41 protein-coding genes are annotated in these 40,673 nt (G+C 72.0%); 18 read left to right on the top strand and 23 right to left on the bottom strand.

Features of this window, described 5'->3' with window-relative positions:
* Positions 1-46: 46 nt before the first annotated feature.
* The 9 genes from ACFWZ2_RS39245 to ACFWZ2_RS39205 all read right to left on the bottom strand — a co-directional run bounded on the left by ACFWZ2_RS39245 (position 47) and on the right by ACFWZ2_RS39205 (position 9,148).
* The gene (locus ACFWZ2_RS39245) at positions 47-1,273 is read right to left on the bottom strand and encodes a TerD family protein (protein WP_384554210.1); all 1,227 of its coding nucleotides are present in this window, start codon (positions 1,271-1,273) and stop codon (positions 47-49) included.
* Positions 1,274-1,360: 87 nt separating this feature from the next.
* Positions 1,361-1,582, bottom strand: coding sequence for a hypothetical protein (locus tag ACFWZ2_RS39240; RefSeq protein WP_384554206.1), 222 nt, complete (start codon positions 1,580-1,582; stop codon positions 1,361-1,363).
* A 62-nt stretch (positions 1,583-1,644) separates the two neighbouring features.
* Positions 1,645-2,634 (bottom strand): zinc-dependent alcohol dehydrogenase family protein, encoded by a 990-nt coding sequence (locus ACFWZ2_RS39235; protein WP_384554204.1) that lies wholly within the window; start codon positions 2,632-2,634, stop codon positions 1,645-1,647.
* Positions 2,631-3,485 carry a carbohydrate ABC transporter permease gene (locus tag ACFWZ2_RS39230; protein ID WP_384554203.1) on the bottom strand — a complete coding sequence of 285 codons (855 nt, stop codon included), beginning with the start codon at positions 3,483-3,485 and terminating at the stop codon, positions 2,631-2,633. The genes ACFWZ2_RS39235 and ACFWZ2_RS39230 overlap by 4 nt, the downstream gene beginning before the upstream one ends.
* Positions 3,485-4,438: a carbohydrate ABC transporter permease gene (locus ACFWZ2_RS39225; RefSeq protein WP_384554201.1), complete on the bottom strand. Its 954-nt coding sequence runs from the start codon at positions 4,436-4,438 to the stop codon at positions 3,485-3,487. Before ACFWZ2_RS39225 ends, ACFWZ2_RS39230 begins: the two co-directional genes overlap by 1 nt.
* Entirely contained in the window at positions 4,435-5,802 is a 1,368-nt protein-coding gene (locus tag ACFWZ2_RS39220) for an ABC transporter substrate-binding protein (RefSeq protein ID WP_384554200.1), read from the bottom strand. Before ACFWZ2_RS39220 ends, ACFWZ2_RS39225 begins: the two co-directional genes overlap by 4 nt.
* Before the next feature lie 157 nt (positions 5,803-5,959).
* Positions 5,960-6,730, bottom strand: coding sequence for a DeoR/GlpR family DNA-binding transcription regulator (locus ACFWZ2_RS39215; protein ID WP_384554198.1), 771 nt, complete (start codon positions 6,728-6,730; stop codon positions 5,960-5,962).
* Positions 6,731-6,948: 218 nt separating this feature from the next.
* Positions 6,949-8,145 carry an alpha/beta hydrolase family protein gene (locus ACFWZ2_RS39210; protein ID WP_384554196.1) on the bottom strand — a complete coding sequence of 399 codons (1,197 nt, stop codon included), beginning with the start codon at positions 8,143-8,145 and terminating at the stop codon, positions 6,949-6,951.
* Between the two features lie 193 nt (positions 8,146-8,338).
* Entirely contained in the window at positions 8,339-9,148 is an 810-nt protein-coding gene (locus ACFWZ2_RS39205) for an NAD-dependent epimerase/dehydratase family protein (protein WP_384554194.1), read from the bottom strand.
* A gap of 288 nt (positions 9,149-9,436) precedes the next feature.
* On the opposite strand from ACFWZ2_RS39205, the gene ACFWZ2_RS39200 reads away from it, so the two are divergent.
* The 3 genes from ACFWZ2_RS39200 (at position 9,437) to ACFWZ2_RS39190 (ending at position 12,965) form a co-directional block, all read left to right on the top strand.
* Positions 9,437-10,387: a 5-dehydro-4-deoxyglucarate dehydratase gene (locus ACFWZ2_RS39200; protein ID WP_384554192.1), complete on the top strand. Its 951-nt coding sequence runs from the start codon at positions 9,437-9,439 to the stop codon at positions 10,385-10,387.
* Positions 10,384-11,550 carry a hypothetical protein gene (locus ACFWZ2_RS39195; protein WP_384554190.1) on the top strand — a complete coding sequence of 389 codons (1,167 nt, stop codon included), beginning with the start codon at positions 10,384-10,386 and terminating at the stop codon, positions 11,548-11,550. Before ACFWZ2_RS39200 ends, ACFWZ2_RS39195 begins: the two co-directional genes overlap by 4 nt.
* A gap of 62 nt (positions 11,551-11,612) precedes the next feature.
* Positions 11,613-12,965, top strand: coding sequence for a S28 family serine protease (locus ACFWZ2_RS39190; RefSeq protein ID WP_384554188.1), 1,353 nt, complete (start codon positions 11,613-11,615; stop codon positions 12,963-12,965).
* 18 nt (positions 12,966-12,983) lie between these two features.
* Here ACFWZ2_RS39190 and ACFWZ2_RS39185 read toward each other — a convergent pair whose 3' ends face one another.
* Complete coding sequence (locus ACFWZ2_RS39185; RefSeq protein ID WP_384554186.1) at positions 12,984-14,168, bottom strand: MFS transporter; 1,185 nt, start codon at positions 14,166-14,168, stop codon at positions 12,984-12,986.
* Positions 14,169-14,401: 233 nt separating this feature from the next.
* On the opposite strand from ACFWZ2_RS39185, the gene ACFWZ2_RS39180 reads away from it, so the two are divergent.
* From ACFWZ2_RS39180 to ACFWZ2_RS39160, 5 genes are all read left to right on the top strand, one after another.
* A complete protein-coding gene (locus ACFWZ2_RS39180; RefSeq protein WP_384554184.1) occupies positions 14,402-14,998 on the top strand; it encodes a TIGR03086 family metal-binding protein in 597 nt (198 codons plus the stop codon).
* A 164-nt stretch (positions 14,999-15,162) separates the two neighbouring features.
* Positions 15,163-15,957: an HAD family acid phosphatase gene (locus ACFWZ2_RS39175; protein ID WP_384554182.1), complete on the top strand. Its 795-nt coding sequence runs from the start codon at positions 15,163-15,165 to the stop codon at positions 15,955-15,957.
* A 128-nt stretch (positions 15,958-16,085) separates the two neighbouring features.
* Entirely contained in the window at positions 16,086-16,817 is a 732-nt protein-coding gene (locus ACFWZ2_RS39170; RefSeq protein ID WP_384554180.1) for a type II CAAX prenyl endopeptidase Rce1 family protein, read from the top strand.
* Positions 16,818-16,852: 35 nt separating this feature from the next.
* Positions 16,853-17,200 carry a PadR family transcriptional regulator gene (locus tag ACFWZ2_RS39165; protein WP_384554178.1) on the top strand — a complete coding sequence of 116 codons (348 nt, stop codon included), beginning with the start codon at positions 16,853-16,855 and terminating at the stop codon, positions 17,198-17,200.
* Entirely contained in the window at positions 17,197-17,946 is a 750-nt protein-coding gene (locus tag ACFWZ2_RS39160; protein ID WP_384554176.1) for a hypothetical protein, read from the top strand. Before ACFWZ2_RS39165 ends, ACFWZ2_RS39160 begins: the two co-directional genes overlap by 4 nt.
* A 71-nt stretch (positions 17,947-18,017) precedes the next feature.
* Here ACFWZ2_RS39160 and ACFWZ2_RS39155 read toward each other — a convergent pair whose 3' ends face one another.
* The 6 genes from ACFWZ2_RS39155 to ACFWZ2_RS39130 all read right to left on the bottom strand — a co-directional run bounded on the left by ACFWZ2_RS39155 (position 18,018) and on the right by ACFWZ2_RS39130 (position 23,862).
* A complete protein-coding gene (locus tag ACFWZ2_RS39155) occupies positions 18,018-19,466 on the bottom strand; it encodes a peptidoglycan D,D-transpeptidase FtsI family protein (protein WP_384554175.1) in 1,449 nt (482 codons plus the stop codon).
* A 127-nt stretch (positions 19,467-19,593) separates the two neighbouring features.
* Positions 19,594-20,253, bottom strand: a complete 660-nt coding sequence (locus ACFWZ2_RS39150) for a response regulator (protein WP_384554173.1) — start codon at positions 20,251-20,253, stop codon at positions 19,594-19,596.
* Entirely contained in the window at positions 20,250-21,503 is a 1,254-nt protein-coding gene (locus ACFWZ2_RS39145) for a sensor histidine kinase (protein WP_384554171.1), read from the bottom strand. Before ACFWZ2_RS39145 ends, ACFWZ2_RS39150 begins: the two co-directional genes overlap by 4 nt.
* Positions 21,500-22,507 (bottom strand): hypothetical protein, encoded by a 1,008-nt coding sequence (locus ACFWZ2_RS39140; RefSeq protein ID WP_384554169.1) that lies wholly within the window; start codon positions 22,505-22,507, stop codon positions 21,500-21,502. The genes ACFWZ2_RS39145 and ACFWZ2_RS39140 overlap by 4 nt, the downstream gene beginning before the upstream one ends.
* Positions 22,508-22,608: 101 nt before the next feature.
* On the bottom strand, positions 22,609-23,085 hold the full coding sequence (locus ACFWZ2_RS39135) for a GNAT family N-acetyltransferase (protein WP_384554167.1): 477 nt from the start codon (positions 23,083-23,085) through the stop codon (positions 22,609-22,611).
* Between the two features lie 3 nt (positions 23,086-23,088).
* Complete coding sequence (locus ACFWZ2_RS39130; protein WP_384554165.1) at positions 23,089-23,862, bottom strand: IclR family transcriptional regulator; 774 nt, start codon at positions 23,860-23,862, stop codon at positions 23,089-23,091.
* A gap of 125 nt (positions 23,863-23,987) precedes the next feature.
* On the opposite strand from ACFWZ2_RS39130, the gene ACFWZ2_RS39125 reads away from it, so the two are divergent.
* Together ACFWZ2_RS39125 and ACFWZ2_RS39120 are read left to right on the top strand one after the other, a co-directional pair.
* Positions 23,988-25,520 (top strand): aldehyde dehydrogenase (NADP(+)), encoded by a 1,533-nt coding sequence (locus tag ACFWZ2_RS39125; protein ID WP_384554163.1) that lies wholly within the window; start codon positions 23,988-23,990, stop codon positions 25,518-25,520.
* Between the two features lie 4 nt (positions 25,521-25,524).
* The gene (locus tag ACFWZ2_RS39120) at positions 25,525-26,133 is read left to right on the top strand and encodes a DUF1349 domain-containing protein (protein WP_384554161.1); all 609 of its coding nucleotides are present in this window, start codon (positions 25,525-25,527) and stop codon (positions 26,131-26,133) included.
* Here the strand turns inward: ACFWZ2_RS39120 and ACFWZ2_RS39115 are convergent.
* Positions 26,130-27,254, bottom strand: coding sequence for a Gfo/Idh/MocA family protein (locus tag ACFWZ2_RS39115; protein ID WP_384554159.1), 1,125 nt, complete (start codon positions 27,252-27,254; stop codon positions 26,130-26,132). The genes ACFWZ2_RS39120 and ACFWZ2_RS39115 overlap by 4 nt on opposite strands.
* 63 nt (positions 27,255-27,317) lie before the next feature.
* Between ACFWZ2_RS39115 and ACFWZ2_RS39110 the strand changes: the two genes are divergently transcribed.
* The 5 genes from ACFWZ2_RS39110 (at position 27,318) to ACFWZ2_RS39090 (ending at position 31,324) form a co-directional block, all read left to right on the top strand.
* Positions 27,318-27,683, top strand: coding sequence for a winged helix-turn-helix transcriptional regulator (locus tag ACFWZ2_RS39110; protein WP_384554157.1), 366 nt, complete (start codon positions 27,318-27,320; stop codon positions 27,681-27,683).
* Positions 27,684-27,769: 86 nt separating this feature from the next.
* Positions 27,770-28,486, top strand: coding sequence for a DsbA family oxidoreductase (locus tag ACFWZ2_RS39105; RefSeq protein WP_384554156.1), 717 nt, complete (start codon positions 27,770-27,772; stop codon positions 28,484-28,486).
* A gap of 11 nt (positions 28,487-28,497) precedes the next feature.
* Positions 28,498-29,544 carry an aminotransferase class V-fold PLP-dependent enzyme gene (locus tag ACFWZ2_RS39100; protein WP_384554154.1) on the top strand — a complete coding sequence of 349 codons (1,047 nt, stop codon included), beginning with the start codon at positions 28,498-28,500 and terminating at the stop codon, positions 29,542-29,544.
* Between the two features lie 83 nt (positions 29,545-29,627).
* Positions 29,628-30,245 (top strand): RNA polymerase sigma factor, encoded by a 618-nt coding sequence (locus ACFWZ2_RS39095; protein ID WP_384554152.1) that lies wholly within the window; start codon positions 29,628-29,630, stop codon positions 30,243-30,245.
* Positions 30,242-31,324 (top strand): maleylpyruvate isomerase family mycothiol-dependent enzyme, encoded by a 1,083-nt coding sequence (locus tag ACFWZ2_RS39090; RefSeq protein ID WP_384554150.1) that lies wholly within the window; start codon positions 30,242-30,244, stop codon positions 31,322-31,324. Before ACFWZ2_RS39095 ends, ACFWZ2_RS39090 begins: the two co-directional genes overlap by 4 nt.
* 31 nt (positions 31,325-31,355) lie before the next feature.
* Here ACFWZ2_RS39090 and ACFWZ2_RS39085 read toward each other — a convergent pair whose 3' ends face one another.
* On the bottom strand, positions 31,356-31,889 hold the full coding sequence (locus ACFWZ2_RS39085) for a MarR family winged helix-turn-helix transcriptional regulator (protein ID WP_384554148.1): 534 nt from the start codon (positions 31,887-31,889) through the stop codon (positions 31,356-31,358).
* A 161-nt stretch (positions 31,890-32,050) separates the two neighbouring features.
* Between ACFWZ2_RS39085 and ACFWZ2_RS39080 the strand changes: the two genes are divergently transcribed.
* Positions 32,051-33,112, top strand: coding sequence for an alkene reductase (locus tag ACFWZ2_RS39080; RefSeq protein WP_384554147.1), 1,062 nt, complete (start codon positions 32,051-32,053; stop codon positions 33,110-33,112).
* A 66-nt stretch (positions 33,113-33,178) separates the two neighbouring features.
* Here the strand turns inward: ACFWZ2_RS39080 and thpD are convergent, their stop codons facing one another.
* The 5 genes from thpD to ACFWZ2_RS39055 form a co-directional block, all read right to left on the bottom strand.
* Entirely contained in the window at positions 33,179-34,078 is a 900-nt protein-coding gene (gene thpD / locus ACFWZ2_RS39075) for an ectoine hydroxylase (protein WP_384554145.1), read from the bottom strand.
* 55 nt (positions 34,079-34,133) lie between these two features.
* Positions 34,134-34,538, bottom strand: coding sequence for an ectoine synthase (locus tag ACFWZ2_RS39070; protein ID WP_384554143.1), 405 nt, complete (start codon positions 34,536-34,538; stop codon positions 34,134-34,136).
* A 50-nt stretch (positions 34,539-34,588) separates the two neighbouring features.
* Positions 34,589-35,860 carry a diaminobutyrate--2-oxoglutarate transaminase gene (ectB, locus tag ACFWZ2_RS39065; RefSeq protein ID WP_384554142.1) on the bottom strand — a complete coding sequence of 424 codons (1,272 nt, stop codon included), beginning with the start codon at positions 35,858-35,860 and terminating at the stop codon, positions 34,589-34,591.
* Between the two features lie 73 nt (positions 35,861-35,933).
* Positions 35,934-36,485 (bottom strand): diaminobutyrate acetyltransferase, encoded by a 552-nt coding sequence (gene ectA / locus ACFWZ2_RS39060; protein WP_384554140.1) that lies wholly within the window; start codon positions 36,483-36,485, stop codon positions 35,934-35,936.
* 518 nt (positions 36,486-37,003) lie between these two features.
* Positions 37,004-38,104, bottom strand: a complete 1,101-nt coding sequence (locus tag ACFWZ2_RS39055; RefSeq protein ID WP_384554208.1) for a pyridoxal-phosphate-dependent aminotransferase family protein — start codon at positions 38,102-38,104, stop codon at positions 37,004-37,006.
* Positions 38,105-38,192: 88 nt separating this feature from the next.
* Between ACFWZ2_RS39055 and ACFWZ2_RS39050 the strand changes: the two genes are divergently transcribed.
* Positions 38,193-39,290 carry an amidohydrolase family protein gene (locus ACFWZ2_RS39050; RefSeq protein ID WP_384554138.1) on the top strand — a complete coding sequence of 366 codons (1,098 nt, stop codon included), beginning with the start codon at positions 38,193-38,195 and terminating at the stop codon, positions 39,288-39,290.
* Between the two features lie 346 nt (positions 39,291-39,636).
* Positions 39,637-40,596 carry an SCO1860 family LAETG-anchored protein gene (locus ACFWZ2_RS39045; protein WP_384554136.1) on the top strand — a complete coding sequence of 320 codons (960 nt, stop codon included), beginning with the start codon at positions 39,637-39,639 and terminating at the stop codon, positions 40,594-40,596.
* The last annotated feature ends 77 nt before the right edge of the window (positions 40,597-40,673 follow it).

The following is a 40,673-nucleotide window of genomic DNA, read 5'->3' as shown; positions in this document are numbered from 1 at the left end:
GGACCGCACCTGCGGTCCGCCGCCCCTCACGCGTATGTTCGGCCGACTACAGCGCCTGCGCCGCGGGCTTCACCATGCCGCGTACCGTACGGGACTTCACGAACTGCCCCATCGCGGTCATTTCCCACTCGCCGGTGAACTGCTTGATCAGCTTCGCCATCATCACGCCGGTCTGCGCCTCGGCGTTGGTCAGGTCGAAGCGGACCAGCTCCTCGCCGGTCGCCGCGTCGAGCAGACGGCAGTACGCCTTGGCGACCTCCGTGAACTTCTGGCCGGAGAACGAGTTCACCGTGAAGACCAGGCCCGTGACGTCCTGGGGGAGCCGGCCGAGGTCGACGACGATCACCTCGTCGTCACCGCCGCCCTCGCCCGTGAGGTTGTCGCCGGAGTGCTTGATCGCGCCGTTCACGATCGACAGCTTGCCGAAGTAGCAGCTGTCCACGTGATTGCGCTGCGGGCCGTACGCGATGACGGACGCGTCCAGGTCGATGTCCTTGCCGCGGAACGCGGGCTCCCAGCCGAGGCCCATCTTGACCTGCGAGAGCAGCGGGCGGCCGCCCTTGACCAGGGACACCGTCTGGTTCTTCTGGAGGCTGACCCGGCCCTTGTCCAGGTTGATCTTCCCGGCGCCGGGCGCGGGCGCGGCGGGCGGCGCCGGGGGCGCCGCGGGGGCGGCCAGGCGCGGGTCGGCGACCGGCGGCGGACCCTGCACGGGCTGGCCCACCGGGGGCGCCAGCGGCGCGGGCGGCGCGACGGGGGCGGCGGCCGGGGCCGGGGCGGGCTCCTCCACCGAGACGCCGAAGTCCGTGGCGATGCCCGCGAGGCCGTTCGCATACCCCTGGCCGACCGCGCGGGCCTTCCACGCGCCGTTGCGCAGGTAGATCTCGATGATCACCAGGGCCGTCTCGGTGCCGAGCTGCGGCGGGGTGAAGGTGGCGAGCACCGAACCGTCGTCCGCGTTGCGGATGGTGGCCGTGGGCTCGACGCCCTGGAAGGTCTGGCCCGCCGCGTCCGGGCTCGCGGTCACGACGATCTTCTCGATGCCGGGCGGCACGGCGGTCGTGTCGACGGTGACCTTGTCGGGCGTCGTGCCACCGCCGGACTGGTAGGTCACACCGGGGCCCGAGGGCTGGTTGAAGAAGATGAAGTCGTCGTCGGAGCGCACCTTGCCGTCGGCGGTGAGCAGCAGGCCCGATACGTCGAGCCGCACCGGAGCGGCGACGTCCACCGCCACGCGGGCGGCGGTCAGCGGGATGTTCGAGCCGGGGGTCATAGCTGTCATGCCTGGGGTAACGAACGATCTCGCTTTACCGTTCCCTTACCCGCGCAAGGATTTTTCCGGGCTTCATCAGGGCCCTGATCAGCCCCGATTACGGGGATGTGCGCGGGCCGACCGTTCGTTGCCGCGCTTGTAGTTGCCCGTCCAGCGGGCCATCACCAGCTGCGGATCGCCGCCTTCGAGCTCGCCGATGAACCGTTCGGCGCGGGCGCCGCGCAGGGTGCCCGCCGCGCGGCCGGCGTGGGTGATGGTGACGCTGCCGTCGGCGCGCTGTTCGTACGTGAATCCCTGAGGTCTCGGCATGGCCGGGAGCGTATGTCCCCGCCATGCCGAGCGGTATCGAATTACGGCGCAGGCCCGTCCGGCTACGGCACCACGACGATCTTCCGCCCCACCCCGGAGGCGAACCGGTCCAGTGCCTGTGGATAGGAGTCGAGCGGCAGCCGGTCGCTGATGAACACGTCCGGGTCGATCACCCCCGCCGCGAACAGCTCGGCGGCCCGTTCGTAGCTGTGCAGGACGGCCATCGAGCCGGTGATGGTGATCTCCTGGTTGTAGATGCGGTACGGGTCGATGCTGACCCGGGTCGCGTAGTCCGCCACGCCGAACTGCAGGAAGGTGCCCGCCTTGGCGACCCGGCCGAGTCCGTCCTGGATGGCGGCCGCGTGGCCCGTCGCGTCGATCACCACGTCCCAGCCCTCGGCCCTGTCGAGCTCGTCCGCGCCGGCCGCCGACGCCGAGACGCCGAGCCGGGCCGCCGTCGCGAGGCGCTCCGGGTTGAGGTCGACCACGTCGACGCTGGCGGCGCCGGTCCGCTTGGCCAGCTCCAGCATCATCAGGCCCATCGTCCCCGAGCCGTAGATCAGGACGTGCGCCCCGAGCCGGGACTGCAGGACGTCGTAGCCGCGCACCGCGCACGAGAGCGGTTCGATGAGGGCCGCGTCCTGGGTGCGCACATGGTCGGGCAGGCGGACGCAGTTGGCGGCGGGCGCGAGGGCGTACTGGGCGGCGCCGCCCGCGGTGGTCACCCCGATCGCGGCCCACCGTTCGCAGAGGTTGCCCCGCCCCGACCGGCAGTACCGGCACTCGTGGCAGTGCAGCGAGGGGTCCACCGCGACCCGGTCGCCGACGGCCAGCTCGCGCACGTCACGGCCGAGTCCGACGACGGTGCCCGCGAACTCGTGGCCCGGCACCACCGGCAGTGTCGGGGCGAACTCGCCCTGGCGGATGTGCAGATCGGTGCCGCACAGGCCGCACGCGGCGACCTCCACGACGACTTCCCGGGGCCCCGGTGTCGGGTCGGGCACCTCGCCGACGACGACCTTGCCCACCGACTCGACGATCGCGGCCTTCATTTCACGGCTCCCAACGACAGGCCCTGGACCAGTTTGTCCTGGGCGGCGAACCCCGCGGCGAGCACCGGCAGGGAGATCACGAGCGACGCGGCGCACACCTTCGCCAGGAACAGGCCCTGGCTGGTGATGAAGCCGGTCAGGAAGACGGGCGCAGTTTGGGCGACGACGCCCGAGAGCACCCGCGCGAAGAGGAGTTCGTTCCAGCTGAAGATGAAGCAGATCAGGGAGGTCGCGGCGATCCCGGGCAGCGCGATGGGGGCCACCACGCGCGTGAGGACGGTCGGCAGGCGTGCCCCGTCGATCTGCGCGGCCTCGATGATCGCCTTGGGCACCTCGGAGAGGAACGACTGCATCATCCACACCGCGATCGGCAGGTTCATCGAGGTGTAGAGGATGACGAGCAGCCAGATGTTGTCGAGCAGGCCGGTGTTCTTGGCGAACAGATAGATCGGCAGGAGGCCCGCCACGACCGGCAGCATCTTCGTCGAGAGGAAGAAGAACAGGACGTCGGTCCACTTCTTCACCGGCCTGATGGACAGGGCGTACGCGGCGGGCAGCGCGAGGACGAGCACGCACAGGGTCGAGACGGCCGACGCCACCGTCGAGTTGATCAGCGAGGGCCAGGGGCTCGCCCCGCCGCCCGCGCCGAAGAAGTCGCGGTAGCCGTCCAGGGTGAGCGAGGCGGCCAGCGAGGGCGGGTTGGTGGCGGCGTCCTCCTCGGAGTGGAACGACGTCAGGGCCATCCACGCGATGGGCAGGAAGAACAGGATCCCGGCGAGCCAGGCGGTGAGCCCGAGGCCGATTCCCTGGGTGCGCCTGGTGCGTCCGATGCCTGCCGTGCTCGTGCTCATCAGCGGGACACCTCCTCACGGAACAGGGACGAGACGACCCGCAGGGCGAAGGTCGCGATGATGATCGAGCCGATGACGACGAGCACTCCGGCCGCGGAGGCCAGGCCGTTCTCGTGGGCCTGGTAGAAGCTCTGGTAGACGGTGTACGGGAGGTTCGCGGTGCCCAGGCCGCCGGAGGTGATCGTGAACACGGCGTCGAAGTTCTGCACGATGTAGATCGAGCCGAGCAGCGCGCCCAGTTCGAGGTAGCGGCGCAGGTGCGGCAGCGTCAGATGGCGGAAGATCTGCCAGTTGTTCGCGCCGTCCACGCGGGCGGCCTCGATGAGTTCGGTGTCGCGGCTCTGCAGCCCCGCGAGCAGGATCAGCATCATGAAGGGCGTCCACTGCCACACCAGGGATGCCTCGATGGCGAGGAGCGGGGTGTTGGAGATCCAGTCGGGCTGGGTCGCGCCGTCGCCGCCGACCCAGTGCAGGAGGCCGTTGAAGAGCCCGTACTCGGGGTTGTAGAGCACGTGCTTCCACAGCAGTGCGGCGGCCACGGGCACGAGCAGGAACGGCGCGATGAGCAGGGTCCGCACCAGGCCGCGGCCCCGGAACCTGCGGTCCAGGAGCAGCGCGAGGCCGAGTCCGATGACCAGGGTCGCGATGACGACCGAGGCGGTGAGCAGGATCGTCGTCAGGACCGACTTGCGCAGGTCGGGGTCGGTGAGGACCTCGGTGTAGTTGGCGAATCCGGTGAAGCGGCGGGCGTCCGGGTAGAGGGCGTTCCAGTCGAAGAAGGAGATCACCAGGGTGGCCACGAACGGCAGTTGGGTCACGGCGATCATGAAGATCAGGGCGGGCAGGAGCGGGGCCCTGGTGGCCCAGGCGCGCAGCCGCCCCGGCGACCCCGGCCTGCGGGCGGTGGGCACGCGCGTGTGCCCGACGGCGGAAGTGCTCGCGGCGGCGGTCATCGTCCCTCGTACTCCTCGGAGATCTTCTCGGCGAGTTCCTGGGACGCGTCCAGGGCCGATGCGACGGACTGGCGCCCTGCGATGGCCGCGCTGATCTCCTGGGAGACCTTGGTGCCGAGGTCGGTGAACTCGGGGATGCCGACGAACTGGATGCCGGGCGCGGGCCTGGGCTGCACGCCGGGGTCGCGGGGCCGCGCGCCCTCGATGGCGGCGCGGGTGACGTCCTGGAAGGCGGCGGCTTCCTTGCGGTAGGCGGGGTTCGCGTACGTCGACGCGCGCTTGCCCGCGGGCACGTTCGCCCAGCCGATCTTCTCGCCGACCAGTTCCTCGTACTCCTTGCCCGACGCCCAGGAGATGAACTTCCAGGCCCTGTCCGGGTTCCGGGACGCCTTCTGCATGCCCCACGCCCAGGTGTAGAGCCACCCGGAGTTCTCGGTCCGCTCCACCGGGGCGGGCACGTAGCCGATCTTTCCCCTGACCGGGGACTTGGCGGCCTCAAGGGATCCGGCGGCCGCCGTCGCGTCGTACCACATGGCGGTCTTGCCCTGGGTGAGGTTGTTGAGGCACTCGGCATAGCCGGACTGGGCGGCGCCGGACTCGCCGTGCTTGCGAACGAGGTCTACGTAGAAGCGAGTTGCCTTTTCGAACTCGGGGGAGTCGAGGCGGGCCTTCCAGTCCTTGTCGAACCAGGTGCCTCCGAAGGTGTTCACCACCGTCGTCAGCGGCGCCATCACCTCGCCCCAGCCGGGCAGCCCGCGCAGACAGATGCCCTTCATCCCCCGTTCCTTGCCGTCCACTTGGGCGGCGAGCCGCGCGACCTGCTGCCAGGTGGGGTGCTCGGGCATGGTCAGGCCCGCCTTCTTGAAGACGTCCTTGCGGTACATCAGGAAGGACGACTCCCCGTAGAAGGGCTGCCCGTAGAGCTTGCCGTCGTCGCCGGTGAGGGACTGGCGCATGGGCGGCAGGACGTCCTTCTCGTCGTAGCCCTTGTCCTTGCGCGCGTACGAACCGACCTCGTGCAGCCAGCCGTTCCTGGCGTAGATCGGTATCTCGTAGTTGCTGAGCGTCGCGATGTCGTACTGCCCGGCCTGGTTGGCGAAGTCCTGGCTGATCTTGTCGCGGACGTCGTTCTCGGGCAGGACGGTGAAGTTCACCTTGATGCCCGTCTCCTTGGTGAAGTGGGCGGCGGTGAGCTTCTGCAACTCCACCATCTGCGGGTTGTTCACCATGAGGACGTTGATGGAGTCGCCGCCTGAACCGGTCCCGCCCGCACCGGCCCAGCAGCCGGCGAGCAGCGGGGCGAGCAGCGTCCCTGCGGCGGCCGCGGCGCGTACGCGCGGCCTCCGTCGGCTCGGGGTTCGCATGAGTCGCTCCTGGACGTAGAGGGGTATTCGGGGAGGAATCGGATGCGCCGGGGCATGCGGGGGCCGCGGCGCACGGGGACGTACGAAAGCGTGGGGGTGGTGAGGGAGGAGAGGAGAGGGGAGGAGAGGGGAGGGGAGGGGACGGGGCGGGCCGGGGTCAGACGCGGATGACCTGCGGGCCGAGGAGGGAGTAGCGATGGGCCTCGGAGGCGGGCAGCCGGTCGCTCGTGACGATCGCGTCGAGGTCGCCGATGCCCGCGAACCGGCAGAAGCTGGTCGCCCCGAACTTGGTGTGCACGCCCAGGAACACGGTGCGCCGCGAGGCTCTGATGGCCTGCGCCTTCACCTCGCTGACCGCCGGATCGGGCGTGGTGAGGCCGTACTCGCGGGAGATGCCGTTGGCGCCGATGTACGCCAGGTCGATGACGAATCCGGCCAGCATGCGGGTCGTCCAGTGGTCGACGGTGGCGAGCGTGCCGGGGCGCACCCGCCCGCCGAGCAGCAGCACCGAGACGTTCTCGGCCTCGGCGAGCGCGCCCGCGGTGGTCAGCGACGCGGTGACCACCGTCAGCGGGCGGCCGTCCGCGGCGTCGGGCAGCGCCTCGGCGATCAGCTGCGGGGTGAACCCCTCGTCGACGAAGACCGTCTCGGCGTCGCCGAGCAGCTCGGCGGCGGCGACCGCGATGCGCCGCTTCTCCGGGACGTGCATGGTCGTGCGGAAGGCGAGGGTGGTCTCGAAGCCGGCGCTCTCCACCGGGTAGGCGCCGCCGTGGGTGCGGCGGACCAGGCCGTGGTCCTCCAGGGCCCGCAGATCGCGGCGGACGGTCTCCTTGGCGACCCCGAGCTGGGCGGCGAGCGCGGTCACGTCGACGGAGCCGGAGTGGCGTGCCGCGCTGACGATCCGCCGCTGACGCTCTTCCGCGGTCATCGGTGCCACCTCTTCCCCAGGGGGTCGTGCGGTGCCCGTTCGGGCCCTGTGGGGAAGTTCTACAGCCAGGGCACGGGCCGTGCCAGGCTCGCAGCGGGCGCGATGCTGCCCGGATGTGCCCGTTTCACGGGGCGGCGGCCTGTGGCGCGGGCGGTGGGCGTGCCCGTTTCGGGGGTCGGGGGTGCCCGTTTGCCGCCCGCACGGGGAGCGGGCCGGAGTCAGCGGGGCTGGAAAGCGACCTCGGGATGGCCCGCGGTGGGGCCGTCGAGCAGCGGCTGGGGGATGCCGCGCAGCTGCTGGTCGAAGAACGCGCCCGCGTAGGCGCGGGTGAGTTGCTGCGAGCGCTCGCCGGAGAGCGGTGCGTCGGGCAGGGCCGCGCCGAGCTGGTCGAGGACGACCGGGGCGTCGGTGAAGGTGAAGTGCCCCGACCCCTTGACGGTCAGCCAGCGCTTCCAGCCGTCCAGGCCCCGCCAGGTGCGGTCCCAGCTCTCGTCCCTGCCGCCCGCGCTGTGCTCGCTGCGGGTGCCGAGCATCATGAACGGGCGGCCGCGCAGACCGGCGGTCGTGGTGTGGAAGGTGCCGTCCATGTTCAGGCCCGCCCGCACCCGGGGGTCGGCGGTCATGGCGGCCAGCGCCGCGGCCCCGCCCACGGAGTGGCCGCCCGCGCCGATCCGGCCGGTGTCGACGAGGCGGGCGTACCGCCAGGTCGCGTCGGCGCCGGTCAGCCGGTCGATGACGTACGAGAGGTCCTTGGCCCGCCCCTCGGTGACCTTCTTGAGCACGCCGGGTTCGGTGAGCGTCTCGCAGGCCGCGCAGGTGAGCGTCCGGCCGCCGGGGAACGCCGCGCCCGCCGCCTCGTAGGCGTGGTCGACGGTGGCGACGACGTAGCCGCGGCTCGCGAGGTCCTCGGCGAGGTGCGTCAGCGTGGCGCGGGGCGTGGTGAATCCGGGCGAGAGCAGGACCAGCGGGAACCTGCCCTGCAGGGGGCGCGCGTCGGCGCGGGCGAAGGTGCGGGTGGCGCGGTAGGCGGCGGCGGACACCTTGCCGTCCATGTGCCCCGACTTCAGGAGCAGTTGGGCCTCCTTGCCGGTCATGTAGGAGGTGGGACGCCCCGATCCGGGCAGCGCGGGGTAGTACGCGGAGACCATCAGCTCCCGGGCGCCCGCCGAGGGCACCCAGGGGTCGCGGCGGCTCTTGTCGACGAGGTGCAGGGTGTCGCGGCCCACCGCGAACGGGCCGGTGGGGCGCGGCAGTTCGGCCCCGACGGTGGCGACGGCGGGGGTGGCCTCGCCGCCCGAGGTGCCGGGGAGCGGCGCGGCGAGGGAGGTCGGGCCGTCGGCGAGCGGCAGCGCGAGGGCAAGGGCGAGCAGGGGAACGAGGGTACGGCCGCGCAGGGTCTTCCGGATTTCGCTCATGCAAAGAAATGCTAGGGCGGCGGTCCGGGCGCCGCGTCGCCCGTGAGCACGAACCGGAACCGGCCGTTCGTCAAGAGATCAGCAGGTCGCCGGGACGAACGTCAGGCGTCACGGGCGCCGAACGTCCATCGAACGCGGAGCCCAAGGTGGATGTGCGGACGGCACGATCGTTGCCCTGTTCGCAGAGCGGCTTTCAGTACGGCCACACCGGTGGATGCGTGCAGAAGTGGCCGCCCAGGTGCGCGTGGTCCGGGTTGGCGGGGTCCAGCTCGCCCTGCTCGGCGAGGAGCTTCTCGGCGTACTGCTCGGAGTCGTCCTGCGGGTCGTAGCCGAGGGCGCGGGCCGACGAGAGGTCCCACCACAGGCGGGTGTTGGCGGACGAGCCGTAGACGACGGTGTGCCCCACGTCCTCGGCGGTGAGCGCCGCGTGGAAGAGCCGCGCCCCGTCGCCGGGGCTCATCCAGACGGACAGCATCCGTACGTTCGTCGGCTCCAGGAAGCACGAGCCGATGCGCACGGAGACCGTCTCGATGCCGTGCTTGTCCCAGTAGAACTGGGCGAGGTCCTCGCCGAAGGACTTGGAGAGGCCGTAGAAGGTGTCGGGGCGGCGCGGCGTGTCGACCGGGATCAGCGGGTCGTCGCCCCGGGGGCGCGGGGTGAAGCCCACCGCGTGGTTGGAGGAGGCGAAGACGATGCGCCGCACGCCCTCCTCGCGGGCCGCTTCGTAGAGGTGGTGGGTCCCTTCGATGTTGGCTTTAAGGATCTTGTCGAAGCCGGACTCCAGGGAGATGCCCGCGAGATGGAGCACGGCGTCGACCCCGCGCACGGCCTCGCGCAGCGCCGCACGGTCGGCGAGGTCGGCGGTGACGGCGTCCGGCTCGCCGGGCAGGGGGCGCATGTCGAGCAGCCGCAGGTCGTAGCCGTAGGCCGGCAGGAGCCCGCGCATCAGGGTGCCGAGGCCGCCTGCGGCGCCGGTGAGCAGGACGGTGCGGGGAGCGGGCATGCGGGTCTCCTCGTGCGGCGGCGGGCCGCGTATCGTGCGGCCGCGCCGGGCCGCGTACTCATGCGCGTGCACGATTCACATCCATGGACACGCTAGGGATCACGATCGTGCCACGTCAAGGGTCCCGGCACGGCGGCCGCCGAGGGGGTCCGGAGGGGGCCCGGAGGGGGAAAATCCGCTCCTGCGCGGGGAGTTCGCGCGCTTGACCGGCGCCGAGGGGGCGGCTTAGCGTGGTCGCGTTCAGGGATATGGACATGAATCAGAAACGTGCACGCCTAGGGAGAGCCCGTGACGCCAGCCGCCCTCGCCACCCGACTTCGCGTCCCCAGCGGGCCGTTGTTCTTCCCGGTCACCGCGTTCGGAGCCGACGGATCCCTCGACGTCGACGTCTTCCGCGCGCATGTGCGCGACGGCATCGAGGCGGGCGCCGCCGCCGTGTTCGCCTGCTGCGGCACGGGTGAGTTCCACGCCCTGACCCCCGAGGAGTTCCAGGACTGCGTCGCCGCCGCCGTCGAGGAGGCGGCGGGCCGCGTGCCGGTCGTCGCGGGCGCCGGCTACGGCACCGCGCTCGCCGTGCGGTACGCGCGCCTCGCCGAGGAGGCGGGCGCCGACGGACTGCTCGCCATGCCGCCCTACCTCGTCGTCGCCGGGCAGGAGGGCCTGATCCGGCACTACACCGAACTGGCCGCGGCCACCTCCCTGGACGTCATCGTCTACCAGCGCGACAACGCCGTGTTCACCCCCGAAACCGTCGTCGCACTCGCCCGCGCCGAGGGCGTCATCGGCTTCAAGGACGGCCTCGGCGACATGGACCTGATGCAGCGCACCGTCAGCGCCGTGCGCCGCGAAGTGCCCGGCGACTTCCTCTACTTCAACGGCCTGCCCACCGCCGAGCTGACCGGCCCCGCCTACCGCGGCATCGGTGTCACCCTCTACTCGTCGGCCGTCTTCTGCTTCGCGCCCGACATCGCGCTCGCCTTCCACCGGGCGTTCAACTCCGGCACCCCGGAGGGCGACGCCACCGTGAACCGCCTCATCGACGGTTTCTACCGGCCCTTCGTGGAGCTGCGTGCCGAAGGCCGCGGATACGCCGTCTCGCTCGTCAAGGCGGGCGTACGCATCGGCGGCCTCGACGTCGGCACCGTCCGTCCGCCGCTGCACGAGCCCGCCGACGAGCACATCAAGCGCCTGGCCGAACTCGTCGAACAGGGCCGGGCGTTGCTCCGGGAGGGCGTGTGAGGGCGGGCGCGTTCCTCTATCCCTGGGACGTCGTCGGTGACCCCGGGGCCCCCGCGCGCCTCGCCGCCCTCGGCATCCGGCAGGTCACCCTCGCCTCCGCCTACCACTCCACCCGCGCACTGACCCCGCGCCACCCGCGCCACCGCGTCGTCACGGCCGACCACGCCGCCGTCCTGTACCCGCCGGGGCAGCGGTGGCAGGCGCGCGCGCTGCGGCCGTACACGGCGGGGGACTGGGCCCGGGGCGATGCCTACGGAGAGGCGGCCGAGGCCCTTCGGGACGCCGGGCTCGACGTGCACAGCTGGGTCGTCCTCGCCCACAACTCCCGCCTGGGCGCCGACCATCCGGCCACCTCCGTCGTCAACGCCCATGGCGACCGCTACCCCTGGGCCCCCTGCATCGCGCAGCCCGCCACGCGCGCGTACCTGGTCGATCTCGCCGCCGAGGCCGCCGTGCGCCCCGGGACGCGCGGCACGGAACTGGAGTCCTGCGGCTGGTACGGCCTGGCACATCTGCACGCCCACGACAAGATCGCGGGCGTCACGCTCGGCGAGGCCGGGCAGTACCTGATGTCGCTGTGCTTCTGCGCCTCCTGCCGGGAGGGGTACGCCCAACAGGGCCTGGACCCCGACGCGTTGGCGTCCGACGTGCGCGGCGCACTGGAACCCGTGTGGCGCGGCGAGGCCGAGGACGCGGGGTGGGCGTCCGTCGAGAAGCTCATCGGGGACCGGCGGGCGGCGGCCACGCGCGCGTGGCGCGAGGAAACGGCCCGCACGCTCCAGGAGGCCGCGATCGGCGCCGTCCGCGCGGCCGCACCGCCCGGCTTCCGGATCCTGCTGCACGCGGACCCGGTGCCGTACCACTGCGGCGCGAACGCGGGCGTCGACCCGGCGCACGTCCTCTCCGTGGCGGACGGCGTGGTGGTGCCCTGCACGGGCGGTGCGGGGGCACTTGAGCCCTTCGCGGGGCACGCCACCGGTGCGTCCGTCCTGGCCGCCAACCTCACCGTGGTGAGCGGCATGGGCGGCAGCCCCGCGACCCTCGCCGCCGACGCGGCGAGGGCGGCGGACCTCGGTGCCACCGAACTGCGCCTGTACCACGCGGGACTGGCATCGGACGCCGACCTCGCGCACGTCACGGAAGCCCTGTCACGCGTGGAGTGATCGCCGATACGATCCGCGCACCACAACCATCGCTCCACCACCAGGGGACAGAGGGAGACAAGGTGCGCAACAAGGGGATATCCGCGCTGGTCTGTGCCGGACTGATGGCGGGTGGCGCCGTGCTCGGCGGCGCGCTGCCCGCCACCGCGCAGACCGGTGCGGCGGCCCGGGCCGGTGACGCGGCGACCGACATCCGCGAACAGCTCGAGAAGATACCGGGCATGACGGTCGTCTCCGTCGCCGACAAGGAGGGCTTCCCCTTCTACACGCTCACGTACGCCCAGCCCGTCGACCACCGCAGGCCCAACGGCGCCACCTTCACCCAGCGCGCCACGCTCTGGCACAAGGACACCGGCAAGCCGACCGTCCTCTACACCGGCGGCTACACCCTCGCGAGCAACACCACCGCGCTCACCAAGCTGATCGACGCCAACCAAGTCAGCGTCGAGCACCGCTACTTCGAGAAGTCACGGCCCGCGGGCGCGGCGGGCGACGACTGGTCCAAGATGACCGTCCAGCAGGAGGCCGCCGACGAGCACCGCCTCACCCAGGCGCTGCGCGGCATCGAGAAGGGCAAGTGGCTGGGCACCGGCGCCAGCAAGGGCGGCATGACCGCGACCTACCACGAGCGCTTCTACCCCGAGGACCTCGACGCCGTCGTCGCGTTCGTCGCGCCCAACGACGCGAACAACCGCGACGACAGCGGCTACGAGCGGTTCTTCAAGACCGTGGGGACCAAGGAGTGCAGGGCCGCGCTCAACGCCGTGCAGCGCGAGATGCTCGTACGCCGCGACGCCCTGCTCCCCAAGTTCGAGGCGGACGCCAAGACCAACGGCGACACCTTCGAGGAGACCCTCGGCACCACCGACCGGGCCTATGAGTTCGCGGTCCTCGACCAGGTGTGGAACTTCTGGCAGTCCGGCACCGCCGCCGACTGCCCGACCGTGCCCGACGCGAAGAAGGCCACCGACGACGAGCTCTACGACTGGTCGAAGAAGCACGGCTTCAGCGTCTACCAGGACGAGTCCCTCGGCACCAACGGCACAGGGCCCTACTACCGGCAGGCCGCCACCCAACTCGGCTGGGCCGACCTGAAGTTCAAGCACCTCAAGGACGTCCGCCACTACCCGGACATCTACCAGCCGAACTCGGTGCTGCCCGCCGCCATGCGCGGCACGTACAACAACAGGACCATCGCCGACGTCGACCGCTGGGTGAAGACCAGGGGCGAGCGGATGATGTTCGTCTACGGCGAGAACGACCCGTGGAGCGCCGAGCGGTTCACCCCGAGCCACCGCGACTCCCACCGCTATGTGGTGCCGGGCGCCAACCACGGCGCGTCGATCGCCAAGCTGCCCGCGGCCGAGCAGGCGGAGGCCGTCGCGACCATCAAGCGCTGGGCGGACGTGAAGTAGCTCCCGGGGCACGGGAGTTCAGGTCAGCACCCGGGACCTCAGCAGGGGCGCGGCGATCAGCAGCCGCGCCCCCGCGACGACCGGCAGCAGGACATGGACGTCGACGCTCTCCACGAGCGCCGCGCCCGCCGCGATGCCGATCGCGGTCGGCGTGAACATCAGGGTGTTGGCGGTCGCCGCGACCCGGCCGAGGAGCGCGTCCGGCGTCTCCCGCTGCACCGCCGTCAGGCCCGCGATCAGCACGCAGGGCAGCCCGACACCGTTCGTGAGGCTGCCCGCGAGGACCGCCGCGTCGCTCGGCAGCGCGGTCAGGACCGCCGAGAGGCCGGTCAGGGCGATGCCCGCGCCGCCGAACCGCCGCGCCCCGAACCGCCGCATCAGCGCCCCCGACGCGACGCCCACCGCGACGGACCCCACGCCCTGCACGACGTACAGGACGCCCGTGTACGCGGGGGAGCGGCCGAGCCCCTCGACGACCGCGTAGACCGTCGCGCCGGTGATCCCCGAGGTCAGCATCGTCAGACCGCCCGCCACCACGAGGGGCCGCAGCCGCTCGTGCCCCCACAGATACCCGGCCCCCTCCGCGGTGCGCGCCCGCAGCGAGGCGCGCTCGCGCACCGGCACGCTCTCCCGCACCCGCAGCAGCGCGAACATCCCCGCGGCGAGCACGAACGTGACGGCGTCCAGGAGCGCCACCCGGGCGCCCCCGTACGCGGCGAACAGGCCCGCCCCCGCGAGCGGCGCCACCAGCTTCATGCCCTCGTTCGCGGACATCCGCAGGCCGTTGAAGTCGCCGAGCAGTTCCTTGTCGACCGCCGTCGCGACCAGGGCGGCCTCCGCCGCGTCGGTGACGACGCCGCACGCCCCGTACACGAAGAGCACCGCGAACAGGATCCAGAGCCGTCCCGCGGAGTCGACGGCGAGCAGCGCGACGAGCAGCACACCGAGGGCGAGGTTGGCGGCGACCAGGAGTGGTCTGCGGCGGGTGCGGTCGGCGAGCGTGCCGAGCAGCGGGCCGATGAGGGTGGGCGCCCACAGCGCGAACTGGCAGAGCGCGGCGAGCCCGTCGGACCCCGTCAGCTCCTTCACCCAGATCCCCGATGCCAGCCACAGCGCGGAGGTCCCGAAGCCCGAGACCACCACCGCGCCGAGATAGAGCCCCGCGTTGCGGTCCCCGAGGACGCGCCCGATCGTCGATGTCATGCCAGGTGATGCTGGTTTCTAAGGCCCCTGCGACGGAATCGGGCGGATTCCCTACGCTCCCGCGATGAGTTCGGGGCCCGGCGCCGGTCTGCAAGAGGAGACGTACCGACATCCCCGACTCATACGTACCGGCGCCACCGACTCGCCCGCGTCGCCCCCACCGACCGGAAGACCCGGAAGACCCGCCAGACCCGCCAGACCCGCAAGTCCCAGCAGCCCCGGAAGGATCCCCCATGAACGACATGCTCGACCTGGGCCCGCAGGCCCGCCTCGTCGCACGGATCGCCGACCGCGTCACGGACGAGCAGCTCGCGGCGCCCACGCCCTGCCCCGACTACGCGGTGCGCCATCTGCTGGGCCATGTGCTCAGCCTCTCCCGGGCCTTCGCCGACGCCGCGCGCAAGGACCTCGGGCCCGGCCTCGACCGGGCGCCGGGGAGCTTCGTGCCGGACGTCGGGCCCGGCTGGCGCGGCGAGCTGCCGAAGGCGCTCGACGCCCTCGCCGAGGCCTGGCGCGACCCGGCGGCCTGGCAGGGCATGACCCGCGCGGGCGGCGTCGACCTGCCCGGCGAGGTCGCGGGACTCGTGGCCGTCGACGAACTCGTCGTGCACGGCTGGGACCTGGCGCGCGCCACCGGACAGGAGTACGCGCCCGACGCGGCGAGCCTGGGCGCCGCCGAGGCCCTGCTCACGCCCGCGGAGGGCGGGGACGGCGACGGGCCGGAGGGCGGCCTGTTCGGCACACCGGTCCCGGTGCCGGCCGACGCCCCGCTCCTGGACCGGGTGATCGGCCTGAGCGGCCGCGATCCGCGCTGGGCGCCCGGGAGTTGAGGGCGCGCGGGGACCACCGCGCCGTGCGGGGCGCGTGGCGCGGGCATCGCGGGCCGGTATCGATCGCATAAAAGGTCTCCCAAAGGGGCTCCCCACACCGGGGTCAATGCGCGTAGACAGTCGGTGACCTGCCCGATCCACGATCCGACCCGGAGATCGCATCCATGCGGAAGTCCCTGCGCGTGGCCGCCCTGGCCACCACCTGTACCGTCGCGGGCGCCGTCCTGTACGGCACCGTCGCCACCGCCGACCAGGACCGGCCACGCGCCACCAAGGAGCCCCACAACATCGGCCTCCTCGTCGGTGAGATCGACGAGTACTACGGCGCGACCAAGGGCGCCGACGGCGTCTGGAAGTCCTCGCCGGACAGCCCGTACGCCAAGGACCTGGCCCGCATCCAGGCCAAGGCGAAGAAGGACATCAAGAAGGCCGCGCACAAGGCCCGCCACGGCAAGGGCAAGAAGCCCGCGATCGTCCTGGACGTGGACGACACCGCGCTGCTCAGCCTCGACTACGAGAAGTCGACCAACTACACGTACAACAACGACACCTGGGACGCCTACGTCAAGGCGGCCAAGCGCCCCGCCGTGTTCGGCATGCCCGAACTGGTGGCGTACGCCAAGAGCAAGGGCGTCGAGGTCTTCTTCCTCACCGGTCTCGCCGAGTCGCAGCGCGAGGGTGCCGTCACCAACCTCGCGAAGGCGGGCTACAAGACGCAGCTCGACCGCACGCACGTGTTCACCAAGAACAAGCCCAACCCCCCGGCATACCTGAGCCACTGCGCCACGCCCGACGCCTGGAAGTGCGACACGGTCCAGTTCAAGGAGGGCACCCGCAAGTACATCGAGTCCACGGGCTACGACATCGTCGGCAGCTTCGGCGACCAGGTCTCCGACCTCGCGGGCGGCTACGCGGACAAGACGTACAAGCTCCCGAACCCGACGTACTTCGTGGGCTGATCCGGTCGATAGGTCAACGTCACGAGATAGGTTGCATTCCTGACTAGGTCGCCATACGGTCTAGGTAGCTCAGACGCTCAGGGGCCGCGCGGCATGCGCCGCGCGGCCCCTTCGGGAAGGGGGACCCCATGACCATCTCGCCGGACTTCTCCGTCGCATCGACGGCCGTCACGGCCGCGCTCGCCGCGCTTCTGCTGCTCGGCGAGCCTGTGATAGGCCGCCGCGCGTACGGCTCGCTGGCCCGCCGCAGGGACACCGAGCCCCGCGCCCTGGTCCGCTACTTCACCTTCGTGCTCGCGCTGTGGTGGGCGTACGCCGCCGTCGCTGTCGCCGCCCTGCTGCTCTCGCCGGGCATCGACGCCGCCGACCTCGGCATCACCGCGCCCGAACGGCCCGGGTACACGGTGGCCCTGATCCTCGTGTTCCTGGCCGTCGCCGTGGCGTCGGGGCGGAACTTCCGGGGCCTCGCCGAACAGGGCAAGAACGTGCCGGGGCTCGCCTCCATCGAGGCCATGCTGCCGCGCACCACCGAGGAGCGCAGGCTCGCCATCGCCGTCGCCGTGACCGACGGCATCTGTGCCGAACTGGTCTACCGCGGACTGCTCATCGCCTTCGGCGTCGGCGTGCTCGGCCTCAACCTCTATGCGGCGGCGGCCGTTTCGGCCGTCGTCTACGCCGTCGCGGGGCTCTACCAGGGGCGCACGGGCGTCGGAGCCTTCGCCCTGTACGGCGTGGTCCTCGCCGGTCTCTACCTCGCCACGGGCAGCCTGCTGCTCTCCGTCGTGGCGCACACCGCGCTGTCCGTGCGCGACCTGACGCTGCCCGCGCCGGACAGGCTCCGCGCCGCGCCCGCCGCCTGACCGCGGACCTCCCAGCCGAAGAAGGGCATCACCCCGTGACCGCTACCGACCGCCGCGCCAGCTGGTTCAAGGGCGTACTCGACCTGCTCGTCCTCGCCAGCCTCACCGACGGTGAGAGCTACGGCTACGAGATCGCCAAACTGCTCGGTGCCGCGGGCTTCGGCCAGATCAAGGGCGGCACGCTCTACCCCGTCCTCAACCGTCTTGAGGAGGCGGGCCTGGTGGCCGCGGAGTTCCGCGCCACCGAGAAGGGTCCGGGGCGGCGCTACTACCGGCTCACCGACGCGGGCCGCGCCACGCTCGGCGAACAGGGCGGCCTGTGGCTCGCCTTCGACGCTTCCGTACGGGACGTACTCGCCAAGGCGGGAGTGGAGGGACGATGAACACCCGCTACGAGAACGACGGTTACCTCATCGGCCTCGCCGAACGGCTGCGGGCGCACGGCGTCCCCGCCGACCGGGTCGAGGCGACCGTGACGGACCTCGCCGCGCACCTGGACGAGTCGGGGGCCGACGACGCGGAGGCCGAGTTCGGCCCGCTCGACGAGTTCGCCCGGCAGCTGGCGCCCGAGTCCGCCGACGGCGCACCGAAGACGCCGGACGCGACCGTCGAGACCTGGCGCTGGACCGCCGACACCTATGTCGACGAGGAGCTCCTGAACCGGTTCGGCGACGAGGGCTGGGAGGTGGAGCGGGTCGACGCGATCGGCCGGTTCGTGAGCCGGCGCGACACCGAGCGGCCGCAGCGCTGGGAGTACCGGCGCGAGCTGGTCACCCGCGGCCGCGAGGGCCTGGACGAACGGCTCGCGCCCGATGGCTGGGAGGCCTGCGGCAACTGGGTCATCTACGCCTGGTTCAAGCGGCCGAAGGCGGCGAGCCTCGGCCCCGGCGGGGAGCTCTCGTCGCCGCCGCCCGCGCCGGGGCGGAGCAACTTCCTGAGCCGGAAGTTCTATCTGCTGGTGGGCGTCCTCGCCGCCGTCGTGGTCGGCTCCGGGGCCGTCACCTTGCTCGGCGACGAGCCGGGCTCCGGGTTCGGATTCGCCTCGGGCCTGCTGTTCGGCGCCTGTGCGCCGTTCCTGCTGATCGTGCTGGGCCGGGCCTGGCGCCACCGCGGCGGCCGGGACAGGTGAGCGGGAACGGCTGAGCGCGGGCCCCGGGCGGACGGGGGTCACCCGGGGCCCGCGCTCACCGCGGTGCGGTGTCAGCCCTTCAGGGCCGCCGCCATCATCGCCTTCGCGATCGGCGCCGCCAGGCCGTTGCCGCTGACCTCGTCGCGTGCCGCGCTCGACGACTCGATCATCACCGCGACCGCGACCTCCTTGCCGTCGCTGCCCTTGGCGAACGAGGTGAACCAGGCGTACGGCGTCTTGCTGTTGTTCTCGCCGTGCTGCGCCGTACCCGTCTTGCCGCCCACCGTCGCGCCGCTGATCTTCGCGTTCGATCCGGTGCCCTTCTCGACGACCGTCTCCATCGCGGACTGCAGGCCCTCGGCGGTGGACTCGCTCATCACGCGCTGCGAGCCGCCGTCGTCGTACTTCTCCAGGGCGTCCCCGGAGGAGTCGTTGATCTGCGACACCATGTACGGCTTGGCGAGTTCGCCGCCGTTCGCGATGGCCGCGGAGACCATCGACATCTGCAGCGGCGTGGCCGTCACGTCGAACTGGCCGATGCCGGTGAGGGCGGTCTGCGCCTTGTCCATGTCGGACGGGTAGACGCTCTTGGACGCGCGCACCGGCACATCCAGCTTGTCCGTGTTGAAGCCCATCTTCTCGGCCATCGACTTGACCTTGTCCTGGCCCAGGTCGACGGCCATCTTCGCGAAGACGTTGTTGCACGAGTACTGGAGCGCCGTGCGGATGTCGGCGTTCTCGCAGGGCGCCGCCTGGTTCTCGTTCTTGAGGACCGTCCGCGTGCCGGGCAGCGTGTACGGGTTCGGGCTGCTGGTCTTCGTGTCCACCGAGCCGTACAGACCGTCCTCCAGGGCCGCCGCCGCGACGACCAGCTTGAACGTGGAGCCGGGCGGGAGCGGCTGGCGCATCGCGCGGTTGACCATCGGCTTGTCCTTGTCGGTGGTCAGCTCCTTCCACGCCTTGGAGTCCGTGGAACCGCTGATCTTCGACGGGTCGTACGACGGGGTCGAGACCATGCCGAGGATCTTGCCGGTCTTGGGGTCGATGGCGACCGCGGCGCCCTTGGTGTCACCCAGCGCCTTGTACCCGGCCTTCTGCACCGCGGGGTCGATGGTCGTCAGGACGTCGCCGGGTTCGGCGCGCTTGTTCGTGACCGTGTCGAGCGGGTTCTTCAGACGGTTGTCGGTGCCGTCGAGAAGGTCCTTGTAGATGCCTTCGAGCTGGGTGGCGCCGTAGACCTGGGAGCTGTAGCCCGTGACGGGTGAGTAGAGATCGCCGTCCTTGTAGGTGCGTTTGTACGCGAGGTCTCCGCCCTTCGTCCGCTCGGAGCCGGTGATGGCCTCACCGCCCACGATGATGTCGCCCAGCGGGTTCGCGTACTGCTCTATCGCGTTGCGCCGGTTCAGCTTGTCGTCCGCGAGAGCCTTCGAGTCGTAGAACTGCACCCATGTCGCCCGCACCAGCAGGGCGAGCACGAGCAGCAGCGCGAAGACCGAGGCGTGCCTGATCGTCTTGTTCATCCCACGGGAGGACGAGCGGAGGGGAGGGTTTCGTTCCCTTCTGGCGTGCTTGCGACCGTTTTCTCAGAGAGTTCTTAAGAAGCGGGGCGGCCGGGCGGGCCCCCGGAAGCCCGCATCGCCGGTCGGTTCAGCCGGTCTTCATGAACCCCGCCTCGTACGCCGCGATCACCGCCTGGGTGCGGTCCCGCGCCCCCGTCTTGGCGAGCACGGACGCCACATGCGTCTTCACCGTCGCCGCGCCCACGCCCATCCTTCCGGCGATCTCCGCATTGGTCAGACCCGCCGCCATCAGCCGCAGCACCTCGCTCTCGCGGCCGGTGAGCCGGGCCACCCAGGCGGGCGGCGCGGGCTCGGCGCGGCCGTGCTCGGCGGCAAGGGCCCGGACGGCCGAGGGGAAGAGCAGCGAGTCGCTGTGCGCGACGATCCGCACGGCCTGCACGAGGGAGTCCGCGTCCGCCCGCTTGAGCAGGAAGCCGGAGGCCCCCGCGCGCAGCGCCTCGTACACATAGGAGTCGTTCTCGAAGGTCGTCACGACGACGATGCGCGGCGGCTCGGGCAGCGCGGCGAGGATGCGTTCGGTGGCGCGGATGCCGTCGACCTCCGGCATCCGGACATCCATCAGGACCACGTCGGGCCGCAGCTCCCGCACCACGGAGACCGCCTCGGCGCCGGTCGCCGCCTCGCCCACCACCTCGATGCCGGGCTCGGCGGAGAGGATCGCCCGCAGGGCGGTGCGCACCATGCGCTCGTCGTCCGCGAGGACGACCCTGATGTCGTTCGCCGTCATTGCTTTCCCTTCAGCGGAAGTCGTACGTCCAGTCGCCACCTGCCCTGCTCGGGGCCCGCCCGCGCCGTGCCGCCGAGCAGCCGCGCCCGGTCCGCGATGCCGCGCAGGCCGTGGCCGCCGCCCGGGCGGGAACCGGGGGAGTGCGGCGGCAGCGGGTTCTCGGCCGTGACGGTCAGGCCGGTGTCGTCCAGGGCGATGCGCAGTGCGACGGAGGTGCCATCGCCGCCGTGCCGCAGTGCGTTGCTCAGGGCCTCCTGCACGATGCGGTACGCCTCGCGCGAGACCAGCGGGGGCACCGCGCCGGGATCGGCGTCCACGGCGGCGGTCACCCGCAGGCCGCCCGCCCTGGTGCGGCGCAGCAGGCCGTCCAGATCGCGGAGCGTGGGCGCGGGCTCCGTCGAGCGGGCGTCGTCGGCCTCCCGCAGCACACCGAGCACGGCGTCGAGCTCGCCCACCGTGCGCCGGGTGGTGTCCTCGATCGCGGCGAGCGCCTCGCGGACGAACTCCGGATCCTTGTCCAGGACGCGGCGGGCCGCGCTCGCCTGCAGCGTCACCGCGCTCAGCGCATGGCCCACCGAGTCGTGCAGTTCGCGCGCCAGACGGTTGCGCACGGCGAGCTCCGCGGCGCGCTGCTCGGCGACCGCGAGCCGGTCGGCGGGCGTCGGCCCGAGCAGCACGGGCGCCCACCGCGCGAGCAGCCCGCCCGCGGTCGCCGCGCACGCCCCGAGCGCCACCAGCAGGGCGATGCCGATGACCGGCGAGAGCGCGAGCATCCAGGGCTCGTCGAAGACTTCGGGCAGCCCGACGCGGGTGTCGCGCAGCCCGGAGAGGAGCGGAAGGACGATCAGCATCACCGCGAACGGCGGCAGCGCGAGCGACATGCCGCTGATCACCCCGCCGAAGCCGAGGTGCAGCGTGAACCACGCGACGGTGCGCCCCCGCGCGGCCCGGGTCCGCGCGGGCCCGTCGGCGAGGGAGTCCGCGGGCACCGCGCACAGCGCCCGCACCGCCGCCACCGACATCGGCCGGGTCAGCGGGAACAGCGCGGTGACCGCGGCGAGCGGCAACCCGACGGCGAACGCGGTGAGTTGGCTGGTGATCGAGCCGAAGACGTTCGTCTCGCCGAGCAGCGGTCCCACGATGACGGAGCCGACGAAGACGTACGGCATGGCGAGGGCGCCGCCGAGGATCAGATGGATCCACCGGCGGCGCGCCCGGCGCCCGAACAGGGCGGCGACACGTGCCCTCACGTCGTGGACCCCGCCCGTTCCTTGAGGAAGCGCGCCCCGAGAGCGGCCACGAGCAGACCGACGATCATGTGCACAGAGTAGGTCAGGAGCATCGGTCCGGTGAGCCGCTGCGTGAGGTCCTCGCCGCCGACGAGCAGGGCGAGGAGCAGCCAGCCGCCCCAGCAGCCCACCGCGCCGGAGCCGAGCCAGGCGAGCGCGAGCGGCACCTTCACGGGAAGCGCGGGCAGCCACCGGAAGGTCAGCAGCAGGGCGCCCGCCACGGCCGCGCCGAGATAGACCACGTTCAGGGACTCCAGGACGGCGAAGGAGGTCGTACGCTCCTGGGCCCGTGCGTCGTTGAGGCCGGCGTCGGAGCCCGCGGCCCACAGCACGTGCAGGGCGACGGGGACGAGCGCGAGCAGGGCGGCGCAGGCCGCGGCCACCCGAGGGCCCCGCGCGCCGGACCGGGCCAGGTCCCCCGTCCGTCCGCGCCACAGGTGGCCCCAGCGGTCCCTGGCGTACAGCACGAAGAGGGAGCCGAGGGCGATGCCCTGGACGATGAAGCCGGTGTAGACGACGACGAAGACCCAGTCGTGCAGAAACTCCTCCGAGCCTTTGCCGCCCCCGCCGTCGGACGATCCTTCGACGCTCCCGCCGAGCGCCTTCACGAGGAGCTGCAGCGGGAATCCGGCCATGATCGGCACGAGCAGTCCGCTCGCGATCCACATCGGGAGCGTGAGCAGCCAGGCGGGTGTGCGCAGGCCCCAGGGCCGGGTCAGGAGCAGCACCAGGACGAGGACCGTCGCGTCCATCAGGACGGTCAGACCGTTCGCGAAGATCATCGTCGTGCGGTGCGCGAGGAGGGAGCTCCCCGCGGGGATCCCGATGTGACTCCCGAAGATCCAGGCGATCTTGAGCGAGAGGTACGGGACGCAGGCGAGCCCGGCGGCGATCCGCAGGGCGCGGCGCGGCGTGCTGAGCACGCGGGGGGCCGGGGAAGGGGCGGGAAGCAGGATCTGTGCCATGCCTCAACGCTCCCGCAGGCCCCCGCCGCGCACCTCCTGCCCTGCGACGATCCGCCTCCGCCGTCCGGCGGAGGCGGACTGCGCCCGAGGGACGGGCGGGGTCAGCCGGCGTCCAGGACGAGGACCACCTCGTCGATCTCGGTCCCGCGGGCCTGGGCGAAGCCGCGCTCCTGGGCGGTCACACGGAAGCCGCACTTCTCCAGGACCCGGCGCGAGCCCGCGTTGTCCGCCGCGGCGCGGGCGTACAGCGGTCGCTCCGGGACGAGTTCGAGGAGGGCGCGCAGCGCGGCGGTGGCGAGGCCGCGTCCCCAGTAGGCACGGTCGATCCAGTAGGTGACCTCGCGCTCGCCGGGATCCCCGTACACCGCGGCGTTGCCCACCACGTCGCCGTCCGCGAGGACCGTGCGCAGTTCGACGTCGTCGGCGGCGCGCATCGTCGCCCAGTGCGCGTCGAAGCGGTCCCGGTCGGCCGGGTCCTCGGGGGTGAACGCGGCCATGTGGCGCGATGCGGGATCGTTCAACTGCCGGAAGAAGACGGGCAGATCGCTGTCGTGCACCTCGCGCAGGATGACATCCATGCGTCAGAGCCTACGAGTTGCCAGTGTCAGCCGGTCGCGGGCGTCGAACAGGGCGTCCTTGACCATCTGTTCATGGGCGGGCGTGAGGCGCGCCACCGGCACCGAGCAGCTGATCGCGTCGCGCGCCGGGGTGCGGTAGGGGATGGCGACGCCGAAGCAGCGCAGACCCAGCGTGTTCTCCTCGCGGTCCACCGCGAAGCCCTGTTCGCGCACCGTGCGCAGCTCCTCGATGAGCTTCTCGCGGTCGGTGATGGTGTGCTCGGTCAGCGCGGGCAGCGTCTGGGGGAGCATCTTGCGCACCTGCTCGTCGGTGTGGGTGGCGAGCAGCGCCTTGCCGAGCGAGGTGGAGTGCGCGGGGAGGCGGCGGCCCACGCGCGTGAAGGGCCGCAGGTAGTGCTGCGACTGGCGGGTGGCGAGATAGACGACGTTCGTGCCGTCGAGCCTGGCCAGGTGGATCGTCTCGGTGGTGTCGTCGGAGAGCCGGTCCAGGGTGGGCCTGGCGGCCGCGACGACCTCGTCGCCGTCGATGTACGAGGTGCCGACGAGCAGGGCGCGCACCCCGATGCCGTACCGCGTGCCGGTCGCGTCCGTCTCCACCCAGCCCAGCTCGACCAGGGTCCTGAGCAGCATGTAGAGGCTCGACTTGGGGTATCCGACGGCCTCTTGGACCGTGGCGAGGGAGTGCATTCCGGGGCGGCCCGCGAAGTACTCGAGCAATTCCACCGTCCGCACCGCGGACTTGACCTGCGCACCGCCTCCGGTCTCGCCAGCCGACATCGCCCTTGACCCCTTTGAACGCCGAGAAATAGTCTCCGAATACCCTGCTCATTCATCGACAGGGACCGCGTTCAGCATATCGAACGGCCCTGGTGAGTGGCATACCTCTGGAAAGGGAATCCGCGGTGGCAGCAGCACCAGTCTGGAGTGTCGACCCCCGAACCGGGAAGCAGCGCGAGCAGGTTGCGGTGGAGGCCACAGCCGAGGAGGTCGACCAGGCGGTGCGCGCCGCCAAGGACGCCGCCCCCGCGCTCGCCGACCGGGCCGTCCGCGCCGCCTTCCTGCGCACCGCGGCCGATCTGCTCGACGAGGCCGAGGCGCACCTGGTGGAGGCCGCGGACGCGGAGACCGCACTCGGCCCCGTCCGGCTCACCGGCGAACTCGCCCGCACCCGCTACCAGTTGCGGTCCTTCGCGGACCTCGTCGACGAGGGAGCCTTCCTCGGCGTCGTCATCGACCACCCGGACGCGTCGGCCACCCCGCCCGTTCCCGACCTGCGCCGCTACAAGATCCCGCTGGGCGTCGTCGCCGTCTACTCCGCCTCCAACTTCCCCTTCGCCTTCTCCGTGCCGGGCGGCGACACCGCGAGCGCGCTCGCCGCGGGCTGCCCCGTCGTCGTCAAGGCCCACCCCGACCACCCCGCCACCTCCGAACTCGTCGCCGCCACCCTGCGCAGGGCCGCCGCCCGGCACGGCATCCCGGAGGGCGTGCTCGGCCTGGTGCACGGCTTCGACGCGGGCGTTGAACTGGTCAGGCACCCGCTGGTGTCCGGCGCCGGATTCACCGGTTCGGTACGCGGCGGCCGCGCCCTCTTCGACGCGGCGGCGGCCAGGCCCGTGCCGATCCCCTTCCACGGCGAGCTGGGCTCCCTCAACCCCGTCGTCGTCACCGAGGCGGCGGCCGCCGAGCGCGGCGAGCAGATCGGCGCCGGGCTCGCGGGCTCCATGACGCTCGGCGTCGGCCAGTTCTGCGTCAAGCCCGGCCTGGTCCTCGCCCCCGAGGGCGCGGGCGGCGACCGGCTCGTGAAGTCCCTGACCGAGGCGGTCAGCGACACCGAGGCCGGGGTGCTCCTCGACCACCGCATGCGGGACAACTTCGTCACGGGCGTGCGCGAGCGCGCCCAACTCCCCGACGTGGACGCCCCGGTGACCCCCGGCGCGGGCGGCGAGCACACCGTCAGCGCGGGCTTCCTCACCGTGCCCGCCGCGCGGCTGGCCGAGGAGGGGGCGTACGACCTGCTTCTTGAGGAGTGCTTCGGCCCGGTCACCGTCGTCGCGCGCTACGCCGACGCCGCGGAGATCACCGCCGTCCTCTCCCGGCTTCCCGGCAACCTCACCGCCACCGTGCAGCTGTCCGCCGAGGAGGCGGCGGGCGGCAGCGGCCGGGGCGCCGAGCTGCTCGCCGAACTGACCCCGCTGGCAGGCCGCGTGCTCGTCGACGGCTGGCCCACCGGCGTCGCCGTCGCGCCCGCCCAGCACCACGGCGGCCCCTACCCGGCCACCACCTCCACGTCGACGTCCGTGGGCGGCACGGCCGTCGAGCGCTGGCTGCGCCCCGTCGCGTACCAGAACACCCCCGAGGCGCTGCTCCCGCCCGAGCTGCGCGACGCCAACCCGCTGGGCCTGCCGCGGCGTTGCGACGGGCGCCTGGAACACTGACGCCATGGATGTCACCCTCCCCGAACTGCCCTTCCCGCTGCGCACCTACGGCCCCGACGGCCACTGGTCGTACGAGGACGGGGTGCTCACCGGCTGGGCGGGCGCCCGCCAGGACCGCTTCGTGCCGCCGACGGGGGAGGCGCTCGACCCCGCATCCGACGCGCCCCGCCTGCTCGGCGCGCCCGAGGGCGACTTCCAGCTGATCGCCCGCGTCACGGTCGGCTTCGCCGCGGCCTTCGACGCGGGCGTGCTCTATCTGCACGTGGGCGACCGCGAGTGGGCCAAGCTCTGCCTGGAGCGCTCCCCTGACGAGCCCACGATCTGCACGGTCGTCACCCGCGGCCGCTCCGACGACTCCAACGCCTTCGTCGTGGACGGCGGCAGCGCCTGGCTGCGCATCAGCCGTACGGGCTCGGCGTTCGCGTTCCACGCGTCGACGGACGGCGAGCACTGGACGTTCGTGCGGATCTTCTCGCTCGGCGACGAGAAGTCCGCGCGGGCCGCGCTCGTCGGCTTCCTGGCGCAGTCGCCCGTCGGGGAGGGCTGCGTGGTGACGTACGAGAACATCGAGTTCCGGCCCAACTGGCCGCAGGGGCTGCGGGACGGCTCCTAGAGAGTGATCCTGCGGCCGGTCGCGGCCGACCGCTCGATGGCGTCGAGCAGTCCCTGGCGGCGGGCCGCGTGCGCGAAGTCCGGTGCGTGGGCGGTGCCTTCGGTGAGATCGGCGAGCACCTGGGCGTACTGCGCCCCGACGTTGTACGCGGGGAGTCCGCGCAGGCCGTCCAGGGCGGGCACGTCGAAGTGCCGTGCGGGGACGGGGAGTTCGGCCACCGCGGCCGCCGCTCCCCGCGCGCCCCGCACGGTCAGGGCGGCCTGCTGGAGGTGGCCCGAGTCGCCCGTGACGACGAGGTCGCCCTCCGTGCCGTTGATCTCCCAGTGGAAGTCCGTGCCCCGGGACAGGCCCGCGCGGAAGTGCACCGAGGCCACGGCGCCCGACGCGAGCCGTCCGCCCACCGCGATCTGGTCGTCGACCGTCATCGGCGCGGCCCGCCCGGTGCCCTCCTCGTGCACGACGGGACGCCGGGTCGCCAGGGTCGCCGAGACCTCGGTGAACTCGCCGAGCACCATGGCCACGGCGTCGATCGTGTGCCCGAAGGGGATGGTGAGCATCGTGCCGCCGTTGGCCTTGTCGAGCAGATACTCCCCGCCCGGCTCGAAGACGGGACCCCAGCGCCGGCCCGACGCGACCAGGCTGGTGGACAGGACCTCGCCCACATAGCCGTCCGCGACCAGCTCGCCGACGTACCGCACCGCGGGCGCCGAGCGGGCCTGCAGCCCCGCGAACGTCCGCACCCCGGCCCGCTCCGCGGCGGCCGCCAGCTCGTCGGCCTCGGCGGCGCCGTTGCCGAGCGGCCACTCGGAGAGCACCGCCTTGCCCGCGCCGAGCGCCGCGAGGATCACCTCGCGGTGCAGCGGCACCCGCACGCTCACCACGACCAGATCGACCTCGTCGCTGCGGACGAGCTCCGCGGTGGAGCCGAAGGCGAGCGGCACCCCGTACTTCGCGGCCGCGGCCCGCGCGGAGGCGTCGCTCGACGCGGACAGGGCGCGCAGCTCGTATCCGTCGAGGCGGTTCAGCGCGGGCAGATGGGAGTGGGGCGCCCAGCCGCCGCGGGCGGAGAGGCCGACGAGGCCGACACGGACGGGGGACGCGGAAGCAGGAGTGGAGGTCATGATCGGGACGGTAGAAGCAGGGCCCTGATTACCCGCAAGGGGTACAGCTATATTTTGGAAACCATGACTGGTCAGAGCGCACACGACAGCCGCGAACGCCACGACATCTACGGGCTGCTCTGCCCCGGCCGCGCGGTCTTCGAGCTGCTCGTCAACAAGTGGACGGGCCTCGCGATCACCGCCCTGGAGGACGGCCCGCGCCGCTTCGGCGAGCTGCGCCGCAAGCTGGAGGGCGTCAGCCCCAAGGTGCTCACCCAGACCCTGCGCCGCCTGGAGGAGAACGGCCTGGTGCTGCGCACGGTCTACGCGGAGGTGCCGCCCCGGGTCGAGTACGAACTGACCGACCTCGGCCGCGGCGCCCTGGAACCCCTCGCCCATCTGCGCACCTGGATCAGGGGGAACACGGGAAAGTTCGTCGCGGGGGAATGAGGCGCTTTGCCCGTACGTTGACACCGGGAGCGGAGGCAGCCTCCGTACCGACTTGGACGTACGACCTGAAGAGAGCAGTCACACACATGCGCGTCGAGATCTGGAGCGACATCGCCTGCCCCTGGTGCTATGTGGGCAAGGCCCGCTTCGAGAAGGCCCTCGCCGCCTTCCCGCACCGCGACGGCGTCGAGGTCGTGCACCGCTCCTTCGAGCTGGACCCCGGGCGCGCCAAGGGCGACACCGCCCCGGTGATCACCATGCTCACCAAGAAGTACGGCATGTCCGAGGAGCAGGCCCGCGAGGGCGAGCGGCGCCTCGGTGAGAACGCCGCGTCCGAGGGCCTCGGCTACCGCACCGAAGGCCGCGACCACGGCAACACCTTCGACATGCACCGCCTCCTGCACCTGGCCAAGGAGCACGGCAGGCAGGACGAGCTGATCGGCCTCCTCTACCGCGCCAACTTCGCCGAGGAGCGGTCCGTCTTCGAGGACGACGAGCGCCTCGTGGAACTCGCCGTCGCCGCGGGCCTGGACGCCGACGAGGCGCGTGCCGTCCTCGCCGACCCGGAGAAGTACGCCGCCGACGTCCGCACCGACGAGCGCGAGGCCGCCGAACTCGGCGCCAACGGCGTGCCGTTCTTCGTCCTCGACCGCACGTACGGCGTCTCCGGCGCCCAGCCCGCCGACGTCTTCACCCAGGCCCTCGAACAGGCCTGGAGCAACCGCTCGCCGCTGACCACGCTCGCCGACGGCGCCTGCGGCCCCGACGGATGCGCGGTTCCGCAGAAGGGCGACACCGTATAAGAGTTGGTCCCATGCGGATCAACAACGGCGCCGAGTTCGCGCCCACGACGACGTATCTGAACACCGCGAGCTGCGGCCTGCTGCCGCACCGCGCGAGCGAGGCCGTGCGCGCGCTGACCGCCGAACTCGGCCAGGGCAGGCCCGGCGGGGCGGGGGACTTCGAGGTCGTGGACGCGGCCCGCGAGTCCTTCGCCAGGATCGTCGGCGTGGCGCCGGGCCGGGTGGCCACCGGCGGATCGGTCGCCGTGCACGTCGGACTGATCGCGGCCTCCCTGCCGCCCGGCAGCGAAGTCCTCTTCCCCGAAGGGGAGTTCGCCTCCGTCGTCACCCCCTTCGTGATGCGCGGCGACCTCCGCGCGCGGTACGCGCCGCTGGAATCCCTCGCCGACGCCGTCCGGCCCGGGACCGCGCTCGTCGCGTTCTCCGCGGTCCAGTCCGCCGACGGCCGCACCGCCGACCTCGACGCGGTGCGCGCCGCGGCCGCCGCGCACGGCGCGCGCACCCTCGTCGACGCGACCCAGGCCGTGGGCTGGCTGCCGTTCGACGCAGGACGGTACGACTACACCGTCACCGGCGCCTTCAAGTGGCTGCTGTCCCCGCGCGGCACCCAGTTCCTCACGGTGACCGAAGAGGCCCAGGAGACGCTGGTCCCGCTGCACGCGGGCTGGCTCGCGGCCGCCGACACCTGGAACTCCACATACGGCCCCGTCAGCGAACTCGCCCCCGGCGCACGCCGGTTCGACGAACCCCCCGCCTTCCTCGCGTACCACGGCGCGGCCGCCGCCCTCACGCTCCTCGAAGAGACCGGCATCGACGCGGTGCACGCCCACGACACGGCGCTGGCCGCCCGCTACCGCGCCGGACTCGCCGCTCTCGGCCACGAACCGGTGCCCGGCACGTCCCCCATCGTCGCCGTGCCCGGCCTCGCCGACCGGCAGCCCGAACTCGCCCGCGCCAAGGTCGTCACCTCCGCACGCGCGGGACACCTGCGGGCGGCGTTCCATCTGTACAACACGGAGGCGGACGTGGACCGGCTGCTCGACGTGCTGTCCGGCTGAAGCCTGGCGCGCCGGGCGGCGGCCCGCCACGCTTGGCAGGGCGGGGCGGGCGCGCCGGGCGGCCGCGCGAGGTGGTGATGCCGATGAAGCGGGCGTTCGACACGGCGGACATGCCCGGCGAGCCCGAACGGCCTTCGCCCGACGCGGAACTGCACCGGCGCCTCGTCTACGGCGAGGAGGCCGCGCTCGCCGAGGCGTACGCCGCGTACGGCGACCTCGTCCACCGCGTCGCCGCCCGCGTCACCCGCAGTCCCGCCGCCGCGGAGGACGTCGCCCAGGAGGTCTTCGCCCACCTCTGGAGCAGGCCCTACGCGTTCGACGCGCGCCGCGGCAGCCTGCGCACCTGGCTCTCCATGCTCGCCCACCGGCGGGCCGTGGACTGGGTGCGCGGCGAGGAACGGCACCGCAAGGCGGTGCACGCCGACGACACGGTCCTGCGGGCGGTCCCCGCGCCGGGGCCCTCCCCGGACGAAGCGGTCCTCGAACAGGAACGCTCCCTCCTTCTGCACTCCGCGCTCGCCCGGCTCCCGCTGCCCCAGCGGCAGGTGGTGCACCTGGCCTACTTCGCGGGCCGGACGTACCGCCAGGCCGCGGTCGAGCTCGGCATCCCCGAAGGCACCGCCAAGACCCGCCTGCGGACGGCCCTGCGCACCCTGGCCGAGACCCTCGCAGACCCGCCCCTGCGAGGTGAACTCCCGTGACCACGGACCACGAAGAGGTGCGCCGGCTCCTGGGCGCCTGGGCGGTGGACGCCCTGCTCCCTGGCGACGAACGCCGCATCGCCGACCACCTCCCCGACTGCGCGGCCTGCTCCGAGGAATCCCGCCGCCTGCGGGACACCGTGCGGTACTTGGACGGGGTGGGGGCGGGGCATCAGCTGCCGGGCGGGGGTGGTCCCGCGGAATCCGCACAGGCGCGGCCGCGGCCGCGCGACCCGTCGGGGGAGGCGACCGACATGCACGTCCTCTCGCTCGCGTTCCGCACCCGCGCCCCGGCCCTGCGGACCGCTCCGCACGCCGAGCCCTATGCCGCCGCGGTCGCCGGGCTGCAGGCGCTGCTCGGGGAGATGGACGAGCGGGGGGCCTGGGGGACGCCGGTCGTGCACGACTGGGACGTGCACGACACCGTCGCGCATCTGATCGCCGCTGACGAGCCGCTCGCGCTGCGTCTTGGGCTGCACGCGCGCGTGCCCGCCTCGCGGGTGTCCGAGGGGACGCCGTGGCGGGCGGTCTGGGCGGCGCGTACGTCCGACGTGATCGCCCACGAACGACGGCGCGAGCCCGCGCGGACCGTCGCCACCTGGCGCAACCAGGCCGCCGGACTGCTGGCCACGCCCGCCGCCCACGACACCGAACTCGCCGCGCGGCCCGCGGTGCTGATGGGCGTACGGCTGCCGGTCGCCGACCACTTCCTGGTGCGGGCCTTCGAGGCCTGGGTGCACGCCGACGACATCGGCAGGGCGCTCGACCGGCACGTGCCCCCGCCGCCGGTCCCGCACCTGTGGCGGCTCGTCCGGCTCGCCGTCCGCATCCTCGGCATCGCACTCGGGGAGAAGGCGCCGCCGGTGGCGCTCACCGTCGCGGGGGAGGGCGGCAGGGTCGAGTGGATCCTGGGCGACACGGGCGACGCCGTACGCGCCGAACTCGTCCTGGATCCCGTCGACTTCTGCCTCCTGGTCGGCGGCCGCCGCGCTCCGGAGGAGGTGCCGCGCGGCGTCTCGGGTGATACGTCGGCGGCCTGGCGGGTCCTGACGCGGGCAGCGTCGCTGTCGTGGCTGTAGGGCCCTCGTAGGGCGCGGCGGGAGCCCCGTCCTACCGCCCCGCGGCCCGCGCCGCCGCCCGCTGAGGGCAGTCCGCCGTCTCCACGCAGAGATTCGTCTCGACCTTGGCGAGCAGCCGCGCCAGCTCCGTGCGCTCCGCCGGTTCGAGCCCCGCGAGGGTGTGCCCCTCCAACTCGGCCCAGGCGCCCTCCACTTGGGCGAGCAGGCCGCAGCTCGCGTCCGTCGCCTCGACGAGCACGGCCCGCCGGTCGGACGGGTCGGGACGGCGCCGCACATGTCCGGCCTGCTCCAGGCGCTGCAGCATCTTCGTGACCGTCGAGGGGTCGAGCTCGACCGCCTTGATCAGCTCGGACTGGCGCACCGCGCCCGCGTCCCACAGGTGCATCATCACGAACTCCTGGCCGGGGTAGAGCCCGAGCTTCTTGAGCAGCTTGCCGGCGGCGATGCGGTGCAGCCGCGCCACCCGGCTGACGGCGAGGCTGACGGGCCCGGCCGTGGCGACCCCGGAGGAGCCGGGGGTACAGACGGGGTCGGCCGTGGCGTTCGGTGCGGTGTCGGCCTTCATCACGTGCTCCTGCTGCTGGTCTCTTGGCTCACTGGACGCCGTCCGGTGCGGGTCACCGGTACGTCTTCCAGAAGATTACCTTGGTCGGCCAATGAATGGGTTACAGTGGCATCCGGCGCGATTACTTGGCCGACCACATAAACACCTGCCCGGGAGTCCTGATGACCACCGCGTTCGACCCGATCGACCTGTCCGGAAGCCACCTCGGCAACCGCATCGCCATGGCCCCGATGACCCGGAGCCGCGCTGGTGAGGGCGGTGTGCCCACGGACCTGACCGCCGAGTACTACGCCCAGCGCGCCTCCGCGGGCCTGATCGTCACCGAGGGCATCCAGCCTTCTGTGGTCGGCCAGGGATACCCGGACACCCCGGGCCTGCACAGCGCCGAGCAGGTGGCCGGCTGGCGCAAGGTCACCGACGCCGTGCACGCGGCGGGCGGGAAGATCTTCGCCCAGCTCATGCACGCGGGACGCATCGGCCACCCCGTGCTGCTCCCCGACGGCCTGGTCAACGTCGCCCCCTCGGCGATCGCCGCCAAGGGCCAGGTCTACACCGCCGAGGGCCCGAAGGAGTTCGTCACCCCGCGCGAGCTGACCGGCGCCGAGGTCCGCGCCACCATCGACGACTTCGTCACCGCCGCCCGCAACGCGATCGACGCGGGCTTCGACGGCGTCGAGCTGCACGGCGCCAACGGCTATCTGATCCACCAGTTCCTCGCGCCCGGCTCCAACCAGCGCACGGACGAGTGGGGCGGCTCGCCCGAGAACCGCATCCGCTTCGCCGTCGAGGTGGCCAAGGCCGTCACCGCGGAGATCGGCGCCGCGCGCACCGGCATCCGCCTCTCGCCCGGCAATCCCTTCAACGACATCACCGAGCCGGACCCGGAGCCCGCGTACACCGCCCTGGTGAAGGAGCTCGCCGCGCTCGACCTGGCGTATCTGCACGTCCTGGAGGTGGGGGAGATCCGCGAGCTCTCCACGCGGCTGCGCGCGGAGTTCGGCGGCACGTTCGTCCTGAACCCGCAGACCGAGGGCCCCACCAGCCATGACGCGCTCGCCCTGATCGAGGACGGCACCGCGGACCTCGTCTCCTTCGGCGCGCTGTTCCTCGCCAACCCCGACCTGCCGGCCCGCCTGCGGACCGGGGGCCCGTACAACACGCCGGACCAGACGACGTTCTACGGCGGCACGGAGAAGGGCTACACGGACTACCCGGCGCTGTAGTCCCGCCGCGAAGCGAGTCGGCCCGGCACCCAGATGGGTGCCGGGCCAACTCGTACAGGAACCGGGCTACTTCACCGGGGTGAAGTCCCGCGCGCCGATGAACTCGGGTCGCCGGACCGGCGCCGCGAACGGCTCGACCGCCGTGTTCTCCACGCTGTTGAACACGATGAAGACGTTCGACCGCGGGTAGGGGGTGATGTTGTCCCCCGAGCCGTGCATGGCGTTGCAGTCGAACCACGTCGCCGCCCCGGCCTCGCCGGTGAAGAGCCTGATGCCGTGGTCGGACGCGAGATGGGTCAGCGTCTCGTTCGACGGGATGCCCGCGTCCTGCATCTGCAGCGACCGCTTGTAGTTGTCCTTCGGCGTCGCGCCCGCACAGCCGAGGAACGTCTTGTGCGACCCCGGCATGATCATGAGGCCGCCGTTGGTGTCGTGGTTCTTCGTCAGCGCGATCGACACCGAGACGGTCCGCATGTTCGCCAGACCGTCCTCCGCGTGCCAGGTCTCGAAGTCCGAGTGCCAGTAGAACCCGGAGGCCCCGAAGCCGGGCTTCACATTGATCCGCGACTGATGGACGTAGACGTCCGAGCCGAGGATCTGCCGGGCCCTGCCGACGACGCGCGGGTCCGCCGCGAGCCCGGCGAAGACCTCACTGATCCTGTGCACCTCGAAGATGGAGCGGATCTCCTGCGAGCGCGGCTCCACGATCGAGCGCGGGTTCTCGCGCATCGCGGGATCGCCCATCAGGCGCTCCAGCTCCGCGTGGTAGACGGCCACCTCATCGGGGGTGATGAGCTGGTCGATCGCCAGGAACCCGTCCCGTTCGAACCCCGCCAAGTCCCCGGCCGCGATGGGCCCTTCGGTGCCCGGCGCGGACCACACCACGGGGTCCTTGCGCTCGATGAGCACCTCTTCGGCGCCTCGTGTCGGGTACAGGTCGGCGGTGCGTTCGGGTGCGGTGGTCATGGTGTTGCCTGCCTCTCCTCTCGTACGGCCCTGTTCGGGATGCAGAACGCGAAAGTCAGTCGGCCTCGGGCTCGGTGAGCAGCGGGTAGACGCCGTTCTCGTCGTGGTCCTCGCGGCCCGTGACCGGCGGGTTGAAGACGCACAGGCAGTGGAAGTCTTCCTTGATCCGCATGGTGTGCTTCTCGTGCCCGTCGAGCAGGTACATGGTGCCCGGCGTGATGGTGTACTTCTCGCCGGTCGTGTCGTCGGTCAGCTCGGCTTCGCCCTTGGTGCAGACGACGGCCTCGATGTGGTTCGCGTACCACATCGACGTCTCCGTACCCGCGTACAGGATGGTCTCGTGCAGCGAGAACCCCACGCGCTCCTTGGCGAGCACGATGCGCTTGCTCTCCCAGGTGCCCGAGGCGGCCTTCACATGTCGGTCGGTGCCTTCAATGTCCTTGAACGAACGGACGATCACGGTGAGTTGCCTGCTTTCTTAGCTGTCGTACGGTGAGGGTCGGGCGGCCGTCAAGCGGTCTCGCGCACGGCGCGCGCCAGCGTCCGCAGACCCTCGTCCAGCTCGTCGGGGGTGATCGTCAGCGCCGGAAGGAGCTTGACGACCTCGCCCTCGGGGCCGGAGGTCTCGATGAGCAGGCCCAGTTCGAAGGCCCGCTTGGCCACCGCGCCCGCCCGGTCCTTGTCACGGAACTCGATGCCCCAGACCAGGCCGCGGCCGCGGTACTCCTTGATCTCGTCGCGGTTCTCGTCGACGATCGCGACCAGCGCCTGCTCGACCTGCTCGCCGCGGGCTCGGGTCTGCTTCTCCATCGCGGGGCCGTCGGTCCAGTACGTCTCCAGGGCGGCGGCGGCCGTGACGAACGCCGGGTTGTTGCCGCGGAACGTGCCGTTGTGCTCGCCCGGCTCCCACACGTCGAGCTCCGGCTTGAACAGACAGAGCGACATGGGCAGGCCGTAGCCGCTGATGGACTTCGACACCGTCACGATGTCCGGCGTGATGCCCGCCTCCTCGAAGGAGAAGAACGCGCCGGTGCGGCCGCAGCCCATCTGGATGTCGTCGACGATGAGCAGCATGTCCCAGCGCTCGCACACCTCGGCGAGCTTGCGCAGCCACTCGGCGCGGGCCACGTTGATGCCGCCCTCGCCCTGCACCGTCTCGACGATCACGGCGGCGGGCTGGTTGAGGCCGGAGCCCTGGTCCTCGAGGAGTCGCTCGAACCAGATGAAGTCCGGGGTCCTGCCGTCGAGGTAGTGGTCGAACGGCATCGGCGTGCCGTGCACCAGCGGGATGCCGGCGCCCGCCCGCTTGAACGCGTTGCCGGTCACCGCGAGCGAGCCGAGCGACATGCCGTGGAAGGCGTTCGTGAACGACACGATCGACTCGCGGCCCTTGACCTTGCGGGCCAGCTTCAGCGCCGACTCCACGGCGTTGGTGCCCGTCGGGCCCGGGAACATGACCTTGTACGGCAGGTCGCGCGGGCGCAGCACGATGTTCTGGAACGACTCCAGGAAGGCGCGCTTCGCGGTCGTCGACATGTCGAGACCGTGCGTGACGCCGTCCCGCTCCAGGTAGTCGATCAACGCGCGTTTCAGGACCGGGTTGTTGTGGCCGTAGTTCAGTGAACCGGCACCGGCGAAGAAGTCGAGGTACTCGTGGCCGTCCTCGTCGTACATGCGGCTGCCCTGCGCGCGGTCGAAGACCGTAGGCCAACCGCGGCAGTAGCTGCGCACCTCCGACTCCAGGGTCTCGAAGACGCTCAGGTCGGGCTGGGTGATGGTCACAGCAGATCTCCTGGGAGATGGAAAGGCGTGGGAGGTGGGGGAGTTGACGAATGCGTCGGGGGAGTGACGCCGTTCAGTGCGGCAACGGCTCGATGAGGTAGAGCACCTCGGGCTCGTGCCCGCCGTCGGGGAACAGGCCCGCGTCGAACAGGACGGTGCGCTCGACCGATGCGCCGTGCCGCCGCGCGTACGAGGTGAAGAGGGCCTCGGACGCGGTGTTGCTGGGCGCGATGGTCGTCTCCAGGGAGCCGATCGCCTGCCCGGCAGCCACCTGCGCGGTCAGTCCGTCGAGGAGCGCGGCGGCGAGTCCCTTGCCGCGGTGCGCGTGGTCGACGGCGACCTGCCAGATCACCAGCGTGCCCGGCCGCTCGGGGCGGATGTAGCCGGTGATGAACCCGGCCACCTCTCCGTCGGCGTCCCGCGCCACGACGGAGGTCGCCGCGAAGTCGCGGCACCAGAGCAGATAGCTGTACGAGGAGTTGAGGTCGAGGACCTTCGAGTCGCGGGCGATCCGCCAGATCGCGGCGCCGTCGGCGACGTCGGGGGCACTGAGACGCAGCCCCTCGGGCATTTTTCGGAAATTCGCTTGCAGGTCGGTCGGTAGATCGGCTTGTGCAGCGGTCATGCGGATTGAATTTACCGAGCAATTCCTGGGATTGCATCGGGGGAAGGGGTTACGCGAGAGCGGTCCATGTGTTATCACGCGGGGGTGCGCGCCCGCATGAGAGGCCGTCCATTTATGGGGATTTGCCCAGGAGGAAGCGCGCATAACGGACTCGATGTGGAGTACGTCACAGAGCCGTAACTCCCGCGAGACGCGTCCGAATTACGGTGTTTGGCGCTGTCGAAACCTTAGTGTTTAGGTCTCCGGAAAGCGGGCAGAAGAATACGGGAAGCTGTGCTTCTCGACTTTATAAATAATGCGTGAAAATGCCTGCCGAAATTCAAAGGAACGCGGTGGGGCGGAAGGATGCATTCCCGGTCCGCCCGCGCACTTCCCGGCGAGCGTCGCGCGGCCGTCCGGAGTCGTCATGACAGGCACGCTGCCACGGCCGCCGGACGGCCGCTGTCGTTCAGCCCCTGGCGAACCGCCAGCATCGGGGCGGCCCTTGTGCCGCGGCGGAGCGCTTACCGCCAGGCGTCCTACCGCCAGGCGTCCGTCACCGCGCGCCGCGCCGCCTCCAGGTCGACCGCGAGACCGCACTCGCCCATCGCCGCCCCCAGCGCGGCCAGCGAGGCATGGACGACGCCCCGGGTCGCGTCGGGGCCGTAGTGGTTGACCCGGATCATCTCCTTGGCCAGCGCCCCGCCCCCGGCGACCAGCGGAAGCACCGGATCGGCGGCGAGCGCCTTCGCGACGAGACCGGACGCGTCGACGCCCGAGGGCGCGCGCAGCGTGGTGGCGACGGGGGCCGCGTCCCCGGCCTCGTACACATACGGCTCCAGGCCCCCGCCCAGCGCGAGCGCGCCCGCGCGCGTGGCCGCCGCGGCGGTGGCGTGCCGCGCCATCAGGGCGTCGAGGCCCTCCGTCTCGATGCGCTCCACGCACGCCTCGAGCGCCAGCATCTCCAGCTGGGCGGGCGCGTGCAGGAGGGCCTTGCGGCCGCCGTCGATCCAGCGCTCCTTCCAGTCCAGGAGGGAGAGGTAGGAGCGGCGCGGCGCCTGCGGGTTGGCGGCGAGGCGCTGCCAGGCCCGCTCGCTGACCGACACCGCGGAGACGCCCGCGGGGCCGCCCATCGCCTTCTGCGCGCCGATCACGCACAGGTCCACGCCCCACGCGTCAGGAAGCAGCGGCTCGGCGGCCACCGAGGCGACCGCGTCCAGCATGAACAGCGCGCCGTGCTCGCGGACCACCGCGCCGATCTCCGCGACCGGGTTGGTGTTGCCCGTCGCCGCCTCCGCGTGCACCAGCGAGACGAAGTCGATCTCCGGGTGCTCGGCGAAGGCCTGGCGCACCTGGTCCGCGGTGACGGCGGTGTGGAAGGGCACGGCGAGGTCGATGACGGTCGCCCCGCAGTCCCGCAGCCAGTTCCCGAAGGTCTGGCCGTACGGCCCCGTGATCACGTTCAGCGCGGTCGTGCCGGGACGTGCGGCGCCGCGGATGCAGCCCTCCAGGGGCAGCAGGGCCTCGCCCTGCATGATCACGACGTCCTGCTCGGTGTCGAGCAGCCGGGCCACCCGCGCCTCGATGGCGGCGAAGTGCTGGGCGCTCAGCGGTGCCAGGTCCAGAAAGGGGTGCGTCACAGTACTGCTCACGTCACTGCTCACTTCGCTCGCGAGTTCGTTCGGGCTGCGGTACCGAGCGTACCGGCCGCCTTTTAGGCTGCTGTTCATGAGCGATCACGCGGTGCTGCACGTGAAGGGGCGGGTGCTCGTCGGGCCCGATGACGTACGGGACGAACTGTGGGTGATCGGGGGGAGGGTGACGTACGACCGTCCCGTCGGGGCGGCGGCGGACGACCTCCGCACCGTCGACGGCTGGGTGCTGCCCGGCCTCGTCGACGCGCACTGCCACGTGGGCCTCGACGCGCACGGGCCCGTCGACGCCGACACGGCCGAGAAGCAGGCGCTGACCGACCGCGAGATCGGCGCCCTCCTGATCCGCGACGCGGGCTCCCCCTCCGACACCCGCTGGACGGACGACCGCGAGGACCTCCCGAAGATCATCCGCGCGGGCCGGCACATCGCCCGCACGCGGCGCTACATCCGCAACTACGCCCACGAGATCGAGCCGGACGACCTCGTCGCCTACGTCGCCCAGGAAGCGCGGCGCGGCGACGGCTGGGTCAAGCTCGTCGGCGACTGGATCGACCGCGAGGCCGGTGACCTGACCGCCTGCTGGCCCCGCGGCGCGGTGGAAGCGGCGATCGCCGAGGCGCACCGGCTCGGCGCCCGCGTCACGGCCCACTGCTTCGCCGAGGACTCCCTGCGCGACCTGGTCGAGGCGGGCATCGACTGCATCGAGCACGCCACGGGGCTCACCGAGGAGACCATCCCGCTCTTCGCCGAACGCGGCGTCGCCATTGTCCCGACCCTGGTCAACATCGCCACGTTCCCCGTCCTCGCCGCGGGCGGCCAGGCCAAGTTCCCGCGCTGGTCCGACCACATGCGCAGGCTCTACGACCGCCGCTACGACACCGTACGCGCCGCATACGACGCCGGAGTCCCCGTCTACGCGGGCACCGACGCGGGCGGCTCCCTCGCCCACGGACTCGTCGCGGCCGAGGTCGCCGAGCTGACCCTCGCCGGGATCCCCGCGGTCGACGCGCTCTCCGCGACGACGTGGGGCGCCCGCCAGTGGCTCGGGCGGCCCGGGCTCGTGGAGGGGGCGCCGGCCGATCTCGTGGTGTACGAGGCGGATCCCCGGGCGGATGTGCGGGTGCTTGGTGCGCCGCGGAGGGTGGTGTTGAACGGGCGGGTGGTGGGTTGACGGGGGGCGTTACGCGGGGCTTTCCCGGTCGTTGAATCTCTTTCTCTCCGCCTCGCTTGCGCCTCGCTTCCGCCTCACTTCCGCCTTGCTTTCTGCCTCCCCTCCGTCGTTGTTTGTGGTTCTCGTGGGGTTCAAGGGAACGTCCGTGCCTCCCGAATCGAAAGCAAGGTCGAAAACCTCCCTTTGGAGTGAACTCACGTCAGGTTGCTGACCGTTCACTCTCAGTGCGTAAAGATTCCCGCGTCGCCCTCCGCTGAGAGAGGGCGACGCCCTCGGTGCGCACGCGATGTCCCCATGTGGCGTGCGCCGCCGACGGCTCCGTTCCTCTCGTGGGGGTTCCACCACCTTGAACAGCAACACCTTCCGCATGCCCGCGCGCCGCCTCTCCGTCGTCGCGATCGCCACCGCCCTGGCCGCCGGTCCCGCGGCCCTCGCCGGTGCCGGGTCCGCGCAGGCGACCGGCGGCGACGGGGGCGACGGCGGCGACCGTGGCGGGCGCGCCGACGCCGTCGTGCTGCGGACCGGGCTCGACGTCTCCCTCCTCAACAAGACCCTGAACGTTCCCCTCAAGGTCTCCCTGAACGAGGTGCAGGCGCCCGCCAGCGCCGAAAAGACCGCGCTCACCGCCCAGTTGGACGGGGTCGACGGCGGACAGCCCTTCAGCGTGCTCCGCGCGGACGTGGCCACGGCGCGGGCCACGGTGAAGGGCGACACGGCCGAGGGCTACAGCAACATCGCGCGCGCCAAGGTCCATCTGCCCGGGCTTCCCCTGCTCTCCCTCATCGAGGTCGACCAGATCACGTCGAAGGCGGTCTGCGAGGCCGGGAAGCGGCCCGTCGCCTCGGCGAATCTGCTGGGCGGGGTGACGGTGCTCGGCAAGAAGGTCACGTTGACCACCGGCGGGACGACCGAGGTGAAGGTGCCCGGGGTCGGCGAGGTGCGGCTCGACCTCTCCCGGACGCGGACGACGTCGCGCACGGCTGCGGCGTCGGCGTTGCGGCTCAAGGTGTCCGTGAATCCGCTGAAGTTGAATGTGGCGGAGGTGGAGGGTGTGGTGACGTTGGCGGGGGCGGGGTGTTCGGCGCCTGCGTCTGCGTCTGCGCCTGAGCCGGAGGGGAAGCAAGCGCAGGGGGAGCCGGAGAAGCCGGTCTCTGCGCCGAAGGCGGCGGAAGGGCCGGAGGCGTCGGAGGCGAACCTGGCGGAGACCGGGGGGAATTCGACGACTCCGTACGTCGCGGGTGGGGCGGTGGCGCTGTTGGCGGTGGGCGCCGGAGTCCTGACCCTCGCCCGCCGGTCCCGCAACTAGCCGCACGCGCCTGGGGTTTCGTCTGTGGGGCGGGGCCGCGGGGGTATGTGCGTACTCGCTATCCCGTGGTTTGTGCC

This window comes from Streptomyces sp. NPDC059002, from assembly GCF_042740435.1.
Classification (GTDB): domain Bacteria; phylum Actinomycetota; class Actinomycetes; order Streptomycetales; family Streptomycetaceae; genus Streptomyces.
The sequence above is the reverse complement of the archived record's forward strand: the minus strand, read 5'-3'. Positions and strand labels throughout refer to the sequence as shown.

What these genes read in the sequence shown, in the direction of transcription:
- ACFWZ2_RS39115 (WP_384554159.1), bottom strand. Translation starts at nt 27,254, where the DNA reads ATGACCTCCACTCCTGCTTCCGCGTCCCCCGTCCGTGTCGGCCTCGTC.
- ACFWZ2_RS39215 (WP_384554198.1), bottom strand. Translation starts at nt 6,730, where the DNA reads ATGACCGCGGAAGAGCGTCAGCGGCGGATCGTCAGCGCGGCACGCCAC.
- ACFWZ2_RS39050 (WP_384554138.1), top strand. Translation starts at nt 38,193, where the DNA reads ATGAGCGATCACGCGGTGCTGCACGTGAAGGGGCGGGTGCTCGTCGGG.
- ACFWZ2_RS39105 (WP_384554156.1), top strand. Translation starts at nt 27,770, where the DNA reads ATGCGCGTCGAGATCTGGAGCGACATCGCCTGCCCCTGGTGCTATGTG.
- ACFWZ2_RS39085 (WP_384554148.1), bottom strand. Translation starts at nt 31,889, where the DNA reads ATGAAGGCCGACACCGCACCGAACGCCACGGCCGACCCCGTCTGTACC.
- ACFWZ2_RS39140 (WP_384554169.1), bottom strand. Translation starts at nt 22,507, where the DNA reads ATGGCACAGATCCTGCTTCCCGCCCCTTCCCCGGCCCCCCGCGTGCTC.
- ACFWZ2_RS39210 (WP_384554196.1), bottom strand. Translation starts at nt 8,145, where the DNA reads ATGAGCGAAATCCGGAAGACCCTGCGCGGCCGTACCCTCGTTCCCCTG.
- ACFWZ2_RS39095 (WP_384554152.1), top strand. Translation starts at nt 29,628, where the DNA reads ATGAAGCGGGCGTTCGACACGGCGGACATGCCCGGCGAGCCCGAACGG.
- ACFWZ2_RS39220 (WP_384554200.1), bottom strand. Translation starts at nt 5,802, where the DNA reads ATGCGAACCCCGAGCCGACGGAGGCCGCGCGTACGCGCCGCGGCCGCC.
- ACFWZ2_RS39240 (WP_384554206.1), bottom strand. Translation starts at nt 1,582, where the DNA reads ATGCCGAGACCTCAGGGATTCACGTACGAACAGCGCGCCGACGGCAGC.
- ectA (WP_384554140.1), bottom strand. Translation starts at nt 36,485, where the DNA reads ATGACCGCTGCACAAGCCGATCTACCGACCGACCTGCAAGCGAATTTC.
- ACFWZ2_RS39225 (WP_384554201.1), bottom strand. Translation starts at nt 4,438, where the DNA reads ATGACCGCCGCCGCGAGCACTTCCGCCGTCGGGCACACGCGCGTGCCC.
- ACFWZ2_RS39205 (WP_384554194.1), bottom strand. Translation starts at nt 9,148, where the DNA reads ATGCCCGCTCCCCGCACCGTCCTGCTCACCGGCGCCGCAGGCGGCCTC.
- ACFWZ2_RS39230 (WP_384554203.1), bottom strand. Translation starts at nt 3,485, where the DNA reads ATGAGCACGAGCACGGCAGGCATCGGACGCACCAGGCGCACCCAGGGA.
- ACFWZ2_RS39135 (WP_384554167.1), bottom strand. Translation starts at nt 23,085, where the DNA reads ATGGATGTCATCCTGCGCGAGGTGCACGACAGCGATCTGCCCGTCTTC.
- ACFWZ2_RS39120 (WP_384554161.1), top strand. Translation starts at nt 25,525, where the DNA reads ATGGATGTCACCCTCCCCGAACTGCCCTTCCCGCTGCGCACCTACGGC.
- ACFWZ2_RS39080 (WP_384554147.1), top strand. Translation starts at nt 32,051, where the DNA reads ATGACCACCGCGTTCGACCCGATCGACCTGTCCGGAAGCCACCTCGGC.
- ACFWZ2_RS39160 (WP_384554176.1), top strand. Translation starts at nt 17,197, where the DNA reads ATGAACACCCGCTACGAGAACGACGGTTACCTCATCGGCCTCGCCGAA.
- ACFWZ2_RS39100 (WP_384554154.1), top strand. Translation starts at nt 28,498, where the DNA reads ATGCGGATCAACAACGGCGCCGAGTTCGCGCCCACGACGACGTATCTG.
- ACFWZ2_RS39185 (WP_384554186.1), bottom strand. Translation starts at nt 14,168, where the DNA reads ATGACATCGACGATCGGGCGCGTCCTCGGGGACCGCAACGCGGGGCTC.
- ACFWZ2_RS39235 (WP_384554204.1), bottom strand. Translation starts at nt 2,634, where the DNA reads ATGAAGGCCGCGATCGTCGAGTCGGTGGGCAAGGTCGTCGTCGGCGAG.
- ACFWZ2_RS39245 (WP_384554210.1), bottom strand. Translation starts at nt 1,273, where the DNA reads ATGACCCCCGGCTCGAACATCCCGCTGACCGCCGCCCGCGTGGCGGTG.
- ACFWZ2_RS39110 (WP_384554157.1), top strand. Translation starts at nt 27,318, where the DNA reads ATGACTGGTCAGAGCGCACACGACAGCCGCGAACGCCACGACATCTAC.
- ACFWZ2_RS39170 (WP_384554180.1), top strand. Translation starts at nt 16,086, where the DNA reads ATGACCATCTCGCCGGACTTCTCCGTCGCATCGACGGCCGTCACGGCC.
- ACFWZ2_RS39150 (WP_384554173.1), bottom strand. Translation starts at nt 20,253, where the DNA reads ATGACGGCGAACGACATCAGGGTCGTCCTCGCGGACGACGAGCGCATG.
- ACFWZ2_RS39175 (WP_384554182.1), top strand. Translation starts at nt 15,163, where the DNA reads ATGCGGAAGTCCCTGCGCGTGGCCGCCCTGGCCACCACCTGTACCGTC.
- ACFWZ2_RS39155 (WP_384554175.1), bottom strand. Translation starts at nt 19,466, where the DNA reads ATGAACAAGACGATCAGGCACGCCTCGGTCTTCGCGCTGCTGCTCGTG.
- ACFWZ2_RS39130 (WP_384554165.1), bottom strand. Translation starts at nt 23,862, where the DNA reads ATGTCGGCTGGCGAGACCGGAGGCGGTGCGCAGGTCAAGTCCGCGGTG.
- ACFWZ2_RS39180 (WP_384554184.1), top strand. Translation starts at nt 14,402, where the DNA reads ATGAACGACATGCTCGACCTGGGCCCGCAGGCCCGCCTCGTCGCACGG.
- thpD (WP_384554145.1), bottom strand. Translation starts at nt 34,078, where the DNA reads ATGACCACCGCACCCGAACGCACCGCCGACCTGTACCCGACACGAGGC.